Below are 57,671 nucleotides of genomic sequence, written 5' to 3'. Positions count from 1 at the left end.
GTCACCTTGCCGAGCGTGCCGTCCCCGGGCTGGAACGCGTAGTGGAACGGGAAGTCCGCGGCGCGGGTGGCCGGGACGTACTGCGTGGCGCGGCCGAACTCGACCCAGCCGTCCGGGGTGCTGCGTTCGAGCACCACGGTGACCTGCTCGTCGTACCGGCCGTTCCGCACCTGCACGGTGATCGGTTTCGCCCTGCCCACCACCCCCGAACCGGGCGTGGTGAACCGGCTGATGAAGACGTCGTGCGTGCGCACCCCCACCGCCTTCGACTCCGAGTCCGTCCGACCGTCCGCGGTGGTCACGGTCAGCGTCGCGGTGTAGTCGCCGTCCGCCGCGTAGCGGTGCTGCGCGTAGTAGCCGGAGTGGGTCGTGCCGTCGCCGAAGTCCCAGTGGTGGGTGAGCTGACCGCCGTTCGCCGGGTCGGAGCTCTGGTCGTAGAAGTTGACGTGCGACGCGGTGGACGGCGCGGACGGCGAGTACCCGAAGTCCGCCCGCACCGGCTGGGCGGTGGCGAACCGCAGGCGCGACGGGCCGGCGTCGCCGAGGCGCACGTGGTACGTCGTGCCCGCCGCGGCGCGGAACGTGAGCGGCCCGCTCCCGTACGTGCAGCGGACCTCGGCGAGGTCGGTCGGCGAGGTCCCGGTGAACGCCGACAGCGTGCCGTAGTAGCTCGTGCCGGAGATCGAGACGGAGCCGGTCTCGGCGACCGCCAGGCGGTACCAGACGGACTTGCCCGGCGTTCCGCACCCACCGCCGGGCTCGCCGGGTTCCGGACCGGCGAACGTCGTGTCGGCCGCCACCTCGAAGGGCAGCGCGGGAACCGGGGTGGCGTCGGCGAAGTCGTCGTTCGCCGGCACCTCGCCCGGGACGACGGTGAACGTGAGCGCGGTGCCGTCGTGGGAGCTGTACGAGGCGACGGCGAAGTGGTAGGTGGTGCCGGCCCTGACGGACAGGTTGACCACCGACCGGGTCGTGCCGCCGCTGTCGTCGTTGCAGGCGACCTGGCTCAGCGACCCCCTGGTGCCGGTGTAGGCGCCGAGGACCGTGTCGTAGTCGCCGGCCGTCGACGCGGTGACGTGGCCGTCCTCGGCCGGCGTGTAGGCGAACCAGACGGTGTCGTCGTAGCCGCAGCCGTACGGGTCGTCGGCCGCGAAGGTCGCGTCGGTGACGGACTGCTCGGCGCTGAACGGGAGTGCGGTGATCGGCGTGGCCTGGTCGAAGTCGTCGTTCGCGGGCGGCGCCGCCTGGGCGACGCCGGGGACGAGCAGACCGAGCAGTGCGGCGACCGCCACGGCCGAACCGCGTCTTCGTGTTCTGCGCATGCTGAATGGACCCCCTCGTTCGGAACTACCACCCGGGCGTGGCCGCCCGGCCCCGGTGACAGTGGACGTCCCCGGGTCGCCCCGCGTCCGGGCCACCCGACGAGGGAGACACGTCCGGCCCAGCCGCACCACTCGAACGGACGCGCCGGGCGTCGCGCGGGCCGTTCGGCCGGGTGGTCTGGCCCAGCACCACGCCGAGCAGGACGAACCCCAGGCCCGCGCCCTGGTGGGCGGTGAGCGGCTCGCCGGCCAGGGAAGCGCCGAGCAGCACGCCGGTCACCGGGTTGAGCAGCCCGATCAGGCCGACCGTGCCCGCCTCCAGGTGGCGCAGGCCGGTGAACCAGGCGGCGAACGCCACCGCGGTCGCGACCACCGACACGAACGCGAAACCGGCCAGCGCGGTCGGCGTCAGCGCCGGGGGAGCGCCCTCCGCGACGACCGCCGGCACCACGAGCACCAGGCCGCCCGCGACGAGCTGCCACGCGGTCACCGACAGCACGTCCGTCCCCGCGCCCCACCGCTTGGTCAGCACGTGGCCGAACGCGGACATCGCCATCGCCGCGACCGACACCGCGACGCCGACCGGGTCGACCCGGTCCACGCCGGACGCCAGCATGAGCACGACGCCGCCGATGCCGACGAGCGCGCCCAGCACCGCGCGGGCGCGCGGCCGTTCGCCGAGCAGCGGCCACGCCAGGGCGATCATCACCACCGGCGACGTGGCCATGACCGTGGAGGCCAGGCTCGTCGGCAGCAGCTGCGCGGCCAGGTAGACGAGCGCGAAGAACGCGCCCGTGTTCAGCGTGCCGAGCACGAGCGACCGCCACCACCACCGGCCGCGCGGCAGCCGGCGGCGCACCAGGAGCAGCAGCAGCCCGGCGGGCAGGGCGCGCAGGACCGAGCCCCACAGCGGGTGCCCGGCGGGCAGGAAGTGGTGGGTGACGTAGTAGGTCGCCCCCCACGCGATCGGCGCGACGGCCGTGACCAGGCCCCACTTGATAGCTTCCACGGAAGGGACTATAGCTTCCAGGGAAGCTACTATGTCCACCCATGAGCGCACACCCCGACCGCGTCGCCCGCATCCAGGCCGAGTGGGCGCGCGAGCGGCCCGACGTCGACGTCACGCCGCAGGGCGTCATCGGCCGGCTGCACCGGCTGGCGGCCGTGCTGACCGAGCAGCTCACCGTCGTCTACCGGCGGCACGGCCTGGGGGAGGGGGAGTTCGACGTGCTCGCCGCGCTGCGCCGCGCGGGCGCGCCCTACGAGCGGGCACCGGGCGAGCTGGCGCAGCACACCATGGTCACCACCGGCGCGATCACCAAGCGCATCGACCGCCTGGAGCGCGACGGCCTGGTCGCCCGCCGCCCGGCGCGGGACGACGGCAGGCGTCGGGTGGTCGCGCTGACCGAAGCGGGCCTCCGCGTGATCGACCGGGCGTTCACCGAGCACATGGCCAACGAGCGGCAGTTGCTCGACGCCCTGGACGCGGAGGAGGCCGCCCGGTTGGAGCAGATCCTGACCACGTGGCTGGCCCGCTTCGAACCGCCGCGCGCCGACTGACGCCGCGCGCCGACTGACGCCGCGCACCGACCGGCGCCAGGAACCGACCGGCGCGGTCGCCGACTGGCGCGGGGCTGACTGGCGTGGGGTGGGCTGAGGCGAGAGCTGGCTGGCAAAAGCTGGCTGGCGTGGGGTGGGCTGACGCGAGGCAGGCTGGCGCGAGGCCGACTGGCGCGGGCGCCGGTCGGTGCGGGGTGGGCTGAGGCGAGAGGGCCGGTTGGTGCGAAGGGCCGACCGGCGCGGGGTGTCGCGCGCCCCGGCCGTCCGCCAAGATCAGGTGGACCAGGCTCGCCCGCCCCGAGCCGCCGCGCGACCCGGTGGAGGAACGGCGTGAGCGCTGACCCGATGGCGGTACCCGGCGACCTGCGGATGGCCCGTGCCCTCGGGCCCGTCCTCGTCGCGTCCGCCGTGCTGCTGCTGCCGTTCACCGTGTTCAGCACGTTCCTCGTGCCCATCGCCGACACGACCGGCGGCGGCGTGGCGGTGGTCGGCGGGCTGCGCGGGCTCGGCGGGCTGGCCGCGCTGCTGGTGGGTGCCGCGCTGGCCCCGCTGCTGGACCGGGTGCCCCGGCTGCGGGCGGCGGCGGGGGGTCTCGTGCTGCTCGCGGTCGGCTCGCTGGTCGGCGCGGTCGCCGAGTTCGCCGCGGTGGTGGTGTTCTGCCTGGTGGTCGGGGCGGCCATGGCGGTGCTCGGGCCCGCGCTCGGCGCGGCGGCGGCCGACCGGTTCGACGGACCCGCCGCCGGCCGCGCGGCGACGCTGGTCACCGCCACCCAGTCGCTGACCGCGATGCTCGCCGCGCCCGTGGTGGCGCTGCCCGCCGTGCTGTGGGGCTGGCGCGGCGACCTGGTGGCCATCGCGGTGGTCGCGGTCGTGCTCGCCGCCGTCCTGGCCCGCCGGCCCGCCGCGCCCGCGCCCGCCGCCGAACGGGTCGGCTACCTGGCCGCGTTCCGCGCGCTGGCCCACGTGCGCCCGCTGCTCGCCGTCGCCCTGCTGCGCACCGCCGCGTTCATGGGCTACCTGTCGTACCTGGCCGCGTTCTACGACGAGCGGTTCGACCTGGCGCCGGGGCCGTTCGCGCTGGTCTGGACGCTCAGCGGCACGTCGTTCTTCCTCGGCAACCTGCTGTCGGGCCGGTACGTCGGCGCGGGGCGCGCGGCGGCCAGGCCGGTGCTGCTGTGCGCGCTGGTGTGCGCCCTGCTCGCCGTGGTGGCCGTCTTCCACGTGCACGCCCTGGCGTTCGCGCTGGTGCTCACCGCCGTCCTCGGCGCGAGCCACGCCACCGCCGCCGCGTGCCTCGTCACGCTCCTCGTCGAGCGCGCGGGCGCGTCGCGCGGCGCGGCCCTCGGCGTGCACGGCGCGGCCATGAGCGTCGGCACGTTCGCGGGCGCGGCGGCCGGGGGCGTCGGCCTCGGCGTTGCCGGGTTCACCGGCGCGGCGGTCGCGTTCGGCGCGCTCACCGCGGCGGCGGTGCTCGTGGCGCTGCGGGTGGACGCGCGCCCGGTCAGCTGAGCCGCTGCCCGCGCGTCCCGGCGAGCCGCCCCCGGCGCAGGGCGGGTGCGCCGCCCTCCACGCCGTCGGCCATCCCGCGCAGCTGTTCGAGGGCGGCGTCCTCGCCGCTCACCCGGGGTTCCCAGCCCAGCTCGACGCGGGCCCGGGTGGTGTCCACGACCGGCGACCTCAGGCCGACGTCGAACCAGCCCGGCGACGCGCGCAGCACCCGCAGCCGCCACAGGGCGCTCACCGCCGCCCGCACCAGGCCGGTCGGCACGGGCAGCGCGCGTGCGCCGAAGAGGGCGGCCAGGTCGTCCGCGGTGAACACCGGGTCGGCGGCGACGTTGAACGCGCCGCTCGCCCGCGCCCGCAGCACCCGCACCACCGCGTCGCCCACGTCGTCGGCGTGCACGAACTGCACGCGCAGGTCCGAGGGCAGCGGCAGCACGGGCAGCGCGCCGCGCTCGACCAGCCGGAGCAGCCACTGCGGCACGACCGGGTCGAAGAACAGCGCGAGGAAGCTCGCCGACGCCTCGCGCTGCGCGACCAGCGTGGGCCGCACCGAGGCGACCGCGATCTCCGGGTTCTCGGTGGCGAACCGCCGCAGCTCCGCCTCCACCTCGGCCTTGCCCTGGCCGTAGACCGAGCCGGGCACGCCCGTCGCGGGCCACGTCTCGTCCACCGGCTCCGCGCCCGCCGGGCCGTACACGGCGATCGACGACGCGTGCACCACGTGCGGCACGCCCGCCCGCCTCGCCGCGTCGAGCACCCCGAGCGTGCCCGCGTAGTTGGTGCGGTGCAGCAGCCCGGCGTCGCGCAGCGGCTGGAACATCCACGCCAGGTGCACGACGGCGTCCGCGCCCGGCAGCACCTCGTCGAGCACCGCCCGCGACCGGCTGTCGGCCAGGTCGCACCGGTGCCACACGGCGCTGTCGTACGGCGGCACGGGGTCGGGCGGGCGCCTGCACAGGCCCACCACCTCGTGCCCTCCCTCGGCGGCCAGGGCGCGCAGCACGCCCGTTCCCACGTTGCCGGATGCCCCGGTGATCACGATCCTCACGTCGGCGGGCTACCCCGTCCGGCCGGGCGCACGCTCAACTCACCGGATCGAGGACGACCACGCCCCACCGGCGTCCACCGCCCGAGGGGACCTCGACCACCTCGGCCCGGTGCGTCAGGTGCTCACCGGCCCGCCGGTAGAACCGCAGCTGCGTGCGCCGACCCAGCCACCGCCAGCCCGTGCGCACCCACCACGGCGCGCGGGGGTGCAGCTGCGAGTAGCTGCGCGCCAGGAACTCCACCTCACCCGACCGGTGGTGCTTGACCAGCTCGTAGTCGACGCGGCCGCGCTCCAGGTGCCCGCGCAGCGTCTCGTAGCTCCAGCCCCACGTGGTCCGCTCGTCGTCGGCGTCGTCGCGCACGGCCGTGATCCGCACGCCCATCAGGAACCGCAGCCCCGGCAGGCGGGCCTCCAGCAGCACGTCCCGCCCGAGCAGGGGCGTGCCGCGCAGGTAGTGGCCGCGCACCACCTCCGGCGGCGTGAACCCGTACTCCTCGATCACCTCGCGGGCCCGCGCCCACAGCCCGCCGTCCTCCGGCGTGCCCGCCGCCTCGCGCCCGAGCACGCGCCGGTGCACGTCGAACACCCACCCGTCCGGCCCGACCTCGGCCGGGTCGTAGTTCAGCTCCCGGCCGCGCAGGGACCGCACCGCGGCCACCACGTCCAGCCCACCCGCGTCCGTCCCACCGGCCACCCTCACCCGCACGGCGCCACCTCCGCCACGCGGGTTGCCGGGGGAGTTGGTCCGAAACCGCGTTTGGCGCGGAGGGGAACGGGTAGTCGGCCGGGCGAGGAGGTGGGTGACGTGCGCGAACAGGAATCCGACTTCGACGACGCGCCCGTGCTCGGCCTCCAGCGGTACGTGCGGGCCGTGGCGGTGGCGATGGGTGTGACCGGCGAGTGCTCCTTCGTGGAGCCCGGACCGCCCGCCGGCGCCTACCTGGCGGTGGAGGGGCACGCGCCGACGTTCCCCGGCCGCGACATCGCGCTGGTGTGGGACGAGGAGCGCGGCTGGGCGGTGGCGGTGGAGACGCGGGCGGGCGACGACCTGGCCGTGCTCGCCCACCTCGGCGGCGAGGTCCTGCCGCGACCGGCCGAGGTGCGCGAGTTCGTGGACGCGCTCCTGCGGGGCGAGCACCCCGGCGACCCGCGCCCGATCCGGTTGCGCACGGTGGGCGCGGACGACGACCTGCTGGTCAGGTTGAGCGGCTACCCGGCCTGACCGCCGGCGCCCCACCCGTCCTGGCCCCGGGAGTCGACCCCGGCCTCCGCCGACCCGGTCACCCGGCGGTACACGCCCGCCGTCGCGTGGGCGATCCGGTGCACGTCGTAGCGCGACCCGGCCCGGTCGATGCCCGCCGAGCCCTGCGCGCCCCGGCGGGCCGGGTCGGCCAGCAGCGGGCGCAGGGTGCGGACCAGGGCGGTCGCGTCGTTGGGCGGCACGAGGACCCCGGTGACGCCGTCCACGACCACGTCGCGCAACCCGCCGACCGAGGCGGCGACGACCGGCAGCCCGCACGCCATCGCCTCCAGCGGCAGGGTGCGGGCCGTGCCGTCCCACGTGGTGCACAGCGCCAGGTCGGCGGAGCGCAGCAGCGAGGGCATCGCGGCCCTGCTCACCCGGCCGACGAGCCGCACGCGGTCGGCGACGTCCACCTCGCGGGCGTGCTCGCGCAACCGGTGCACCTCGGCGGGGGCGCCGCCGAGGACGACGAGCTCCGCGTCCCACACCGAGCGCAGCGCGCTGATCGGCTCCTCGGCGCCGTCCGCGGTCACCACGATCCGGTGCGGCAGCGACCGCGCGAGCCGCGGGCCGTCCGGGGTGAACCGCCGCACGTCCACGGCCGGCGGCACCAGCGTGATCCGCCGCCGGGGCACGCCCGCGCCCACCAGGTCGGCCACCTCCTCGCTCGACGAGGCCACCACGGCCTTGGCCTCCCGCCCTATCAGCCGTTCGGCCGTCACCCGTTGGGACGGCACGGCCGGTCCGCCGCGCCGCTCGACACCGCCCAGTTCGTAGAAGCTCTGCACCACCGGCACGTCGATGCGCCGCGCGGCGAGCACGGACGGCAGCCCCGACGTCCAGGAGTGCGCGTGCACCACCTCGGGCGGGTCGGCCCGCCACCACCCGCGCAGCACGCGGGTGAAGTCCTCCAGGTGGGGCAGCAGCTCGTCCTGCCCGACCGGTCCCGGCGGCCCGGCGGGGATGGTGTGCACGGCGAACCCGTGCGCGGTGCGCACCACTTCCGGCTGCTCCGCGGAATCGCGGCGGGTGTGCACCACCACCTCGTCGCCGCGCTTGGCCAAGGCCGCGGCCAGTTCGGCCACGTGCACGTCCTGGCCACCTGCTTCGGCGTCGGACAGCACCGCCAGGGGGTTGGCGTGCGCGGACACCACGGCGATCTTCACGGGTCAGCCTCCAGCCTTGCGACACGAGTGTCAGGCCGGCTGTGGTCTCAACCTCGTCCAGCACCCTTCCCGGAACCGTACAAGCAATCAGGAGGGGTGGACGGGTGAAACTTCCGGCGTCGCGGGTACCTCACGGCCATGCGGGTGGTGGTGCTCTCGGACACGCACGCGCCGCGCCGGTGGAAGTCGTGCCCGCCCGCCGTGGCGGCGCACCTGCGCCGCGCGGACGCGGTCCTGCACGCCGGTGACGTCTGCGTCGCCCCGGTGCTGGACGAGTTGGCGCAGTACGCGCCGCTCACCGTCGTGCGCGGCAACAACGACGGCCCGGACGTGGCCGCCTGGGGCGCGCCCGAGGAGGTCGAGCTGGAGCTGGCCGGGCTGCGGGTGGCGATGGTCCACGACAGCGGCCAGGCGACCGGGCGCACCGCGCGGATGCGCCGCCGGTTCCCCCGCGCGGACCTGGTGGTGTTCGGGCACTCGCACATCCCGATGGACGTCACCGGCGACGGCGTGCGCGTGTTCAACCCCGGTTCGCCCACGGACCGCCGCCGCCAACCGCACGGCACGGTCGGGCTGCTGCACGTCGAGGACGGCGCGCTGCTCGACGCCCGGATCGTCGAGGTCACCTGACCCCCGGACGCGCCACCGCCGCCCCCGGACGCGCCACCGGCACCCCCGGACGCGCCACCGGCACCCCCCGGACGCGCCACCGGCACCCCCGAGCGCGCCGCGCGCCGCCGGATAGGCTGATCGGGTGGCGGGGGCGACGCGGCGGAGCGGGGACGAACGGCGGGCGCGGGTCGGCCTGGGGACGATCGTCCGCGAGTGGGGGCGCATCGGGTGCCTCGGCTTCGGCGGGCCGCCCGCGCACATCGCGATGCTGCGCGACCTGTGCGTCACCCGGCGCGGGTGGCTCACCGAGCGGGAGTTCGAGGACGGCGTCGCGGTCACCAACCTGCTGCCCGGCCCCGCCTCGACGCAGCTGGCGATCCTGTGCGCGTGGCGGTTGCGCGGCGTGCCCGGCGCCGTGCTCGGCGGCGTCTGCTTCATCGTGCCGGGCCTGGTGCTGATCCTCGCGCTCGCCGCGCTGTTCCTCGCCGACGACGCGCCGGCGTGGGTGCTCGGCGCGGCGGCCGGCGCGGGCGCGGCCGTGCCCGCGGTCGCGGTGCACGCGGCGTGGGGCCTGGTCCCGGGCAGTCGGCACCGGGCGGGCGCGTCGCGGGCGGCCCGGCTGCGCTGGGTGCTGCACCTGCTCGCCGGCGGCGTGGCCGCGGCGCTCACCGGCCCCTGGCTGGTGCTGGTGCTCCTGGTGTCGGGCGCGGTGGAGGTCGGGGCGCGGACCGCGCCGGGCCGGCGCGCGGCGTGGCCCGCGGTGCTCGCGCTGCCCGCGGTCGGCGGCGGGCTCGGCGCGGTGGCCTGGGTGGCGGCGAAGGTCGGCGCGCTCTCGTACGGCGGCGGGTTCGTGATCATCCCGATGATGCGCCAGGACGCCGTGCACACCTACGGGTGGATGTCGGACGCCCAGTTCCTCAACGCGGTGGCGCTGGGCCAGATCACCCCGGGTCCGGTCGTGCAGACCGTCGCGGTGGTCGGCTACGCCGCCGCCGGGCTCGGCGGCGGGCTGCTGGCCGCGTTCGTCGCGTTCGCGCCGTCGTTCGCCATGGTGGTCGCGGTCGGGCCGAGGCTGGAGCGCCTGCGCGACAACGCCCGCGCGCAGGCGTTCCTGACCGGCGCGGGCGCCGCCGCGATCGGCGCGATCGGCGGGTCGACCCTCCCGCTGGCCTGGTCGCTGCACCAGCCGTGGCAGTTCGCGCTGCTCGGCGCGGCCCTGCTGTGGCTGCTCGCGCTCAAGCGCGGCGTGGTGAGCGCCCTGCTGCTCTCCGGTGCGGTCGGCGTGCTGGTCGCCGTGCTCTGACGGCGACCAGCACACCGGTCGGCCCGCGAGGACCAGTCCCGGTCGGGTCAGCCCATCGCGGCGCGCAGCGAGGCCGGGCGCATGTCCGTCCACACCTCGTCGACGTGCGCCGAGCACTCGTCCTTGGTGCCCTTCTTGCCCTCGAAGCGCCACCCGGCGGGCACGTCGTGGTGCGCGGGCCACAGCGAGTACTGGCCCTCGTCGTTCACGAGCACCTGGTAGCTGATGTCGTCCCTCATGCGTCCTTCTCCTCAGTGACTGGAACCGCTCCGTACCCGCGCAGGGTCGGGTTGACCGTGACGACCACGGTGATCAACAGGATGCCCACCGCGCACACCGCGACCGCGGTGCGCGCGGACAGGACTTCGGTCAGCAGGCCGCCGACCAGGGGACCCAGCGTCCCCGCCAACCCGATGACGACCGCCATCACGCCGCTCAGCCGGCCGCGCAGCGCGTCCGGGGTGAGCAGCAGCTGGTGCGTGCCGATCGTCGTGTTGGCGGTGGGCGCCAGGAACGTCATCAGGGCGAACAGGCCGCCCAGCAGGAAGGGCGAGTCGACCAGCAGGGCGACCGGGGTGAGCAGGGCCAGCACCCAGAACACCGAGGCGATCGACCGGAACGGCCCGAGCGCCCGGTGCAGCCACGGCGCGGCCAGCGCGCCCAGCACGCCCCCGACGCCGAGCATCGCGGCCATCACCCCGATCGCGGCCGACGACGCGCCACCGCGCTGCACCAGGACGATCACCACCAGGTAGAACGCGGTGAAGAACAGGTTCAGCACCACCGCGCACAGCGCCGTCACCCGGATCTCGGCGCGCGACCACACCCACCGCAGGCCCTCACCGATCTCCCGCACCATGTGCGGCCGCGCCGCGACCCGCTCGCTCGGCGGCACCCGCATGAACAGCAGCGCCACGAACGCCACCACGTGCGTCACCATGTCCACCAGGAACGGCAGCCACCGCGTGACCGCGAACAGCAGGCCGCCCAGGGCGGTGCCGGACATCTGGCCGAGCGAGGACCGCGCCGTGTTGAGCGCGATCGCGGTCCCGAGCTGCGACTCCGGCACCAGCCGCGTCAGGCTGGCGTCCTCGGCGGGTTCGAACAGCGCCCGGCACACGCCGAGCACCACGGCCACGGCGACCATGTGCGCCACCGTGACCGTGCCCGTCCACACGCTCGCCACGAGCCCGCCGAGCGCCAACACCCGTGCCGCCTCGCAGCACAGCATGATCCTCCGCCGGTCCCAGCGGTCCGCCAGCGCGCCCGCCGGCAGCCCGGCCACGAGCTGCGCGGCGGCGTCCGAGGCCAGGACCAGGCCGGACATGGCGGGCGACCCGGTGACCGCGAGCACCAGCAGGGGGAACGCGATCATCGAGGCGCTGAACCCGACCTCGGCCAGCGCCTGACCGCCCCACAGCAGGGTGAAGTTCCGGTTGCGCGCCAACGACGTCGTCACAGCGCACCCCGGCAGTCCGCCGCGATGGCCCGCAGCGCCTCGGCGAAGTCGGCCACGACCGCCCCGATCTCCTCCGCCGGGTGCACCTCCGGGTGGTAGTAGAAGGTGAAGCCCAGCGTGCGCCCGGCCTCGCCGACCACGTCCACCAGGTGCTCGCCGACGTCCGCCGGGTCGTGCTCCTGGCCGATCGACGGCAGCACCGACCGGTACAGCCCGGTCGCGTCGTCCGACCCGCCGTCGAACTGCCCGAGGTAGTTGAACGACACCGCGGGCCGCCCGGCGTCCGGCACCCGGCCGTGCCGGCGCAGCGCGCCGTAGCCCAGACCGTTGCCCGGCACCGACCGCAGCTGCCGCCGCACCGCCTTCACGCGGTCGCGCCAGCTGCCGTCCGGCAGGTCCAGCGCCACCGGGAACACCGTGGTGAACCAGCCGACCGTGCGCGACAGGTCCACGTCGAGCACGTCCTCGCGCCCGTGGCCCTCCATGTCGACCACGACCCGCGACGAACCCGTCCACCGGGCCAGCGCGTGCGTCAGCGCCGCGAGCAGCACGTCGTTGATCCGGGTCCGGTAGGCGACCGGCGCGCCGCGCAGCAGGGCGTCGGTGTCCTCCTCGGACAGCTCCACGCTGAGCGAGTCGGTGCCGCCCGCGGGCGGCGGGGAGGCCGGGAACGGCGTGCTCCAGTGCTCGACCTCGCCGTCCAGCCCGCCGTCGAGGACGTGGGCCTCCAGCCGTCGCGCCCACTCCTGGTACGACGTGGTCTTCGCGCCCAGGTCGCCCCCCGCGTAGGCGGTCCCCAGGTCGTCCAGCAGCACCCGCCACGACACGCCGTCCACCACCAGGTGGTGCGCGACCAGCAGCAGCCGCGGCCGGTCGCCGGTGAACAGCACGGCCCGGAACAGCGGACCGGCCGCCAGGTCGAACGAGGCGTGGACCTCGTCCGCGACCTCCTCCGCCCGGTCGTCGCCCGCCACGACGGTGAGCACGTCGGTCACCGCGGACAGGTCCTCGTTGCGCTGCCGCCACACGCCGTCCACGACGGTGAACCGCAGCCGCAGCGCGTCGTGGTGCGCCACGAGCACCCGCAGCGCCCGGCGCAGCGCCTCCACGTCGACCGCCGGGTCCAGCTCCACCAGGTGCGACTGGTTGAAGTGGTGCGGGCTGCGCCGCCCCGAGTGCAGGAACCAGTGCTGGATGGGCGTCAGCGGCACGTCGCCGACGACCGGCGCGCGGTCCGCGTCGGAGGCGACCTCCACCTCCACGTGCGGCGCGAGCGAGGCCACCGTCTGGTGCACGAACAGGTCGCGGGTGGCGAACCGGTAGCCGGCCTGCCGGGACCGCGCCACGACCTGCATGCTCAGGATCGAGTCGCCGCCCAGGGAGAAGAAGTTGTCCTCCACGCCCACCTTCGGCACGCCCAGCACGTCCGCCCACACCCGCGTCAGCGCCTCCTCGACGGGACCGGTCGGCGCGACGTACCCGACGCCGACGGCCGCCCCGAAGTCCGGCTCGGGCAGCTTCGCCCGGTCCACCTTGCCGTTCGCGCTCATCGGCAGCGCGTCCAGCGGCACGAACGCCGACGGCACGAGGTAGTCGGGCAGCGACTCGCCCAGGAACTCCCGCAACCCCTCCACCCGGCCCACCACGTAGGCCACGAGCCGCTTGTGACCGCCCGCGTCGGCCCGCGCCACCACGACCGCCTCGCGGACGTCCGGGTGCCGCAGCAGGGCCGTGCCGATCTCGCCCAGCTCCACCCGGAACCCGCGGATCTTGACCTGCTCGTCGGCGCGGCCCAGGTACTCCAGCTCGCCGTCGGCGTTCCAGCGCACCACGTCGCCCGTGCGGTACATGCGCGATCCGGGCGCGCCGAACGGGTCGGCGACGAACCGCTCCGCCGTCAGCCCCGGCCGGTCCAGGTAGCCGCGCGCCAGGCCGACGCCGGACACGTACAGCTCACCGGCCACGCCGACCGGCACCGGTTGCAGCGCGCCGTCCAGGACGCGCACCCGCGTGCCGGGGATCGGCCGCCCGATCGGCGGCGCGTCGTCACCGGGCTCCAGCGGCCCGCTCCACGACGTGACCACGGTCGACTCGGTCGGCCCGTAGGCGTTGATCAACCGGCGGCCGGGCGCCCAGCGGCGCACCAGCTCGGCCGAGCTGGCGTCGCCGCCCACGACGACCGTGCGGAACGACGGCAGCTCCACGTCCGGCACGGTGGCCAGCGCGACCGGCGGGATCAGCGCGTGCGTCACGCCGAACCCGTTCACCACGTCCGCCAGCTGGTCGCCCAGCAGCGGACCGGGCGGCGGCACGACCATCGCCGCGCCCGCGGGCCACGCCATGCACAGCTCCAGCACGGAGGCGTCGAAGCTGGGGGAGGAGAACTCCAGCACCCGGTCGCCCGGCCGCACGTCGAAGTGCGCCACCTCGGCCGCCGAGAACGTCGCCAGCCCCGCGTGCGACACCACGACGCCCTTCGGCCGCCCGGTCGAGCCGGACGTGTAGATCACGTACGCCGGGTGCTCCGGCCGCACCGCCACACCGGGGTCCGTGTCCGGTCCGGTCACCTCGACCGGGCCGTCCAGCACCACCAGCGGGCGGGCGTCGTCGAGCATGAACGCGATCCGCTCCGCCGGGTAGTCCGGGTCGACCGGCAGGAACGCGGCGCCGGACTTGAGCACCGCCAGCTCGGCCACCAGCAGGTCCACCGAGCGCGGCATCCGCAGCGCGACGACCTGCTCCGGACCGGCACCCAGGCCGATCAGGTGGTGCGCCAGCCGGTTGGCCCGCGCGTTCAGCTCGGCGAACGTCACGTCCGCCGCGCCGGTCAGCGCCAGGGCGTCCGGCGTCCGGGCCACCTGCGCCTCGACCAGCTCCACCAGCCCCGGCCCGTCCAGGGCGGGCCCGCCGTCGCCCCACGCGTCGAGCAGCGCGCGCTCGGCGTCGGGCAGCACGGGCAGCGCCCACACCGGGCGGTCCGCGTCCTCGGCGATCCCGGCCAGCAGCACGGTCAGGTGCTCGGCCAAGCGGGCCGCCGTGCCCCGGTCGAACAGGTCGGTGTTGTACTCGACCGACCCGTCCAACCCGCCGTCGGGCAGCTCGCTGAACTCCACCGTCACGTCGAACCCGGTGCTGGTCACCTCCTGGGCCACGTCCTCGGCGACCAGGTCGGCGAAGCCCTGCGCCCGCGGCGCGTTCTGCAACGCCACCACCGCCTGGAACAGCGGCGTGCGGCTGGTGTCCCGGTCGGGCTGCACCGCGTCCACCACCCGCTCGAAGGGCACGTCCTGGTGCTCGAACGCGTCCAGCGAGGTCCGCAGGGTGCGGACCAGCAGGTCGCGGAAGCCCTCCGCCGGGTCGATCCGCGCCCGCAGCGCCAGGGTGTTGACGAAGAACCCGACCAGGTCCTGCGTCTCCGGCCGCTCCCGGCCGGAGGCCACCGTGCCGATCGCGAAGTCGTCCTGCCCGGACCACCGGTGGAACAGCACCTGGCAGGCCGCGACGAGCGCCGTGAACAGCGTCCCGTCGGCCGACCGGCCCACCTCGCGCAACCGCCGGGCCACGTCGGCGGGCACCGCGAACTCCAGCCGGGCGCCGGCCGTCGTCTGCACCGGCGGCCGGGGCCGGTCGGTGGGCAGCTCCAGCGCGGGCACCCCGGCCAGCTCGTCCCGCCAGAAGTCGAGCTGCGCGTCCAGCGGCTGCTCGCGCTGCCAGGCGGCGAAGTCGGCGTACCGGATGGGCAGCGGCGGCAGGTCCTCACCGGCGTAGAGCGCCGCCAGGTCGGACACCATCACGCCCGCCGACCAGCCGTCGGTCACGATGTGGTGCATCGTCAGCGCCAGCACGTGGTCGTCCGGCGCGTGCCGCACCACCACCGGCCGGAACAGCGGGCCGGCCGCCAGGTCGAACGGCTCCACCGCGGGCATCGCGTCCAGCACCGGCAGCTCGACCGGCGCGGCCGGATGCACCTCGCGCACCGGCAGCCCGTCCACCGCCGGGAACGTCGTGCGCAGCTCCTCGTGCCGCTCGACCAGCGCGGTCAGCGCCCGCGCCAGCCTCGGCACGTCCAGCTCGCCCCGCAGCCGCACCGCCAGCGGCGTCGCGTACTCCGTGCCGCCCGGCGCGAACTGGTCGAGGAACCACAGCCGCTGCTGCGCGAAGGACAACGGCACCTCGCCCGCCGCCCGCCCGATGGCCGTGCCGGTCGGCGCGGTCAGCCGGCCGGCGAGCGCGGCCACCGTCGGGTGGTCGAACAGGTCGCGCGGTGACAGGTCGAACGCCGACCGCAGCCGCGACACCACGCGGATGCTGGAGATGGAATCGCCGCCGAGGGCGAAGAAGTTGTCCTCCGCGCCCACCGCGTCGAGCCCCAGCACCTCGGCCCACACGTCCGCGACCCGCCGCTCGGCCTCGGTGCGCGGAGCGACGTACCCGCCGGCCACCGAGGCGTCCCGCTCGGGCGCGGGCAGCGCGGCCCTGTCCAGCTTGCCGTTGTTGTTGAGCGGCAACTCCTCCAGCGACACGTACGCGGCGGGCACCATGTAGTCGGGCAGCGACCGCGCCGCGTGGCCCCGCAGGACGGCGGCGTCGACCTCGGCGCCCTCGACGGGCACGTAGTAGGCGACCAGCCGGTCCTCCCGCACGACCACCGCGACCCGCGCCACGGCGGGGTGCGAGGTCAGCACGGCGTCGATCTCGCCGAGTTCGATGCGGAAGCCGCGGATCTTGACCTGTTGGTCCGCTCGGCCGAGGTAGTGCAGGACGCCGTCGCCCCATCGGGCGAGGTCGCCGCTGCGGTACATGCGGGTGCCGGGTGCGCCGAACGGGTTCGCGACGAAGCGGGACGCGGTGAGGCCGGGGCGTCGGAAGTAGCCCCTGGCCAGGCCGGGGCCGGCGACGTACATCTCGCCGGGCACGTTGGGCGGGACGGGGTTGAGGTCTTCGTCGAGGACGTAGATGCGCAGGTCGGGCATCGCCACGCCGATGCTGCCGTCGGCTTCGGTGTAGGTGACGTGGACGGTGGTTTCGGTGATGCCGTACATGTTGATCAGCGCGCCGGGGCCGTCCCAGCCCTCCAGCTTGTGCACGTCGAGCGCCTCGCCGGCGAAGATGGTGCAGCGGAGCCGCAACCCCGCTGTCTCCTCCGGGATGAGCTGGTAGAACGCCGAAGGTGTCTGGCTGAGGATGGTGACGCCCTCGTCGGCGAGCAGCTTGGCGAAGTCGCGTGGCGACCGCGACACGGCGTGCGGCACCACGACGAGCCGGCCGCCGTGCAGCAGCGCGGCCCACAGTTCGAAGACGGAGACGTCGAAGGCGTAGCTGTGGAAGAGGCTGACGACGTCGTCGGGTCCGAGGCCGAACCAGTGGTCGGTGGCGGAGAACAGGCGTACCACGTTGCCGTGCGGGATCACCACGCCCTTGGGCCGTCCGGTCGAGCCGGAGGTGTAGATGACGTAGGCGGCGTTGTCCGGGCGCAGCGGGACCTCCGGCGCGGTGGCCGGATAGGCGGTGAGGTCGGGCAGCTCGGACAGGGTGGCCACGGGCTGGGCGTCGGCGATCGTGGCGGTGATCCGCTCGGGCGGGTAGACGGGGTCGAGCGGCAGGTAGGCGGCGCCGGACTTGAGCACGCCCAGCACGGCGACGACGAGGTCGAGGGAGCGGGGGAACAGCAGCGCCACCATCTGCTCCGGCGCCGCGCCCAGCGACACCAGGTGGTGCGCCAGCCGGTTGGACCGCTCGTCCAGCTCGCGGTAGGTCAGCGCGGCGCCCTCGCAGGTCACCGCCACCGCCTCGGGCGTGCGGGCGGCCTGCGCGGCGAACAACCCGGGGATCGTCGCGCCCGGCTCGCTGACCATGGTGCCGTTCCAGTCGAACAGCACCTGCCGCACCTCGTCCTGCGACAGCCACGGCAGTTCGCGCACGCGCTGCCGGGGGTCCGTGCCGAGCGCGTCGAGCACCCTGGTCAACCGCTCGCCGAGGGAGGTGATGGTGCCCTCGTCGAACAGCCGCGGGTCGTAGGTCAGCTCCACGTGCAGCGAGTCGTCCGCGTACGCCCGCACCGTCAGCGGGTAGGTGGTGGTGTCGAGTGCCTCGACCGGGTGCACCTCGGGCGAGCCGTCCGGCACGTCGGAGTCCACCGGGTAGTTCTCGAACGCGAGCAGGCTGTCGAACAGCCGCGTGCCCGCCCACTGCTGCACCTGCGCCAGCGAGACGAAGTCGAACCGGCGGGACTCGGTCTGCTCCTCCTGGAGGCGGCGCAACCAGTCCACCGCGACCGCGTCGGGCTCCACCACCACGCGCGTGGGCACCGTGTTGATGAACATGCCCACGATCGACTCGACGCCGGGCAGTTCGGCCGGGCGGCCGGACACCGTGCTGCCGAACACCACGTCCCGCTGCCCGGCGGTGCGCGCCAGCGTCAACGCCCACGCGCCCTGCACCAGGGTGTTGACCGTCAGGCCGTGCCCGCGCGCCACCGCGTCCAACCGGTCCGAGGGCAGGTCCAGCACCACCCGGGCGGACGACTCGGCGCGGTGCGCCTCCTCGGACGCGCGGTCGAACGGCAGCGGCGTGCGCGCCTCGACACCCGCCAGCACGCGCCGCCAGTGCTCCTCGGCGGCGGTCTGGTCCTGCTCACCCAGCCACGCCAGGTAGTCGCGGAACGGTCGGCGCGCGGTGGGCTCGGCGCCCGCGTACTCGGCCAGCACGTCGCCGAACACCTGGGGGGTGCTCCAGCCGTCCAGGACCAGGTGGTGGGAGCTCCACAGCAGGTCGACCTCGGTGTCGGACGCGCGCCCGATCACCAGCCGCATCAACGTCGGCGCCGACAGGTCCACACCGGCCGCGGCATCGGCGGCGACCAGTTCGTCCGTCACGTCCGCGTAGGTGATCGGCACCCGCACGCCGCGCCGCACGACCTGCACCGGCTCGTCCAGTCCTTCCCAGACGACACCGGACCGCAGCACGGGGGTGCGGTCCACCACCCGCTGCCACGCCTCGCCCAGCCGGTGCGGGTCGGTCACCCCGGTCAGCCGCACGCGCGTCTGGTTGAAGTACGCCGTGCCCTCGTCCACGAGGTCGTGGAAGAGCATGCCGGCCTGGAGCGGGGTGAGCGGGTAGACGTCCTCCACGTCCTGGTCGACGATCCGGTCGACCTGGTCCTGGGTCAGCCGCGCCAGGGGGAAGTCCGACGGGGTGCGGCCCCACGCGCCCGGTCGGGCGCAGAACTCCGCGATGGCGCGCAGCGCGTCGAGCATGCGGCCGGCCAGGGCGCGCACGCCGGCTTCGTCGTGCGCTTCGGTGGAGTAGTCCCACTCCACCACCAGTTCACCCGCGGACACCGCGGCGGTGATGTCGAGCAGGTGGGAGCGGACCAGGTCGGCGGGCCACTCCCGGCCGTGCTCGGCGTCGGCGATCTCGCCGTCCCACTGGCCCAGGTAGTTGAAGCACACGCGCGGCAGCGCGCCGGTCAGACCGCGGTCGTCGTACCGCAGGGCCTCGTAGCTCAGCCCCTTGTCCGGTACCGCCCGCAGCTGCTCCTTGACCGACTTGAGCGCCGTGCCCCAGTCGACGGAGGCCCAGTCGACGGTGTCCGGGCCGGAGGAGGTCGGAGCACCGACGGGAAGGGTCAGCGCCACCGGGAACTGCGCGGTGAACCAGCCCACCGTGCGGGACAGGTCCACGCCGTCGAACAGCTCCTCGCGGCCGTGGCCCTCCAGCGCCACGAGCGCGCGACCGCCGAACGCCGACGCCAGCGCGGTCAGCAGCAGGTCGTTGACCTGCGTGCGGTACGCCTCGGGCACGGCGGTCAACAGCGCACCGGTCTCCGCCCGGCCCAGCCGCACCGACACGGTGCGCGCGGTGTCCGCCCTCGTGGGCACCGGCTCCTCGGTCGGGACGGCCGCCCAGTGCGGCAGGGCGTCGTCGAAACGGCCGGCGCGCACGTGCTCGTCGAGGCGGCGCGCCCACTCGGCGAACGCCGTGGTGCGCGGGGCCAACCGACCGCCGGCGAGCAGGGTCTCCAGGTCCGACAGCAGGATGCGCCACGAGACGGAGTCCACCACCAGGTGGTGCGCGGTGACGAAGAGCCGCCCGTCGTCGAACAGCACCGCGCGCAGCAGCGGGCCGGTGCGCAGGTCCAGGCTCGTCTTCGCCCGTTCGGCTTCGGTCACCAGGTCGTCCGTCGCCACCCGGAACACCTCGCCGGTCTCGACCTCGACGACCTGCTGCCGCCACACGCCGTCCACCGCGGTGAAGCGGGTGCGCAGCGCGTCGTGGTGGGCGACCAGCGCCCCCACGGCGGCGCGCACCGCGTCCGGGTCGACGTCGCCCAGCTCGACGACCACCGACATGGTGAACCGCGCCAGGGGGCCGTGCTCGGTGAAGAACCACCGCTGCACCGGGGTGAGCGGCACGGGGCCGGTGACGACCTCGTGGGTCCGGCCGGCGTCGTCGGTGACCGCGAGCGCCAGGTCCGAGACGGTCTGCCGGAGGAAGATGTCCTTGGAGGTCAGCCTCAACCCGGCCTGCCGCGCCCGGGACACCACCTGCATGCTCAGGATCGAGTCGCCGCCCAGCGCGAAGAAGTTGTCCCGCGCGCCGACCCGCTCGACCCCCAGCACCTCGGCCCAGATCTCCGCGAGCCGCGCGGGCACGCCCGGCTCCGGCGCCACGTACCCGGCGTCGTCGGTGAACGTCGGCGCGGGCAGCGCCCGCCGGTCCACCTTGCCGCTGGGCGAGGTCGGCAGCGCGTCCAGCGCCACGAACGCCGACGGCACCAGGTAGTCCGGCAGCCGGTCCTTGAGCCAGCCGGCCAGGCCGGTCGCGGTGCCCGTGGTGTAGGCGACGAGCCGCTTGTGGCCGTTGTGCTCGTGCGCCACCACCGCGGCCTGGGTGACGTCGGGGTGGTGCAGCAGCGCCGCCTCCACCTCGGCCGGCTCGATGCGGAAGCCGCGGATCTTGACCTGGTCGTCGTTGCGGCCCAGGTACTCCAGCACGGCCTCCGCCCGATCGCCGGCCCCGCCGGGGCGCACCCAGCGGACGCGGTCGCCCGTGCGGTACATCCGCGAGCCGGGCTCGCCGTGCGGGTCGGCGAGGAACCGGTCGGCGGTCAGGCCGGGTCGGTTCAGGTAGCCGCGCGCGACCTGGGGCCCGGCGATGAACAGCTCGCCGGGCACGCCCACCGGCACCGGGCGCAGGTCCTCGTCCAGCACGCGCGCGACGAGGTTGCGCAGCGGCCGGCCGATCAGCGCCCGGTCGCCGGTGACCGGGGTGGCCACCGCGTCGACCGCGGTCTCGGTGGGGCCGTAGTAGTTGTAGGCGTTCGTGCGCGCCCCGGCCAGCTCGCGCCACAGCGCGGTCGGCAGCGCCTCGCCGCCGAGCGACAGGACCGCCGGCACGTGCTCGCCGGCGAGCAGCCCGGCGGGGATGAGCTGCTGGACGTAGGACGGGGTCAGGTCGAGGAAGTCGATCCGGTGCTCGCGGACGTAGGCGACCAGGGCCTCCGGCTCCAGCCGCACGTCGTCGGTGATGACGTGCAGCTCGTGGCCGCCCGCCATGAGCAGCGGCCCTTCCCAGGACGTGTCGAACGAGAACACCGCGGTCAGCGCGGCCCGCAGGTGCCCGTGCGCGCCGAACGCGCCGTTGTTGTTGTGGAACAGGTTGGCCAGCTGCCGGTGCTCGACCACCACGCCCTTGGGCAGGCCGGTCGACCCGGAGGTGTAGATGACGTACGCCGCCTGGTCGGGGCGCACCTCCACGTCCGGCCGGGTGGCCGGCAGCCCGGTGAGGTCCGGCCAGGTGTCCAGCACCAGCACCGGTCGGGCGTCGCCCAGCAGGTGGTCGACGCGGTCGCGGGGCAGGTCCCGGTCGACCGGCAGGTAGACCGCGCCCGCCTTGTGCACGGCCAGGATCGCCACCACGGAGTCCGCGGAGCGCGGCAGCGACACCGCCACCACCCGCTCCGGTCCGGCTCCCCGCGCGGCCAGGTGGTGCGCCAGCCGGTTGGCCCGCGCGTCCACCTCGGCGAAGGTGAGCCGGGTCGGACCGCACACCAGGGCGGTGGCGTCCGGGGTGCGCGCCGCCTGCTCCTCGAACAGCACGGGGAACGGGGTGGCGGGGACGTCCAGCGGCCCACCGCGGCCGTCGGGCTCGTCGCCGAGCAGCAGGGAGATCTCGGTGAGGGGCCGGTGCGGCTCGGCGGTGACCCCGGCCAGCAGGGTCAGCAGGTGCCGGGACATCCGGTCGACCGTGTCGGCGTCGAACAGGTCGGTGCTGTACTCGACCGCGCCGCGCAGCTCGCCGTCGTGCTCGTCGAACTCGAACGTCAGGTCGCACGTCGCGGTCAGCAGCGGCAGCGGCACCTCCTCGGCCCGCAGGCCGGGCAGCTCGGGCAGCGCGCCGCCGGTGTTCTGGAGCAGCACCATGGCGTCGAACAGGGCGTTGCGGCTCGGGTCGCGGTCCGGCCGCACGGCGTCGACCACCCGCTCGAACGGCACGTCCTGGTGGGCGAACCCGTCGCGCACGGTGGCCCGCACCCCGGTCAGGAGTTCGTCGAACGACCGGCGCCGGTCCACGGTGGACCGCAGCACGACGGTGTTGACGAACAGGCCGACCACGTCGTCCAGCTCGGCCCGCCCGCGCCCGGAGACCGCGGTGCCGACCGCGATGTCGTCCTGGCCGGTGTAGCGGGCCAGCAGCGCCTGCGTGGCGGCCACGAGCGCGGTGAACAGGGTGTCGCCGCGGCGCGCGGCCAGGGACCGCAGCGCCTCGGCCACCGGCGCGGGCACGGTGAACGCGTGCATCGCGCCCGCCCCGCTGCGGACGGCCGGTCGCGGCCGGTCGGTGGGCAGCTCCAGCGGCGGGACCCCGGCCAGCCGCCCGGCCCAGTAGTCCACCGGCGGCGCCTCGTGCCAGGCCGCGTAGTCGACGTACTGGACGGGCAGCGGCGGCAGTTCCCGGCCCGCGTACAGCGCGCCCAGGTCGCGGGCCAGCACGCCGCCGGACCAGCCGTCGGTGACGATGTGGTGCAGGGTCAGCACCAGCACGTGCTCCTCGGGCGACACGCGCACCAGCCGCGTCCGCAGCAGGGGGCCGCGCCGCAGGTCGAACGGGGTGCCGACCTCCTCGCGGAGCACGTCCTCCCAGGAGCCCCCCTCGACGTCCAGCGGCACCCCGCGCGGCTCGTGCACGACCTGCACGCCGTCGTCGAACGTGGTGCGCAGCGACTCGTGCCGGGCCACCAGGCCGTCCAGCGCGCGGCGCAGCGCGTCGACGTCCAGCGGGCCGTGCAGGCGCATCGCCATCGGGGTGAGGTACTCGGTGCTGTCGGGCTCGAACTGGTCCAGGAACCACAGCCGCCGCTGGGCGGGGGACTGGAGGTGGACGCCACCGCGCGGGATCACCGGGATGGCGTCCACCGCCGTCGTCCCGGAGATCGCGGTGGCGAGCCCGGAAACCGTGGGGTGTTCGAACAGGGCGCGCGGCGACAGCTGCACGCCGAAGGCGGCGCGCAACCGGGAGGTCACGCGGATGCTGAGGATCGAGTCGCCGCCGAGGGTGAAGAAGTCGTCCTCCGCGCCGACCCCGTCCACGCCGAGCACGTCGGCCCAGACACCGGCGACGACGCGCTCGGCGTCGGTGCGGGGCGCGACGTGCTCCCGCGCGCGGATCGGCTCGTGGTCGGGCAGCGCCCGGCGGTCCACCTTCCCGTTGCGGCTCAGCGGCAGCTCGTCGAGCACCACGAACGCCGCCGGGACCATGTAGTCGGGCAGTTCGCGCCCCGCCAGCCCGCGCAGGTCCGCCACGTCGGGCGCGCCGGCGCCCGCCGTCGCCGGCACGACGTAGGCGACCAGCCGCTTGGCGCCCCGCTCGTCCTGGCGGGGGACCACCACGGCCTCGGCGACCGCCGGGTGCCCGGCCAGCACCGCCTCGACCTCGCCCAGCTCGACGCGGAAGCCGCGGATCTTGACCTGGTCGTCGGCGCGGCCGACGAACTCCAGCTCGCCCCGCGCGGTCCAGCGCACCAGGTCGCCGGTGCGGTACATGCGCCCGCCCGCCGGGGAGCCGAACGGGTCGGCGACGAACCGGGACGCGGTGAACCCGGGCCGGTCGAGGTAGCCGCGGGCCAGGCCGGTGCCCGCGACGAACAGCTCGCCGACGACGCCCGGCGGCACGGGCCGCAGGTCCTCGTCGAGCACGTAGGCGCGCATGCCGTCCAGCGGCGTGCCGATCGGCACCGGCTCCGGCACCGGCCCGGCCGCGGTGAGCACCCGCCGGGAGGCGAACGTGGTGGTCTCGGTGGGGCCGTAGCCGTCCACCACGGTGATCCCCGGGCAGGCGTCCAGCACCCGCCGGACCGCCGCGGCGGGCACCACGTCACCGCCGGTCCACACCTGGCGCAGGCCCGCCAGGCAGTCCGGCGCCTCCTGGGACACCGCGCGGAACAGACCGGCGGTCAGCCACAGGGAGGTGACACCGCCGTCGGCCACGACCCGGCGCAGCACGTCGGCGTCGAGGTCGCCGGGCGGGGCCACCACCACCGCGCCGCCGCGCAGCAGCGGCACCCACAGCTCGTAGGTGGAGGCGTCGAACGCCTGCGGCGAGTGCAGCAGGACCCGCTCGTGGTCGTGGTCGAAGGCCCGGTCGAACGCCAGGCCGACCACGTCGCGGTGCCGCACCGCCACGCCCTTCGGCGTGCCGGTGGAGCCGGACGTGTGCATGACGTAGGCGAGGTTCTCCGGGTGCACCTCGACGCCGGGGTCGGTGTCCGGCTCGTCCGGGGTCCCGCCGAGCGGCACCACGGGCCCGTCGTGGACCTCCCGTGCCGCGTCGGCCCAGCCGGTGTCCGCCAGCAGCACCGAGGCCGAGGTGTCGGACAGCAGCAGGCGGAGCCGGTCGCGCGGCGCGCGGGTGTCCAGCGGCACGCAGGCGCCACCCGCCTTGGCGACCGCGAGCACGCCCACGACCAGCTCGACCGACCTGCTCGCGAGCAGGCCGACCCGGTCGTCCGGGCGCACGCCCAGCCGCACCAGGGCGTGCGCCAGCCGGTTGGCCCGCGCGTCCAGCTCGGCGTAGTCCAGGGTCGTGTCCCCGCACACCACCGCCGGGGCGTGCGGTGCGCTCCGGACCCGCGCGGCGAACGCGGCGGGGATGCTCGTCACCGGGCCGCCCGCGCCGGTGTCGTTCCAGTCGACGAGGACCGCGCGCAGTTCCTCACCGGTGGCCATCGGCAGGGCCCGGACCGGCCGGTCGGCGTCCTCGGCGACCCCGCGCAGCAGCACCCCGAGGTGGGTGGCGAGCCGGCGCGCGGTGGTCTCGTCGAACAGGGCGGGGTCGTAGAGCAGCCGGGCGTCGAGGCGGTCGGTCAGGTGCGCCACGAGGGTCAGGGCGAAGTTGGCGCCCTCCTCGGCGGTCACCTCGCCCACCCGCACGCCGGTGGCCTCGGTGACCTCGCTGAGCGGGTAGTTCTCGAAGACCACCGCGCTGTCGAACAGCCGCGTGCCCGCCCACTGCCGCACCTGCGCCAGCGACACGAAGTCGAACCGCCGCGACTCGCTCTGGGCGGTCTGGAGCTCCCGCAGCCAGGCGGACGTGCGGGCGTCGCCGTCCACGACGACCCTGGTGGGCACGGTGTTGATCAGCATGCCGATCATGGACTCGACGCCGGGCAGCTCGGCGGGCCTGCCGGACACCGTGCTGCCGAACACGACGTCCCGCTCACCCGAGTGGCGGGACAGCAGCAGCGCCCACAGGCCCTGCACCACGGTGTTGACGGTCAGGCCGTGGCGCCGCGCGGTGTCGTGCAGCGCCGTCGACTCCGCGGTGGTCAGCGACAGCCGGACCACGCCGGTCCGGTCGCGGGCACCGGCGTCGCGCCGGTCGTGGTGCCCCTCGGCGGGCACCCGGTCGAACGGCAGCGGCGTCGTGCCCTCCACGCCGGACAGCAGCGACCGCCAGTGCGACTCGGCCTCGGCCGGGTCCTGCTCGGCCAACCAGCCCAGGTAGTCGCGGAACGGCCTGCGCAGGGGCAGCGCGGGGGCGTCACCGCCGGTGATCGCGCGGTAGTGCTCCAGCACCTCGGCGAACACCTGGGCGGTGCTCCAGCCGTCCAGCAGGACGTGGTGCGAGACCCACACGACCTCCACGCGGTCCTCGGCCAGCGGGGTGATCCCCACCCGCATCAACGGCGCGGTCGAGAGGTCCAGCTCCGCCGGGTCGAACCGGTCGGACAGCTCGTCGGCGCCGCCCACGGCCAGCTCGACGTCGCGGTGCACCACCTGCACGGGCTCGTCCACGCCCTCCCACACCACGCTGGTGCGCAGCACGGGCGTGCGGTCCACGACCCGCTGCCACGCCTCGCGCAGCGCGGCCGGGTCGGTCACGCCGTCGAGCACGATCCGCATGCGGTCCACGTACGCGCCGGGCTCGACCAGGCTGTGGAACACCATGCCCGCCTGGAGCGGGGTCAGCGGGTAGACGTCCTCGACGTCGGGCCCGGCCAGCGCGTCCACCTGGTCCTGGGTGAGGCGGGCCAGCGGGAAGTCGGACGGCGTGCGCCCGCCCGCGCCGGGCTCGGCGCAGTGCGCCACGATCTCGCGCAGCGCCTCGACGACCCGGTCGGCGAGCCGCCGCACGGTCGCCGCGTCGTGCACCAGCTCGGAGTACTCCCAGGTCAGCTCCAGCTCGCCGTCCTCGACCAAACCGGTCACGTCGAGCAGGTGGCTGCGCCGCCCGGTGGTCGGCACGTCCTCGCCGACCGACCCGCCGCGCGCCCGGTAGAAACCGCCGTCGGCCACGTCGAAGCGGCCGTGGTAGTTGAACGACACCTCGGGCAGCGCCCGGTAGCCCAGGGCCTCGTAGCTCAGGCCGCGGTGCGGCACGGCCCGCAGGGCTTCCTTGACCGCCTTGAGCGTGCGGTCCCACCCGTCGTGCACGGGCAGCACCACCGGGAACTGCGTGGTGAACCAGCCGACCGTGCGGGACAGGTCCACGCCGTCGAGCAGCTCCTCGCGGCCGTGGCCCTCCAGCGCGACGGCGACCCGGTCGCGCCCGGTCCACTCGGCCAGCGCCCGGCCGACCGCGCTCAGCAGCACGTCGTTGACCTGCGTCCGGTACACCGGCGGCACCGCGGTCAGCAGCGCCTCGGTGGTGTCGCGGTCCAGCCGCACCGACACCGTGCGCGCGGACCCGGCGGTGTTCTCGCCGTCGTGGTCGCGCGGCAGCGGCGGGGCCGCGGGCACGGCCTCCCAGTACGCGCGGGCGTCGTCGAGCGCGCCGGACCGGACGTGCTCGTCCAGCCGGTGCGCCCACTGCGTGAACGGCGTGCCCACGGGCTCCGGCGACGCGCCCCGGTAGGCGCGCTCCAGGTCGTCGAGCAGGATGCGCCAGGAGACGCCGTCCATCGCCAGGTGGTGCACGGTCAGCAGCAGCTGCGGCCGCTCGCCGGGGAACAGCACCGCCCGCAGCAGCGGCCCGTCACCGAGGTCGAGGCTCCGCTGCGCGCCGAGCGCCACGGCCTCCACCACGGCGTGCGGGCCGACGCGGAACACGTCGACCTGGGCGTCCGCGACCTCCTGCACCCACCGGCCGTCGACCTCGCGGAACCGCAGCCGCAGCGCCTCGTGGTGCGCGACGACGGTCCGCAGCGCCGACCGCAGGCCCTCGGCCTGCACCGCCGGGTCCAGCTCGACCAGCAGCGACATGGTGAAGTGGTCCAGCGGGCCGTGCTCGGCGAAGAACCACCGCTGGATCGGGGTGAGCGGCGCGGGACCGGTGAACACGCGCGCCGGCTCCGCCTCGGCCGGCGCCGACGCGACCAGCGCCAGCTCCGCGACGGTCTGGTGCCGGAACACGTCCCGCGAGGTCAGGTGCAGACCGGCCTGCCGCGCCCGGGACACCAGCTGGATGGACAGGATCGAGTCGCCGCCCACCGCGAAGAAGTTGTCCTCGACGCCGATCCGCTCCGCGCCCAGCACCTCGGCCCAGATCCGGGCCAGCTCGGCCTCGACGGGCGTGCGGGGCGCGACGAACTCGCCGTCGCCGACCGCCTTCGGCGCGGGCAGGGCGGCCTTGTCGAGCTTGCCGTTGGGCGTGAGCGGGATGCGGTCCAGCTCCACGAACGCCGACGGCACCTGGTACTCGGGCAGCGACCGGCGCAGGTGCTCGCGCAGGTTCACCGGCCCGGTCGTCACGACGTAGCCGACCAGCCGGGTGTGGCCGTGGTCGGTGCGGGCGACGACGGCCGCCTCGCGCACGTCCGGGTGGCTGAGCATCGCGGCCTCGACCTCGCCGGGCTCGATGCGGAAGCCGCGGATCTTGACCTGGTCGTCGGTGCGGCCCAGGTACTCCAGCGTGCCGTCGGCCAGCCAGCGGACGCGGTCGCCCGTGCGGTACATCCGCGAGCCGGGCTCGCCGTGCGGGTCGGCGAGGAACCGGTCGGCGGTCAGGCCGGGTCGGTTGAGGTAGCCGCGCGCGACCTGGGGCCCGGCGATGAACAGCTCGCCGGGCACGCCCACGGGCAGCGGGCGCAGGTCCTCGTCCAGCACGCGGGCGGTCAGGTTGGCCAGCGGCCGGCCGATCACCGGGCGGTCGCCCACCACGGGCGTGGATACCGCGTCCACGGTCGTCTCGGTGGGGCCGTAGAAGTTGTAGGCGGTGGTGCCCCGGGTCCGCGCCAGCTCCTGCCACAGCGCGGTGCCCAGCGCCTCGCCGCCGAGCATCAGCACGCGGGGTCTGTGCTCGCCGTCGAGCAGGCCCGCCGGGAGGAGCTGCTGGACGTAGGAGGGGGTGAGGTCGAGGAAGTCGACGCGGTGGGCGCGGACGTACTCGACCAGCGCGGTCGGTTCGAGCCTGACCTCGTCGGGCAGGACGTGCAGCTCGTGGCCGTCGGCCATGAGCAGCGGGCCCTCCCACGAGGTGTCGAAGGAGAACACGGCCGACAGGGCCACGCGCAGGTGCTCGCCGGCGAAGTCGGCGCGGTGGTTGTGCAGCAGGTTGACCAGCTGCCGGTGCTCGACCACCACGCCCTTGGGCAGGCCGGTCGACCCGGACGTGTAGATCACGTACGCGGCGTTGTCCGGCCGCACCCCGACCTCGGGCCGGGTGGCGGGCAGGTCGGCGGTGTCCGGCAGGGCGTCCAGCACCAGCACCGCGCCGGAGTCCTCCAGCACGTGCCGCCGCCGCGCCTCGGGCAGGGACGGGTCCACCGGCAGGTGCACCGCGCCGGCCTTGAGCACGCCGAGGATGCCGATCACCGCGTCCACGCCGCGCGGCAGCGACAGCGCGACCACCTGCTCCGGGCGCACGCCCGCGGCCAGCAGGTGGTGGGCGAGCCGGTTGGCGCGCCCCTCGACCTCGGCGAAGGTGAGCCGGTCGTCGCCGCACACCAGGGCGGTCGCGTCGGGCGTGCGGGCGACCTGGGCCTCGAACAGCGCGGGGTAGGTCAGCTCCGGCACGTCCAGCGCCCGGCCGCGGCCGTCGGGCTCGTCGCCCAGCAGCAGCGACACCTCCGCCATCGGCCGGTCGGGGTGCGCGGTGACGCCGGTCAGCAGGGCGAGCAGGTGGCGCGCCATCCGGTCCACGGTCGCGGCGTCGAACAGCTCGGTGCTGTACTCCACCAGGCCGTGCAGCCCGTCGGGGGTCTCGGTGAAGTCGATGCTCAGGTCGAAGTTCGCGTGCTCGCGGGTCAGCGGGTGCTCCTCGACCCGCAGGCCGGGCAGCTCGGGCAGCGCGCGACCGGCGTTCTGGAGCACCACCATGACGTCGAACAGCGGCGTGCGGCTCGGGTCGCGCGGCGCGCCCACGGCCTCCACCACCCGGTCGAACGGCACGTCGTCGTGCGCGAACGCGTCCAGCGCGGTCCGGTCGACCCGGCCCAGGAACTCGGTGAACGACCACGACATGTCCACAGTGGACCGGAGTACGACGGTGCCGACGAAGAAGCCGACCACGTTCGCCAGCTCGGGCCGGCCCCGACCGCTGGTCACCGTGCCCACCGCGATGTCGTCCTGCCCCGCGTACCGGGCCAGCAGCAGCTGGCAGGCGGCCGTCAGGGCGGTGAACAGCGTGGTGTCGTTGCGGCGCGCCAGGTCGCGCACCGCCGCCGCCAGGTCGGCCGGCACGGCGAACTCGTGCGACGCGCCCGCCGAGGTCCGCTCGGCCGGTCGCGGCCGGTCCGCGGGCAGCTCCACCGGCGCGACGCCGGCCAGCGCCGAGCGCCAGAACCCCACGTCCACCGGGCGGTCCTGCTGCCAGACGGCGTAGTCCGCGTACTGGAGCGGCAGCGGGGCCAGCTCCTCGCCCCGGTACAGCGCGCCCAGCTCGTCGGCCAGCACGCCGAGCGACCAGCCGTCCACCACGATGTGGTGCGAGGTCAGCAGCAGCACGTGCACGTCGGCCGGCCCGGACATGAGCGCCGCTCGGAACAGCGGCCCCCGTCGCAGGTCGAACGGCTCGTCCAGCACGGCGCGCAGGTCGTCCGTGGCGACGACCTCCAGCTCCGCGTCGTCGTGCACGACCTGCACCGGCCTGCCGTCCACCTGGTCGAACGAGGTGCGCAACGACTCGTGCCGCGCGACCAGGCCGCGCAGCGCGGTGGTCAGCCGGGGCAGGTCGAGCGACCCGGTCAGGCGCAGCGCCAGCGCGCTGGTGTACTCGGTGCTGTCGGGCTGGAACTGCGCCAGGAACCACAGCCGCTGCTGCCCGGCGGACAGCGGCAGCGGCCGGTCCCGGGGCGCCGGGGGGATCACGTCCGCGCGCGGCACCTCGGCCTTGCCCGCCAGCCGGGCGCGCAGCTTCTCCCGCAGGTGCTCGGGCAGCGCGGAGATCCGGTCGTTCTTGGACGTCGTCATCTGGCGGTCACGCTTCCGTCTCTGCGAGGGCTTCGAGGTCCGCCAGCACCAGGTCCTCGACCAGGTCGGCGAGGGAGGCCACGGTGCGGGCGGTGAGGACGTCGCGCGGGGAGAGGTCGACGCCGAACGCCGCCTTGGTCCGGGACGTGATGTGCAAGCTGCGGATGGAGTCGCCGCCGAGGGCGAAGAACCCGTCCTCCACGCCGACGCGCTCGACGCCCAGGACGTCGGCCCAGATCGCCGCGATGGCCTCTTCGGTCTCGGTGCGGGGGGCGACGTAGGCCCCGGAGGTGACCGCGTCGCGCTCGGGCGCGGGGAGCGCGACGCGGTCGAGCTTGCCGTTGGCGTTCAGCGGCAGGCTTTCCAGTGCGACGAACGCCGCGGGGACCATGTAGTCGGGCAGGACACTGGCCGTGTGGTCGCGCAACTCCGATGCCGTCGTCGGCTTGTCCGGCACGTAGTACGCCACCAAGCGGTGCTCGTTCGCCACTACAACGACCTGGGAGACGGCAGGATGCGCCCCCAGGACGGATTCGACCTCGCCGAGTTCGATGCGGAAGCCGCGGATCTTGACCTGTTGGTCGGCTCGGCCCAGGTAATGCAGGACGCCGTCACCCCATCGGGCGAGGTCGCCGCTGCGGTACATGCGGGTGCCGGGTGCGCCGAACGGGTTCGCGACGAAGCGGGACGCGGTGAGGCCGGGGCGTCGGAAGTAGCCCCTGGCCAGGCCGGGGCCGGCGACGTACATCTCGCCGGGCACGTTGGGCGGGACGGGGTTGAGGTCTTCGTCGAGGACGTAGATGCGCAGGTCGGGCATCGCCACGCCGATGCTGCCGTCCGCCTCCGTGTAGGTGACGTGCACGGTGGTCTCGGTGATGCCGTACATGTTGATCAGCGCGCCGGGGCCGTCCCAGCCCTCCAGCTTGTGCATGTCCAGCGCCTCGCCGGCGAAGATGACGCACCGCAGGCTCAGCCCGGTCGGCTTCTCGGGGATGAGCTGGTAGAACGCCGAGGGCGTCTGGCTGAGGATGGTGACGCCCTCGTCGGCGAGCAGCTTGGCGAAGTCGCGCGGCGAGCGGGACACCGCGTGCGGCACCACGACGAGCCGGCCGCCGTGCAGCAGCGCGGCCCACAGCTCGAACACCGACACGTCGAAGGCGTAGCTGTGGAACAGCGACACCACGTCGTCCGGCCCGAGGCCGAACCAGTGGTCGGTGGCGGAGAACAGGCGCACCACGTTGCCGTGCGGGATCACCACGCCCTTGGGCCGTCCGGTCGAACCGGAGGTGTAGATGACGTACGCCGCGTTGTCCGGGCGCAGCGGGACCTCCGGCGCGGTGGCCGGATAGGCGGTGAGATCGGGCAGCTCGGACAGGGTGGCCACGGGCTGCGCGTCGGCGATCGTTGCGGTGATCCGCTCGGGCGGGTAGACGGGGTCGAGCGGCAGGTAGGCCGCGCCGGACTTGAGCACGCCCAGCACGGCGACGACGAGGTCGAGCGAGCGGGGGAACAGCAGCGCCACCATCTGCTCCGGCGCCGCGCCCAGCGACACCAGGTGGTGCGCCAGCCGGTTGGACCGCTCGTCCAGCTCGCGGTAGGTCAGCGCGGCGCCCTCGCAGGTCACCGCCACCGCCTCGGGCGTGCGGGCGGCCTGGGCGGCGAACAACCCGGGGATCGTCGCGTCCGGCTCGCTCACCACCGAGCCGTTCCAGTCCACCAGCACCTGGTCGACCTCGGCCTGCGACAGCCACGGCACCCGGCCCAGCGCCCGATCGGGGTCGGCGACCAGCTCGACCAGCAGCCGGCGCAGCCGCTCGCCCAGCCGCTCCACCGTGCCCGCGTCGAACATCGCCGGCTCGTAGCCCAGCAGCAGGCCCAGCCGCTCGCGCGGGTAGACGGTGGCGCTGAGCGGGAAGCTCGTCGTCTCCACGGCCGACAGCTCGCGCAGGCCCATGTCCCCGGCCAGCTCGACCGGGTAGTTCTCGAACACCACGACGCTGTCGAACAGGTTCACGCCGCGCTCGACGCCGCTCCAGCCCTGGAGGCTGGTCAGCGGCACGTGCTCGAACCGCCGCGACTCGACCTGGGCGTCCTGGAGGGCGCGCAGCCAGTCGGCGACCGGCGCGGTCCCGTCCAGCTCGACCCGCACCGGCAGGGTGTTGATGAAGATGCCGGTGATGGAGTCGACGTCGGGCAGGTCCGCGGGACGGCCGGACACGGTCGCGCCGAAGCACACGTCCCGCCGGCCGCTGGAGCGGCCCAGCAGCAGCGCCCACGCGCCCTGCACGATCGCGCTCGGCGTGAGCCGGTGCTCGCGGGCGAACTCGTAGAGCCGCGCGGACTCCTCCTCGTCCAGCTCGACCGACAGCCGCTCCGACGACGTGCCGTGCGCGGCCGGCCGGTCGGCGGGCAGCGGGGTGGGGGAGTCGAACGACCCGAGCACGCCCCGCCAGTGCGCCTCGGCCGCCGCGCCGTCCTGCTCGGCCAGCCACGCCGCGTAGTCGCGGAACGGCCGCCGCTCGGGCAGCTCGCCGCGCGCCAGCACGTCGGACAGCACGTGGAAGACGCTCCAGCCGTCCAGCAGCACGTGGTGGAACGTCCACAGCACCTGCACGCTGGTGTCCGAGACCCGGGCGACCGCCAAGCGCATCAGCGGCGCGACGGCCAGGTCGATGCCCTCCTCGCGGTCCAGCGCCAGCAGGTCGCGCAGCCGGGCGGCGCGGTCCTCCTCGCCCAGGCCCCGCCAGTCGAGGAACGTGAACGGCACGCGCGCCTCGGCGTGCACCACCTGGAGCGGTTCGGGCACGTCCTCCCACAGCACCGAGCTGCGCAGCACCGGCGTCCGGTCGACCACGCGCTGCCAGGAACGGGCGAACTCCCGCGGGTCGGTCACGCCGTCCACGACGAACGTGGTCTGCTGGAAGTACACGCCCTTCTCGCCCAGGCCGTGGAACACCATGCCCGCCTGCATCGGCGTGAGCGGGTAGGCGTCCTCGCCGGGGAGCCGGTCCACCTGCTCCTGGGTGAGCCGCACCAGCGGGAAGTCCGACGGGGTGCGGCCACCCGCGCCGGGGGCGGCGCAGTGCGCGACGACGGCGCGCAGGTTCGCCGCGAAGTCCTCGACGAGGCGGGTGGCGGTCGCGTCGTCGTGCAGCTCCGCGCTGTAGTGGACGGTGAACTCCAACCGGTCGTCGCGGACCTGGCCGACCACGTCCAGCTGGTGCGGCCGGGGCGCGTCGGGGTCGGCGGACAGGTCGAGGTCGCGCTGGTCGGCGTCGAAGCGGCCCAGGTAGTTGAAGCTCACCGCGGGCGTGCACGCGGGCGCGGTGCGGGCCAGGTGCCGCAGGGCGCCGTAGCCGATGCCGCGCCGGGGCACGGCCCGCAGCTGCTCCTTGACCGACTTGAGCGCCTCGCCCCAGTCCCCGGCGTCCGGGGCGGGGAGGTCGAGCGCCACCGGGAACACGGTGGTGAACCAGCCGACCGTGCGGGACAGGTCGACGTCGTCGAACAGCTCCTCGCGGCCGTGGCCCTCCAGGTCCACCAGCACCCGCGACCGGCCGGTCCAGTCGGCCAGCGCCCGGCCGAGCGCGGTCAGCAGCACGTCGTTGACCTGGGTGCGGTACGCGCCGGGCACGTCGCGCAGCAGCGCGGCGGTCTCCTCGGCGGTCAGCCGCACGGTGGCCTCGCGCTGCGAGGCGGTGGTGTTCGCGCCGTCCCGGTCCAGCGGGACGTCACCGGGCGTGGCGGCCACCGCGGTCCAGTGCGCCAGCTCGTCGGCGAACCCGTGCGGCGCGTGCTCGGCGAGCTTCCTCGCCCAGTCCTTGAACGAGGTGGTCTTGCGCCCGATGCGCACGGGCTGCCCGGCCAGCGCCTGCCGGTGCGCGGTGGCCAGGTCCTCCACCAGCACGCGCCAGGACACGCCGTCCACCACCAGGTGGTGCGCGGTCAGCCGGACCGACCGGTCGTCCAGCACCTCGGCGCGCAGCAGCGGGCCGCGGGTGAGGTCGAAGCCGTCGAGCGCGAGCGGGTCGACGTCCTCGACGGGCCCGACGACCTGCCGGTCGCCCTCGAATCGGGTGCGCAGCGCGTCGTGGTGCTCGACGAGCGCCTTCAGCGCGGTGCGCAGGGCGGTCGGGTCGAGGTCGTCCACGTCCACGACCACGGACTGGTCGAAGTGCTCCGGCCGGGTGGTCTGGTGCTCCAGGAACCACCGCTGGATCGGGGTGAGCGGCGCGTCGCCGGTGACGACGCCCTGGTCGGCGGCGGGCGGCAGGTCGCGGGTGACGTGCGGCGCGATGGCCGCGACCGTCTGGTGGGCGAAGATGTCCCGCGAGGTCAGCACGAGGCCGGCCCGCCGCGCCCTGGTCACCACCTGGATGCCCAGGATCGAGTCGCCGCCCAGGGCGAAGAAGTTGTCCCGCACGCCGACCCGCGCCGCGCCGAGCACCTCGGCGAAGATCCCGGCCAGCACGGCCTCCACCGGCGTGCGCGGCGCCACGTACCGGGTGGCCTCCCGGCCGGTCGTCGGCGCGGGCAGCGCGGTCCGGTCGAGGCGGTCGAGGCCGACGAACACCTCGGGCACGGCGTGGCCGGGCAGCACCTGCTCCAGCAGGCCGCGCAGCGAGGCGGGCGCGACCGGGGGCGCGGTGTAGGCGACCAACCGCCGGTCGCGCACGACCACGGCCGCGTCGGTCACCCCGTCGTGCCGCAGCAGCGCCCGCTCGACCTCGGCGAGGTCGACCCGCACGCCCCTGATCCGCACGCCGTCGTCGTCCGCCTCGGCCAGGTCCACCAGGCCGTGCAGCGGCCGGTCGGGGTCCTCCACCACCAGGCGCAGCAGCGCGTCCAGGTCGTCGGCGAGCGCCCCGATCGTGGCCTCGTCGAACAGGTCGGTGTTGTACTCGACCGTCAGCGCCAGCCCGTCCTCGCGCGGCCAGAACTCGACCACCAGGTCGAACCGGGCCACCGGGCGGGGCAGGTCGTGCTCGGCGACGGTCAGGTCGCCGAACGCCGCGTCGCGCACCAGCGGCTGGTGCAGCGCCACCACGGTCTGCACGAGGGGCGTGCGGCTCGGGTCGGGGTCGGGGCGCAGCGCCTCCACGACCCGGTCGAACGGCACGTCGTCGTGCGCGAACGCGGCCAGCGCGGTGTCGCGCACCCGGTCGAGGAACGAGGTGAACGGCAGGTCCGGGTCGACCCACGAGCGCAGCACCAGGGTGCGGACGAAGAAGCCGACGGCGCGTTCCAGGTCGGCGCGGTCGCGGCCGGAGCTGACCGTGCCGACGGCGACGTCCCGCTGCCCGGTGCGCGCCGACAGCAGCAGCTGCACCGCGGCGGTGAGCGTCATGAACAGGGTCGCGTCGTGCGCGCGGCCCACGCCGGTCAGCCGCTCCACCAGGTCGGCGGGCAGCGGTCGGCGCAGCACCGCGCCGGCGGTCGTGCGCAGCGCCGGCCGGGGCCGGTCGGTGGGCAGGTCCAGCGCCTCCAGGTCGGCCAGCTGCTCGCGCCAGTACGCCAGGTCGCCCTCGGGGTTGCCGCGGGCCCACACCGCGAAGTCGGGGTACTGCACGGCGGGCTCGGCGGGGGAGCCGCCCGCGTACAGCTCGGCCAGCTCCTCGACGAGCACCTGCACCGACCAGCCGTCGGTGACGACGTGGTGCTGCACGAGGACGAGCAGGTGCTCGTCGCGGCCGACCGGCGCGAGCACCGCGCGGGTCAGCGGGCCCCGGCGCAGGTCGAACGGTTCGTCCAGGCCCAGGTCGCCGATCGGGGTGGGCAGCACGCGCAGCGGGATCGTGCCGTGCGGGGCGACGACCTGCACCGGCTCGTCGCCGACGACGTCGAACGTGGTGCGCAGCGCGTCGTGCCTGCGGGCCAGCGCGTCCAGGGCGGCGGCCAGGCGCGGCACGTCGAGCCGCCCGGTCAGGCGCAGGCCCACGGCGGTGTTCTGCTCGGCGGTGCCGTCCAGCGAGAACAGCCGGCGCTGCGCGGGGGACAGCGGCAGCGGCTGCCCGCGCGGCACGCGGGGGATGGGCGCGCCCTCCTGCTCGGGCAGGACCTCGGCGAGCGCGGCGACCGTGCGGTGGTCGAACATCGCGCGCACCGGCAGGCCGCCCAGCCTGCCCAGGGCCCGGACCGCGAGGATGGAGTCGCCGCCCAGGGCGAAGAAATCGTCGAGCGCGCCGACCAGCGGCGCGCCCAACACGTCCGACCACACCTCGGCGACTCTGCGCTCGGCGGCCGTGCGGGGCTCCACGAAGCCCTCGGGGGTCTCGCCGACCACCGGCGCGGGCAGCGCGGAGCGGTCCAGCTTGCCGTTGGGGCTCAACGGGAACGCGTCGAGCGCGACGAACGCCGACGGCACCAGGTAGTCGGGCAGGGTGGCGGCCAGGTGCCCGCGCAGCCCGTCCGTGCCCCGGCCCACCACGTAGGCGACCAGCCGCTTGGGCTCGTCGCGCGCCACGACCAGGGCCTGGTCGACGTCCGGGTGCTCCAGCAGCAGGGCCTCGACCTCGCCGGGCTCGACCCGGAAACCGCGGATCTTCACCTGGTGGTCGACGCGGCCGACGAACTCCAGCTGGCCGTCGTCGCGGGTGCGGACCACGTCGCCGGTGCGGTACATGCGCGCGCCGGGGGCGCCGAACGGGTCGGCGACGAACCGCTGCGCGGTCAGGCCGGGTCGGCCGAGGTAGCCGCGGGCCAGGCCGAGGCCCGTCACGTACAGCTCGCCCTGCGCGGCGGGTCTCAGCTCGTCGTCCAGCACGCGCACCTCGGTGCCCGGGACGGGCCGGCCGATCGGCGGCGTGCCACCGGGCACGAGCGGTTCGCTCCACGAGGTGACCACGGTGGACTCGGTCGGCCCGTAGGCGTTGATCATGCGGCGGCCCGGCGCCCACCTGGCCACCAGCTCGGCCGAGCTGGCGTCGCCGCCGACGATCACGGTGCGGAACGTCGGCAGCGGGCGCACCGGCACGGTGGCCAGCGCGACCGGCGGGATGAGCGCGTGCGTGACGCCGAACTCCTCGACGACGTCGGCGAGCTGGTCGCCCAGCAGCGGCCCCGGCGGCGGCACGACGAGCGCCGCGCCCGCGGGCAGGGCCATGCACAGCTCCAGCACGGAGGCGTCGAAGCTGGGGGAGGAGAACTGGAGCACCCGGTCGCCCGGCCGCACCTCGAAGTGCTCGACCTCGGCGGCGGCGAACGCGGGCAGGCCGCGGTGGGTGACCACGACGCCCTTGGGGCGGCCGGTGGAACCGGAGGTGTAGATGACGTAGGCCGGGTCGTCCGGCCGGATGTCCACGCCGGGGTCGGTGGCGGGCTGGTCCGCCGCGTCCACCGGCCCGTCCAGCACGAGCAGCGGGTCCGCGTCGGACACCATGAACGCGATCCGGTCGGCCGGGTAGGCCGGGTCGACCGGGAGGTAGGCGGCCCCGGACTTGAGCACCGCGAGCCGGGCCACCACGTTGTCCACCGAGCGGGGCAGCTGGACGGCCACCACCCGTTCTCGGCGTGCGCCCTTCGCGATCAGCAGGTGCGCCAGCCGGTTGGCCCGCTCGTCGAGCTCCCGGTAGCTCACCTCGCCCTCGGCCGACACGACCGCCGCCGCGTCGGGTGTGCGTTGTGCCTGCGCGGCCACCAACGCCGGCAGGGTGTGGGCGTGCGTCATCGCGAAAGGTGCCTTTCTGGTTCGGCAGCGGGAACCGGGTCGCGCCCTACCCGGTTCTGGGAAAGTTCAAACGTGATTTGTCAGACCATTTCCGAGACCTGTCGGAGGGCGAGGCGCCCGCCGATCTGGATCCACCGGATGTCGCCGTCGCCGGGGTCCCGCAGGAAACGGCCGGTCTGGTTGGTGTCGCCGGTGTCGGAATCACGCATGGCGAACACCAGGCCGTCGAACAAGGACAGGTCCGCGAACGGCTCGCCGTCCACGGTGAGCGCCAGCCGCTCCCGGCCCAGGGGGCGCACGGCGTATTCGACATCGCCGTTGCGGAACCTCCCGGTGCAGTCCGGAGGGGGTGCGATGCGCCGGTCCAGGCCGCGCATTCCGTCGTAGTCGCCCACCGGCAGGCCGGCGTCGGCCAATACCGGGACCAGGTCGCGCCACAGGGCGAAGCCGGGGCCCGCGTTCGAGGTCAGGGCGACCGTCGTGCCGTCCTCGGGGTTGATCCGCAGGTGGCACGAGGTGCCGTCGGCGGTGCCGTCGTGGCCGACCCAGCGGACCCCGTCGCGCTGGAACAGCGCGAGGCCCAGGCCCCAGCCGTCGGCCATGCCGAACGGCTCGGCGTGCCGCACCGGCGTGCGCATGAGGTCGAGGTCGTGCGGGTCCACCAGGTGCGGCGCCGACCCGCCGAGCATCCGGCCGAGGGCCACCAGGTCGGTGGCGCTGGCGGCCAGCGCGCCCGCGGGCGCGTCGACCAGGGCCAGCGACTGCTCGACCGGCACGGCCCGCCCGGTGTCCGCGTTGACCGCGTGGCCGGGGACCACGCCGACGCCCGCGCCGGGGCCGGTGGTGAACCGGGCCGGCACGCCGAGCGGGTGCAGCAGCACCGCGTCCATGGCCTCCCACCAGGTCATCCCGGTGGCGACCTCGATCAGGTGGCCCACCAGGGAGTAGCCGACGTTGGAGTAGGAGAAGCCCTCGCCGGGCCGGTGCAGCGGGTCGAGGTCGCGCAGCGCCTGCTCGACGTGGCGGCGCAGCGACGTCGACCGGACGTCCTCCGGGTCCGACGGCAGCCCGCCCGTGTGGCTGAGCAGGTGCCGCAGGGTCAGTTCGCCCGAGACGGTCGGGAGGTGGTCGGACAGCGGCGCGTCGAGTTCCAGGTCGCCGTCGGAGACGAGCGCCATGGCGACGGTCGCGGTGAACGTCTTGGTGATCGAGCCGATGGGTACGGCGGCGTCGGCGGGGAGGCCGACCTCGTGCGTCCAGGTCCGGCCGTTCTGGTGCACGGCCAGCTGCGCGCCCGGCACGCGGTGGGCGCGGACGAGGTCGGCTAATCGGGTCGCGATCGTGTTCGTGTCCATCCTGGTCCCTCTTGGAAATGAGCCGATGTGGCTGCGGACCTAACGGTGGCTGTTGCTGAGGGGTGGTCGCGACCGCCGAACGGAGCATTTCCAGAATGTAGATTCCCTATTTTTGCGAAACCAGCCCCGGGGTCGGGGAAAGGCGTGTCCCAGTTCACTCGATCGGCAGGTTTGGACCGGCTGGTCTCGTAAGTACGCGCAGTACGCGAGGGTTATTCGCACTCGCCTGGCAAGGCTTGCGCTAAGGCGTACCGTTGGTCATCGGCAGGACGTCGAATGTTCATTGTGATCCATTCGACGGACTTCCGAAAGAATTTCATGGACACCCGTAACCCCGGGCTCCGGAAGTCGTTTGGCGCTACCCGCTCGTAGCCGCCGAAGCGCGCCGGTAGTGCCGGGCCGCGCGGGCCCGGTTGCCGCACCCGGTGGAGCACCACTCGCGCCTGGGGTGGTCCTTGGCGAAGTACAGGACGCAGCCGGGCGCGCGGCAGGCGCGCAGCAGCGCGCGGCCGTCCCCGGTGACCAGGTCGACGGTCTCGGCGGCGGTGGCGGCCAGCTCGGCGAGCACCGGTCGGGCGGTCGTCGTGGAGGTCCGCCGCCACCGCCCGCCCGAGACGTCGAGCTGCGGCCGGGTGTCCGCCCGGGTCGCCGCGCGGTTCACCGCGGCCGCGGCCCGCCCGACGTCGGCGTCCCGGGCGGCCGACCGGGTGTCGTCGGTCAGCGCGGCGAAGAGGTCCCGCACGGCCGCGCGCAGCTCGCGGAACGCGGCGAGGTCGGCCTCGGTGACGTCCGCCGCGGTGAGCGCCGGACCGTCGCCGCCGTTCCCGTCCAGCCAGGCGACGAGGTCGGCCGCGGTCGTCAGGTGGTCGCGCACGGTCGAGCGGTCCCGGCGGAGGGTGTTGGCCAGGCGGATCGGGCGCGGCTCGGCGGGCGGCACGCCTCTCACGCTAACACGGGCTTGCATCCGTTAGGAGATGGTTCTAACGTTCAAGGGACCTTGTGAACGTTAGAAAGAGGTCGCCATGCACGTCGAGGCGCTGTGGCGCTACCCCGTGAAGTCCCTCGGCGGCGAGCGGATCGCCACCGCCGAGCTGACCGACGACGGCGTGGCGGGCGACCGGCTCGTGCACGTCAGCGGCGGCCGGGTGCCGCTCACCGGCCGCACCCGGCACGGCCTGCTCACCATCCCCGCCTCCACCGGTCCCGACGGCACGCCGCTCGTCGCCGGCCACCGCTGGGACGGCCCGGAGGCCGCCGCGCTGGTCGAGCCCTTCGGCGGCCGGCTCGTCCGCTACCCGGGACCCGAGCGGTTCGACGTGCTCAACCTCCTCGTCGCCACCGACGGCGCGGTCGCGTCGTGGGGCTCGGACGTGCGGCGGCTGCGGCCCAACCTGCTGCTCGGCGGGGTCGGCCCGGACGACGAACGCGGCTGGCCCGGTCACGCCCTCGTCATCGGGGACGCCGTCATCGGCGTGTACTCGGTGCGCGGGCGGTGCATCGTCACGTCGATCGACCCCGACAGCGGCGCGCAGGACCTCGACGTGTTCCGCCGCATCCGCACCGACTTCGACGGCCGGCTGGCGCTCAACTGCTGGGTCGTCCGGCCGGGGGAGGTCCGCGAGGGCGACCGCGTCGAGCTGGTGCCCACCGACGAGCTGCCCGACCGCGTCGGCGGCTGGATCACCGGCGCGCCGTACCTGCTCCCGGGCGGCTAGTCGCGCTGAACCTCCAGGTGCAGCGCCTCCATCCGGGCGTCCAGCTCGGCGGCGATGGCGGCGGTGTTCGTCAGCTCCTCGACGAAACCCGCGGGCACCTGGTCGTCGTACTTGTAGTACAGCTTGTGCTCCAGGGTGGCCCAGAAGTCCATGGCGATGGTCCGCAGCTGCACCTCCACCTTCACGTGCTCCACCCGGTCGGACAGGAACACCGGGATGCGCACGATCAGGTGCAGGCTGCGGTACCCGTTGGGCTTGGGCGCGGCGATGTAGTCCTTGGTCTTGAGGATCTCCACGTCGTTCTGCCGCGCCAGCATGTCCCGCACGCGGTACACGTCGGACACGAAGGGGCACACCACGCGCACGCCCGCCACGTCGTCCAGGTGCTCGGCGGCGAGCGACAGGTCCGGCGGCAACCCCTTGCGCGCCAGCTTGTCGAGGATCGCCTCCAGCCGCTTCACGCGGTGCGTCACGTGCTCGATCGGGTCGTGGCGGTGGACGAGGTCGAACTCCTCGCTGAGGATGCGGAGCTTCGTCATGAGCTCGTCCACCGCGAACTTGTAGACCACGAGAGACCGCCGCAGCAGGTCATCCGCTACGCCGACGTCCATGATCCCCAGGGTACCGCCGCTCCCGTCGGCTACGATCCCCGGCGTGGACACCCACTGGCACGTGGTCCTCCCGCCGCCGGGCGCCTGACGGGCGCTCCCGCGGTAGCCACACCCACGCCTGCTCGCGCTCGCGCCCGTTCGCGCCCTTTTCCCCTCCTCCGCGAACGGAGACCCCGTGTCGACCTCTGCCGTGCGAACACGTCCCCGGCCGTCCCTCGGCCCGCTGCCCATCCTCGCCGCGTGCGCCCTGTGGGGCACCACCGGCACGGCCGCTTCCCTGGCGCCGGCCTCCGCGCCGGCCGCCGCGGTCGGCGCCGCCGGCCTGGTGCTCGGCGGCCTGCTGCTGTTCCTCACCGCCCGCGGCGCCCGCACCGTGCTGCGCACCGCCGACCGCCGGCTGCTCCTGCTCGGGTCGGTGACGGTGGCCGGGTACGCGCTCGCGTTCTACCCGGCCGTGGAGCGCACCGGCGTGGCGGTGGCCACCACCGCGGCGCTGGCGACCGCGCCGATCGTGCTCGGCCTGCGGGCCAGGCCGGTCACCACGCTGACCGCCGTCGCCGGGTGCGCGGTGCTCGTCCTGGGCGGCGGCGAGTCGCGCGTCGACCTCGTCGGCGTCGGGCTGGCGCTGCTCGCGGGCCTGTCGTACGCCGCGTACTCGGTCGTCTGCGCCCACCTGATCGCCCTCGGCCACCCGTCGCGGGACGTCGTGGGCGCGGTGTTCGGCGGCGCGTCGGCGCTGACCCTGCCGGTGCTGCTCGTGCTCGGCGTCGGCTGGGTGGGCACCGCGCAGGGCGCGGCGGTGACCGCGCACCTGGCGGTGTTCACCACGTTCGCGGCCTACCTGCTGTTCGGCCTCGGCCTGCGGCACACGGGCGCGGCGGCGGCGACCACGCTGACCCTCGCCGAACCCGCCGTGGCGGCCGTGCTGGGCGTGGTCGTGCTCGGCGAACGCCTGCCGCTCGCGTCCTGGTGCGGCATGGGCGTGCTGGTGGTGGCGCTGGCGGTGCTCGCGCGCCGCTGAGCGGGCCGGTGGGCGGGCCGGCCGCCGCGGTTCACGACTCGGCCGCGGCGGCCAGCTCGTCCAGCTCGCGCCGCGCGCCGCGCAGCCCGACCGCCCTGCTCGCCAGCACGGCCGCGCGGAGCTTCCAGCCCGACCCCTCCACCAGGTAGCGGCAGGTGACCCGGGTACCGCCGGCGGCGGGCGCGAACGCGTACTCGATGCGGCTCGGCGCGGCGCTCCCGACCTCGGCCACGACCACGGTCAGGCGGTGCGGCCGGGCGAACTCCGCGTAGGACACCTCGGAGTCGACCTCCGCGCCCAGCACCCGCGAGGTCTGCCGGTAGCGGGTGCCCGGACCGGCCGGACCGGCGGTGATCGGCTCCACCCGGGTCACCGACGAGAACACCGCGACCGCCCGCGACGGGTCGGCGAGCAGGTCGAACACCGCCCCGGGCGCGGCGCGCACGTGCCGTTCGACGGTGAACGCCTCCACCGCCGGGGCCGCGGGTCCGGCGGCGGAGGCGATCACCAGGTGCTCGGCGAGCCGGTCGACGTCCCGGCGGAACCGCAGGTCGCTCACCTCGAAGGCGTTGCGCCGGACCAGCGGGCGCAGCACCTCCGGCAGGTCCCCCGCCGGGGGCAGCGCCGCGCCGGCCACCAGCACCGGCACCACGCGCAGGTCGCGGGCCAGCGCGCGTTCCACCTCCAGCCGCACGAAGTCCGCCGGGTCGTGCAGGCGGGGGGACGCCCACGTCCTGCCGATCACCGCCAGCAGCGCGTCGCACCGGGCCAGCGTCCGCTCGATGACCTCGGCGAAGTCCTCACCCGGCCCGATCGAGTCGACGTCCAGGAACACGTCGGCCTCGCCGAACCGCGCCGCCAGCGCGTCGTACAGCCGGCCCGCGTGACCGGAGCTGTCGTCGCGCCGGTAGCTGATGAAGATCGGAGGCACCCGCCCAGCTTGGCAGGTGCCGCCCGGGGGGAGACCGACGCCCAGCGTTCACCCACCGTTCGCCCGCGGACCACCGTTCCGCGCGTCAAAAGAGTCGCGCGAGGGGAGATACTCGCGCCGAGCACGTGGGGAGCACGACAGGTGAAGCGCCGGTTGTCCATCGGGTTGGCCGCGGTGCTGCTGGCCGCGGTCGTCGCGGTGGTGCTGCGGGATCGTCCGGACGAGGCCGCGGGACGGGGTGGGCTCACCACCGTCCGGGGCGTCATCGGGTCGGAGAAGCTCGCCTTCTTCCGCGACCCCAGGGTCGTCGAGCGGTTCGCCGCGCACGGGCTGTCGGTCGAGGTCGACACCGCCGGCTCCCGCCAGATCGCCACCTCGGTCGACCTCGGGGAGTACGCGTTCGCGTTCCCGTCGTCCTCGCCCGCCGCGCAGAGGATCCAGCGCGACCGGGGCACGACGACCGCCTACACGCCGTTCCAGTCGCCGATGGCCGTGGCGTCCTTCGAACCGGTCGTGCAGCTCCTGGAGGCCGCGGGCGCGGTCCGCCGGGGGCCGGGCGACTACCGGGTGCTCGACGTCGCGGAGGTGCTGGAGCTGGCCGGCACCCGCTGGGACCAGCTGCCCGGCAACACCGCCTACCCGGCGCGCCGCAACGTCCTGGTCACCACCACCAACCCGGCCGAGTCGAACTCGGCGGCCATGTACCTGTCGGCCGCCGCGTTCGTGGCCAACGGCAACGCCGCCGTCACCGGGCCCGAGCAGGAGGCGCGCGTGCTGCCGCTCGTCACCGGCCTGTTCCGCGGCCAGGGCTACACGCAGAACAGCACCGAGGGGCCGTTCGAGGACTACCTGTCCGCGGGCATGGGCAAGGCGCCGCTGGCCCTGGTCTACGAGTCGCAGTACCTCGACCGCGTGCTGCGCGGCGACGGGTCGATCCGCCCCGACATGCGCCTGCTCTACCTCGCGCCCACGGTGTACTCCAAGCACACCCTCGTACCGCTGGACGAGCGCGGCGACGAGGTCGGCCGGCTGCTGTCCACCGACGCCGCGCTGGGCGGGCTCGCCGCCGCGTTCGGCTTCCGCACCACCGACCCGGCGCACTTCGCCGGCGCGGTCGGCGACAAGGCGCCCGCCGACCTGGTGGACGTGGTCGAACCGCCCTCGTTCGAGGTGCTGGAACGGCTGCTCGACGCGGTCGGCTCGCCGTCGTGACCGACTTCGCGCTCACCGCGCCCGAGCCGGTGCCGCCCGTCCCCGCCGACCGCGCGGCCGGCCTGATCACCCTCGACGACGACACCCGCGCCGACGTCGCCCGCCGCGCCGACGGGTTCGCCGAGCGCCTGGGCGCGCTGGACGCGCGCTCACCGGCGTTCACCGCCGCGCTGGACGAGCTGCTCGCCGTCGGCGAGTCGGACATGCGCGCGGCGGCCGGCGTGGCGGGCGCCATGCTCGACCGCTCCGCCCGCGCCCTGCGCGACGGCTCGCCGCAGGCCGACGCCACCACCGGCCTCGCGGACCTGCGGCGCACGGTCGCCGAGCTGGACCCGGCCAGGCTGCCGATCACCGGGCGCAAGCTCGTCCGGCTGATCCCGGGCGCGAACGCGGCCAAGCGCGCCCTGGACCGCTACCGCGCGGCGGGCGAACCGGTGAACCGGCTCGTCGTGGAGCTGCGCACCCGGCAGGACGCGCTGCGCCGCGACAACGCCGCCGTCAAGGGCGAGCGCGAGCGGCTGTGGGCCGTCATGGGCCGACTGGCCGAGTCCGCCGCCGTCGCCGAGGCGGTCGACCGGGCCGTCGAGCGGCAGGCCGACGTGCTCGACCTGACCGACCCCGAGCGGGCGCGGGCGCTGCGCGCCGACGTGCTGCACCCGATCCGGCAGCGCCACCAGGACCTGCTCACCCAGCTCGCGGTGAGCGCGCAGGGCTACCTCGCGCTGGACCTGGTGCGGCGCACCAACGACGAGCTGGTGCGCGGCGTCGAGCGGGCGGTGTCCACCGCGGTCGCCGCGCTGCGGGTCGCCCTGCTGATCAGCGGCGCCCTGACCCACCAGCGGGACGTGCTGGACGAGGTCGACGCCGTGCGCGCCACCACCGACGGCCTGCTGCGCGCCAACGCCGACCTGCTCGACCTCCAGACCGCGCAGATCCGCCGGGCGGGCAGCGACCCGGCCGTCGCGGTGGAGGCGCTGCGCTCCTCGTTCGACCGGACCTACGCCGCGATCGACGCGGTCGACGGCTACCGGCTGGACGCGGTGCGCTCGATGGGGGCGACGGTCGAGTCGCTCTCGGGGGAGATCCGGCGCGCGGAAGCGCACCTGCGCCGGTCGCACGACACCGCGCTGGTCGAGGGGGACCGATGAGGACGCCGTACGCGCTCGTGCTCGTGCTGCTGCTGTCGGCGTGCACCAGCACGACCGACCGCGGCCCGGAGAACCCGCTGCTGCCCATAGGGCCGCCGGAGCCCGGTGTGCTGCGCGTGCTCGCGGGCAGCGAGCTGACCGACATGGGGGACGTCCTGGAACAGGCCGCGTCCGTGACCGGCGTCAGGGTCGAGTTCGAGTTCACCGGCACCCTGGAGGGCACCGAGGCGCTGGCCCGGGGCGAGGCCGACGGCAAGTACGACGCCGTGTGGTTCTCGTCCAACCGCTACCCGGCCGGCGTCCCCGAGGCGGCGAAGCGGCTCGGCGAGCAGGTCGAGGTGATGAGCTCCCCGGTCGTCCTCGGGCTGGCCGAGCCCAAGGCCCGCGAGCTGGGCTGGACCGACCGGCAGGTCGGCTGGGGCGAGATCGCCGAGGCCGCCGGGCGGCGCGCGTTCAGCTACGGCATGACCGACCCGTCCGCGTCCAACTCGGGGTTCTCCGCGCTGGTCGGCGTCGCCTCCGCCCTCGCGGACGCGGGCACCGCGGTGGACGCCGCGCAGATCGCCGCCGTCACGCCCCGCCTCAAGGAGTTCTTCTCCGCGCAGGCGCTGTCCGCCGGCTCGTCGGGGTGGCTGTGGCAGGCGTACCAGCGCCGCGCGACCGGCCAGGACCCCGGCGGGCGGGTCGACGGGCTGATCAACTACGAGTCCGTGCTGCTGTCGGTGAACTCGACCGGCGCGTCGCCCGACCGGTTCGCCGTCGTCCACCCGGTCGACGGCGTGGTGACCGCCGACTACCCGTTCACCCTGCTCGCCGACGCGAACGACGACGCGCGGGACGCCCACCGGCGGCTCACCGACCACCTGCGCACGCCCGACGCGCAGCGCCGGATCATGGAGACCACGCACCGCAGGCCCGTCGTGCCCGGCGTCGAGCTGTCCGCCGAGTTCACCCGGCGCGACCTGGTCGAGCTGCCGTTCCCCGCCGAGCAGGGCGCCGTCGACGCGCTCCTCGCCGCCTACTTCGACGAGATCCGGCGGCCCTCCCGCACCCTGTACGTGCTCGACACGTCCGGGTCGATGGCGGGCGACCGCATCGCGTCGCTGAGGTCCGCGCTGGTCGGCCTGACCGGGGCGGACGACTCGCTCACCGGCCGCTACCGGCGCTTCCGCAGCCGCGAGGAGGTGACGGTGCTGCCCTTCGACACGGCTCCCCGCGAACCGCGCACGTTCACCCTGCCCGAGGGGGACACGACGGCCGTGCTGGCCGAGATCGGGGCGTACGCGCGGGACCTGCGCGAGGGCGGCGGCACGGCCATCTACGACAGCCTGACCCACGCCTACCGCGTGATGGGCCCCCTGGTCGCCGCCGACCCCGACCGGTTCACCTCGATCGTGCTGATGACCGACGGCGAGAACACCGACGGCTCCGACCTCGCCGACTTCGAGGCGTCGTTCGCCGCGCTGCCCGAACAGCTGCGCGGCGTGCCGGTGTTCACCGTGCTCTTCGGCGAGGGCAGCAGCGACGAGCTGACCCGGGTCGCGTCGCTGACCGGCGGCACGGTGTTCGACGCCCGCGCGACCGACCTCGGCGGGGTGTTCCGCGAGATCCGCGGGTACCAGTGACCCGCTACCTCGGCTCCACCAAGAACCTCGTCGGCTGCCTGGCCGGCCTCGTCGGCGTGCTGCTGCACGTGACCGGCGTCGTCGGGTCGTGGTGGCTCGCGGTCGTCGCCGCCCTGTACGCGGTGGGCGCGCTGCTCGCCCCGCCGGAGAAGGTGGCCCTGGTGCGCGCGGACCCGACCGCCGAGGCCGGGCTGCTGCGCTCCGAGGTGGACGGACTGGTGCGCGCGGTGGACGAGCGGGCGTCACGGGTGCCCGCGCCCGCCGCCAGGGCCGTGCGCCGGATCGCCGCCGTGCTCGGCGACCTGCTCGACCGGCCCGCCGCCCTGGCCGCCGACCCGGACCTGCGGCACGCCGTGCTGCGGCTGGCGCGCACCGACCTGCCGCTGTCCGTGCAGACGTACCTGAACCTGCCGCGGTGGTACGCGGTGCGGCGCGGCGCGGGCGGCACGGACCCGGACGCCGAGCTGCTGGCGCAGCTGGAACTGCTGGAGGCCGAGGCGCACCGGCTCGCCGACCGGGTGTACGGGGCGGACGTCGACCGGCAGACCGACCACACCCGGTACCTGAGGGACCGCGGCGAGGACCGGCGCTAGGGTTCGCGGCGTGAGGTACCGGGGGTTCGGCGCGCTGCTGTCGGCGCGGCTGGACGCCCTGACCCCCGAGCGGGCCTGCCTGGTGCAGGAGGTGCTGCGCGGCGTCGAACCGGCCGTGATCCACAGCAGGCACGCGTCCGCGCTGGCCGGGCTGGTCACCGAGCTGCCCCGGCTGCACGCGGCGCTGGAGCACCACCACGTCGCCGGCCAGCCGCAGAAGCACCTGGTGGACCGGCTGTGCGAGAACGTCCTGGGCCGCCTCGGCGCGAGCACCGCCGCCTGGGGCCGCGACGTGCTCGACCCCGTCGCCGACCTGGTGCGCGGGGTGCGCGCCGCCGTGGCCGCGTCCACCGGGGACGGTGAGGCGCTGCTCCCGCCGCTGCACGACGCGGTGTCCCGGTTGGGCGATCGGCTGGCCCTGCGCTTCGCCGAGGTCTGGGAGCACCCGGACGGGTCGGTGGACGCCGTCGCCGACGAGGTGGCGTGCCTGCTGGCCGTGCTCGACCGCGACCCGGTGGCCGCCGAGTCGGACCTCGCGCGCCTGGACCGGTGGGACGCGGGGTCGGTGTGGCGCACCCTGCGGCCCGAGGCCGCACCCCACCGGGTCGCGCTGGTCGTGCGGGGCGCCGGGGTGCTGGCCGAGCTGGACGCGTTCGACCCCACCGCCGCGCAGGCGCCCCTGCGGTCGGCCCGCTCCCTGCGGTGGGGCCCGGCGACACCGGGGCTGCGCGCCTTCGTCGACACCGCGCCCGCGGGCGGCGAGGTGTGCGTGGTGAGCCTGGAGGTGCGGGCGGTGGACCGGCCGGCCGCCGCCCGCAAGGCGCACCGGGCGCTGGTCGAGCTGCTCGACCAGTACACCGCGGGCACCCGCCTGTTCTCGCCGGTCGTGGACCAGCGCGTACTGGTGAACCGGGTCGGCGAGGCCGGCACCGAGCAGTGGCGCCCGCCCGCGCGCTCCACCCCGGTCGCCCGGCCGCTGACCCGCCGCGAGCTGCCCGACGAGGTGCGGCGGGCCCTGCGGATGGCGCACGTCGCCGCCGGCGCGCCCGCCGTGGCCTCCGCGCTGGCCTGGTCGGCGCTGGAGGCGTGCGGCCTGGTCCGGCGGCCCGAGCTGGCCGCGGCGCTGGCCGTGCAGTCGCTGCGCCAACAGGTCGTCGGGGCCTACCGGCTGGTCCGCCAGTCCGCCGCCGCGCGCCTGGCGCAGTCCCGGCAACGGGTGGCCGCCGCCGAGCGGGTCGCGCGCCACCGCGCCGCCGCCCTGGCCGCCCGCCCGGACCGCCCGGTACCGGCCCACCCCGTCGGGCAACCGGACGTGGCCGCGGCCCGCGCGGAGCACGCGGCGCTCTCGGCCCGCATCACCGCCGCCCTGGCCGTGATCGGCGCGCACGTCCGCCACGACGAGCGCCACCACCTGCACGACCTCGGCACCTGGACGGACCTGCTGCGCCCACCCGGCCGCGACCCGGAACCCCTGGTCGCCGCGCGGGCCGCGCTCGACGACCTGCTGCCGCTCCTGCACCCGCTCGCCGTCCGCGAGGTCGCCCGGTGGCGTGCCGCGCTGGCCGCCCCCGAGGTGCTCGCGGCCGGGCTGCGCGACCGCACCGCCCGCACGACCACCGTCCTCGACGCGCTCTACGCCACGCGGAACCTGACCCTGCACTCGGGACTGGCCGGCGACGAGCCCGTGCACGCGGTCGGCGCGGTGATGGTGACCGACCTCGCCCTGGAGGTCCTGGGCAACTGGTACGCCCACGCCCCGGACCCCGGCACCCCGCCGGCCGAGGTCATCGCCGACCTGGCCCGCCGCCACCACGCGATCCTGTCCCGGCTGGCCGCCGGCACGCGCCCGGCCAGGCTCGACTTCGACCGCCTGACCAGCCCGGGGACGACCGGGGTGTGGCGGCCCCGCTGACGCGACGATCCGCCGCACACCCGTGGTGCGCGGCGGACCTCACTGCTCTCGGTACTGCCTCAGTGCGTCGTCGCGGTAGGTCGGCCGCTGTCCACGGCCACCGTCCCCTACTCCTCGACGTTCACTTCGCCCTCGCCCTCGGCCTCGACATCGCCCTCGTCGTCGTCCTCGTCGTACTCGGCGTCGTCGTCGTACTCGTCGTACTCGTCCTCGTCACCGGCGTAGCTCTCGGTGCTCTCGCTGTAAGCGCCCTCCTCGCCGGCGTAGTTCTCGTTGTCCCAGTAGTACGAGCCGTGCCAGCCGAAGCCCTCGTCGCCCCAGGTGTCACCGCCGGCCAGGGCACCCGTCTCGCTGGAGTAGGCACCCTCCTCTCCAGCCCACGACTCCTGTTCCAGGAAGAACGCCACACCGTCTTCGACGCCGGAGAGCACGCCCTCCGAGCCCGCGCCCTCGGAGGTGGCGACCGAGGTCTCGTGCTCGTAGTAGACGTCCTCGGCGGACGCGGAGGCGAGACCGGCGGCGCCGATGACCAGGGGGACGGACACGAAGGTCGCGGCGATGAGACGAGTGATGTTGCGCATGGGGAACCTCCTTGAGTAGTGACCATGCGCCAGTCAGGTACCCGGGGTGGTCGCGTCTAACGGTGGGTAAGCGGATCGGGTGGTGGACCCTGCTCCGACTCCTGGCCACTGACCTGCGGTTATCACCGCGAGTGCGGAAAAAGGACGTCCCTGTGGGTGAGCGGTGGGTGTTCGCCGACCCCCGGCCGCGGGGTGGTGCGCGGGACTACCTTGGAGGTGCGGGGTCCACCCGCCGAGTGACTGGGGGTCACCTTGACGAAGAAGTGGGCGGCACTGCTCGCCGCCGTTGTCGGGATCGTGTCGGCGCCGGCCGCGGGCGCGGCCCCGGGCGGTGGCTGGGCCGCCACCTGGGCCGCCTCGCCGCACGCGCCGACCGCGTTCCTCGGGCCGAACTGGGGGCCGGGCGGGTTCGACGACCACACGGTCCGCCAGGTGGTCCGGGTCAGCCAGGGCGGGTCCCTGGCGCGCGTCCGCCTGTCCAACGCCTACGGCACGTCACCGCTGCAGGTGACCGGGGCGACCGTCGCGCAGACCGCCGGGGGCGCCTCCGTGCGGCCGGGAACGGTGCGGCACCTGACGTTCCGCGGCTCGCGCGCGTTCACCGTGCCGGCGGGCGGCGACATCGCGAGCGACCCGGCGGTGCTGCCGGTGCGGGCGCTCGGCCAGGTCACCGTCACCCTGTACCTGGCGGGGAGGACCGGTCCCGCGACCGGGCACGCGTTCGCCTCGGCCACGACCTACCGGGCGTCCGGCGACCACCGCGCGGACGCGGCGGCCGACGCGTTCACCGAAACCTCGCAGTCCTGGTACTACCTCAGCGGGGTGGACGTGCTGGACCGCACGCCGCGCCGGGACGTCGTGGTGGCGTTCGGCGACTCCATCACGGACGGTGCGCTGTCTACTGTGGACGCGAACAACCGGTACCCGGACGAGCTGGCCGAGCGGTTGCGCGGCAAGCGCGGCGTGGTCAACGCGGGCATCGGCGGCAACCGGGTGCTCAACGACTCGCCGTGCTTCGGCGAGAAGGCGACCGAGCGGTTCGGCCGCGACGCCCTCGGGCAGCCCGACGTGCGCACGGTGGTGCTGCTGGAGGGCATCAACGACATCGGGTTCCCCCACTTCGCGTCCGAGTGCACGGACCCGAACCCCGAGGTGACCTCCGCCCAGCTGATCGAGGGCTACCGGGAGCTGATCGCCCAGGCGCGCGCGAAGGGCGTGCGGGTCGTCGGCGCCACGCTGCTGCCGTTCAAGGGGGCGATGTACCACACCGAGGACGGCGAGCGGGTGCGCGACGAGGTCAACGCCTGGGTGCGGACCTCCGGCGAGTTCGACGGGGTGGTCGACCTCGACCGGGCACTGGCCGACCCGCACGACCCGGACGCGCTGCTGGCCGCCTACGACAGCGGCGACCACCTGCACCCCAACGACGCGGGCTACCGGGCGATGGCCGAGGCCGTGGACCCGGCCCTGCTGTAACCCTTCCCACCGCGGTCCGCCGAAGCCCTCCCGGCACCCCGCCGGGAGGGCTTTGGTCGAACACGGCCGTCGAACGCCGTCGAATGGAAGTCGTTGTCCGCCAACACTTCCCAACCTCGCGCACGGGTCGTTACAGTGCGATTTGGGAGCGCTCCCAGCCCATGGTCGTCCTCAACGAGGAGGAAAGAGTGGCGCTCATGCCCATCCCTGCGAGAAAGAACCTGTTCGCCCGGTCCCTCGCGACGCTCGTGGCCGTCGCGGGACTCATGGCGGGCCTGCTGACCGGCGTGGCCGACGCGCACGGTTCGACCACCGACCCGCCGTCGCGCAACTACGGCTGCTGGCAGCGCTGGGGCAGCGACTTCCAGAACCCGTCGATGGCCCAGCAGGACCCGATGTGCTGGCAGGCGTGGCAGGCCGACACCAACGCCATGTGGAACTGGAACGGCCTCTACCGCGAGGGCGTCGCCGGCAACCACCAGGGCGCGATCCCCAACGGCCAGCTGTGCAGCGGCGGGCGGACCGGCGGCATGCGGTACGCGGCCCTGGACAACCCGGGCCAGTGGAAGGCCGTGACCAAGCCGCGGCAGTTCACGCTCACCATCACCGACCAGGCCAGGCACGGCGCGGACTACCTGCGGGTGTACGTGACGAAGCAGGGCTTCGACCCCACCACCCAGGCGCTCGGGTGGAACAACGTCGACCTGGTCGCCACCACCGGCCGCTACGCCCCGGCGAACAGCTACCAGGTGGCGGTGAACGCGGGCAGCCGCACCGGCCGCCACGTCGTCTACGCGATCTGGCAGGCCAGCCACAGCGACCAGTCGTACTACTTCTGCTCGGACGTGATCTTCCAGTAGCCGACCGACCCCGGCCCACCCGGTGTGGGCCGGGGTTCGGTTGCCGTCACCTGCTGCCGTCCCACTGGTCGCCGCCGAAGCGCGTCGGTGGCCTGCGCGGGCCGCGGTCCGCGGGTGCCGGTCTGGACGGGCTGATTCCGCTGTTCCTGTTCACGGTGGTTCCTCCTTATTCGTGGCGTGCGAATGCACGTGCATTCCGCAGTGGTCCGGGACGATCCCGGCAAAAAGAAAACCGCCCTGGTCGGCTTACCCGACGGGCGGCTCCCTGAAGACCTCTGTGCAGGTCAGACAGGGGAGCCTGGTTCGTGGAGGCGATAGGTGAGCACGGTCTGACGGCACCTGGCCGTCCCCCGGTCCGTGTTCACCATGTCCGCTCCCGTTTCGCGTGTGGGGCGATCATGTCGAACCCCGGTCACCGGCGTCAAAACAATTAACCGGGCAATTGCGTCGACCTCACCACTGCCGCGCCGCCGCGAGGAGGGAGCCGCGGGGAGCACTCCGGCCACCGGCGCCACTCGGCGAGCACGACCAGTTCCGGCTTGCCCCGGTGGTCGATCAGCGCCGCCAGCGGGCCGTTGGCCTGCTTGTTGTTCGAGGTCGTCGCCGATCGGCTGAGCACGTTCCTGTCCGTCCTGCCGATGTGCTGGTGATCCGGCCGGGTCGTGCACGACAATGACGCGGTGCCCGAGCACCACAACCGCGTGACCGGTCCGGTGTTCCAGCCGGTCGTGCAGGCCCGGGACATCCGCGGCGGGGTGCACGTCACGTCGGTGGGCGGTTCGTTCGCGGCCCGGTCGCGCTACCGGGAACAGGTGCGCCAGATCGCCCCCGCCGAGCTCGTCGGCCGGGAGACCGAACTGGCGGAGTTGGCGCAGTTCTGCCAGGCGCCCGACGACGGGGCAAGCGCCTACCGGTGGTGGCGGGCACCGAAGTGGGCGGGCAAGTCCGCGCTCATGTCCTGGTTCGTGCTGCACTCGCCACCCGGCGTGCGGGTGGTGTCGTTCTTCGTGACCGGGCGCCTGGCGGGCCAGGACCACCGCGGCGCGTTCGTGGACGTCGTGCTCGAACAGCTTGCCGAGCTGCTGGCCGAGCCGCTGCCGACGTTCCTGCCCGAGACGACGCGCGAGGCGCACCTGGTCGGCATGCTCGCCGAGGCCGCCGAGCTGTGCCGGTCGCGCGGGGAGCGGCTGGTGCTGCTCGTCGACGGGCTGGACGAGGACCGGGGCTCGGCCGGGCCGCACAGCATCGCGGCCCTGCTGCCCGCGCACCCCGCCGCCGGGCTGCGGGTGGTCGTCTCGGGCCGGCCGAATCCGCCGCCGCCCGTGGACCTCAGCCCGCACCACCCGCTGCGCGACCCGGGGATCGTGCGGGATCTCGCGGTGTCCGCCCAGGCCCGCGTCCTGCGCGACGACATGGAACTGGAGCTGGACCGCCTGCTGCGCGGCGACCCGGCCGACCGGGACCTGCTGGGCCTGGTCGTCTCGGCGGCGGGCGGCCTGAGCGGCCGCGACCTGGCCGAGCTGACCGGCCGCGGCGAGCACGAGGTGCGCCGGCAGTTGCGCACCGTGGCCGGGCGCAGCTTCGACGTCCGGCCCAGCCACTGGCGGCCGGGCACGAGCCCGGAGGTCTACCTCCTGGGCCACGAGGAGCTCCAGGCGTCGGCCGAGGAACGGCTGGGTGGGGCGGCGATCTCCGGCTACCGCGAGCGCCTGCACGGCTGGGCCGACCGGTACCGCGCACTGGGCTGGCCCTCGGACACCCCCGAGTACCTGCTGCGCGGCTACCACCGGCTCCTGATCGCCACCGGTGACACCACCCGGGTGGTCGCCTGCGCGACCGACGCCGCCCGGCACGACCGGGTGCTGGACCTGTCCGGCGGCGACGTCGACGCGCTGACCGAGATCGGTGCCGCGCAGGACGTGCTGCTCGCGGCGGACCGGCCCGACGTCACGGCGGTGGCGCGGCTCGCCGTGCACCGGGACCGGCTGATCAAGCGCGGTTCGGCCATCCCGGAGCGGTTGCCGGCGCTGTGGGCGCGCCTGGGCAACGTCGCCCGCGCCGAGGCGTTGACCGACCCGGTGCGGGACCCGGCGACGGCCGCGCACCTGGCGGGCGCGCTGGCGGCCGGCGGGCACCCGGACCGGGCCGAGGTGCTCGCGGCGGCCATCCCGCGCCCGGAGCACCGGGTCGAGGCGCAGCTCGCCCTGGTGCGGGCGCTGGTCGCGGCCGGACACGCCGAGCGCGCGGAGTCGCTGGCCGGTGCCCTGCTGGGCGCGCGGGCGCGGATCGTCGCGCTGGCGGCCCTGGCGCGGGCCGCCGCAGCGGCGGGCGACCCGGGCCGGGCGGTTGAGCTGGCCCGGATCGCGCGAGGCGTCGCGTGGTCGCTGTCCGAGCCCCGGCGGCGGGGGGCCGGTGCCGTCAAGGCGCCCCCACCGGGAGCCGGGCGCGGCGAGGCGACAGGCCCGGCCGGTGGACCGCTCCTGCCCGCCGAGCCGACCTGGTTCCCGTCCGCACCCGGCCTGCGGGAGGTCGCGCTCGCCGAGGCGGCCGAGGCGGCGATCGCGGCGGGTGACCTGGCGAGCGCGGAAGACCTCTGCGCCGCCGTCGAGGACGACGGACTCCGGCTCCCCGCGCTGGCCAGGCTCGTGCAGGCGGCGGCGCGCGCCGGCGACCACGACCGGGCGGCGCGGCTGACCCGGCTGGTGGAGCGCGGCACCAAGGCGATGCAGCTGAGCGACCACGCCCACCGGTCCTTCGTGGTGGCGCTGAGCGCGACCCGGGCGCCCGAGGAGGTCGAGGCGCACATCGCGTCCATCAAGGCGCCGCGGACACGGTTCCAGATCCTCCTCGCGCTCGCCGGCGCGACCAGGGAACCCGGCGCCCTGGAGCGGGCCGTCGAGCTGCTCCCGGAGCAGGACGGGACCGCCGTCGAGCAGGTGGTCGAGGCGTTCGCGGACCTCGGGCAGGTGGAGCGCGCCGAGGAGGTGGCCACCGAGCACCACGGCCGGTGGCCACGCGTGCTGGTGGCGATCGGGCACGCCGCGGTGGCCGCCGGGCGGACCGACGTGGCGCGGCGCCTGGCCGCCGAGGCCGAGACCGCCGCGCGGTCGACGTCCGACGACGGCGACCGGGTCACGGCCCTCCGGGCACTCGTGCTCGCCCACGCCGCTCACGGCGACGCCGGGACGTCGCGGCGGCTGGCCGCCGACCTGGAGGCCGTGGCGCGCGACGCCGACCGGGACGACCTGCGCTCCGCGGCCGGGCTGTGCCTGGTCCGGGCCGCCGCCGCGCTGGGGGAGCTGGAGCGGGCCGGGCAGCTGGCCCTCGGGGCGGTGGACGAGGACGACCGGGCCAGGGCGATCGGCTTCGTGGCGGTCGCGGCCCGGCACCGCGGCGACCACCGGGAGGTCGAGCGGCTGGCGGGTTCGGTGGCCGACCCGCAGGAGCGGATCGGCGTGCTGCTGCCGTTGGTGCGCGAGCTGGCCGGGGCCGGGTCGTTCGACCGGGTCGAGGAGGTCGTCGCGGCGTTGCCGGGCGGGTACTGGCGCGTCGAGGCGTTGACGGCCGTGCTGGAGGTGGCGCCGGGCTTCGCCGAGCGGGCGGCGAGGTTCGCGGACTCGTTGCCGCACCCGTCGTGGCGGGCGCGGCTGCTGACCGCCGCCGTGCGGGCGGGGCGCGGCGACACCGCGGGCCTGGCCGCGCGGGCCGAGGCGGTCATCCGGCAGATGGCCAACCCGTACGCGAAGGTGTGCGCCCTGATCGACCTCGCGGAAGCCGGCGCGGCGACGTGCGGGCCCGGGTTCGCGCGGTCGACGCTCATGCGCGCCCGGGTCGTGCTGCCCGGCGTCGTGCGGCCCGCGCACCACCTGCGCGCCCGGCTCGCCCTGGTCGCGGCCGGCGCGGCGGTGGGCGATCACGACGGTGCGACGCTGCTCCTGCACTCGTTCGACGACCCCACCTGGCGTGAGCGGGCGGAGCTGTCGGTCGTCCGCGCGCTGGCCACCGCCGAGCGCTTCGACCACGCGCTGGCCGCGGCATCGACCCTCACGACCACCCGGCACCGGGTGGAGGCCCACCGGTTCCTGGTCAAGGCGCTGGCGACCGCGGGCCTGGTCGACCGGGCACTGGACCTGGCCGAGGCGATCCCCGCCGAGCGGCCGCACTCCCGGGCCGTCGTGTCCGTCATCAGCGCGCTGGCGGCGTCTTCCGCAGACCTTCCGCTCGCGCGCCTGCACGACCTGATCGAGGCGATGGCCGACCCGCGGCACCGCTCGGACGTCCTGGAGGCGTTGGCGGGGGCCGCCCTGCGCCGGGGCGACCGGGACCTGGCCGAGACGACCGCCGCGGCGATCCCGGTGCCGGCGCGGCAGGCTGCGGTGTGGCGGTCGCTGCTGGAAGACCCCGCGTACCGGGCCACCGGCCGGCCGGCGGCCCGGCTGCTGGGCCTGCTGGAGTGGCCCGAAGCGCTGGACGCGGTGGTCGCCGCGCACCCCGAGACCCTGCCCGCGGTGACCGCCGAGTTCGACCGGACCGTCCCCGACCCACCGCCCGGGTGAACCGGCCCGGCCGACCGACCGGGCCGAAGGCGAAGCACCGGTTCGGAAGGTGGGGGAGGACTTCGTCGATGCGGCCGAGTCCGGCGTGGAAGTCGAGGTCGTCGGAGGTCTGGTGCCTGAAGGGCGGTGTCGTCGCCGCGCAGCAAGGCGGCGATCTCGGTCAGAGTGCGCGCACCGAGCACGTCGATGCTGCTGACGAGCGCGGCCTAGTCGAGGGCGGCGGTGGGGACGACCACCCGGCGCAGGCCGCGTGCGCGGGCGGCCTGGTCACCTCCGACCAGCCCCCGGACCAGCCCTCGGTCCGCAAGTGGCTGCGGGCGTTCGACCTCGTCACCGACGCGCCCA

Annotated in this window: 31 protein-coding genes (1 of these 31 running past the window's edge); 16 read left to right on the top strand and 15 right to left on the bottom strand. The window is 75.1% G+C overall.

Features of this window, described 5'->3' with window-relative positions:
- Both ACR807_RS15890 and ACR807_RS15885 read right to left on the bottom strand, forming a co-directional pair.
- Window positions 1–1,292, bottom strand: the 5' portion of a protein-coding gene (locus ACR807_RS15890; protein ID WP_438922087.1) for a PKD domain-containing protein. The gene continues 118 nt to the left of window position 1, outside the view; the window shows 1,292 of its 1,410 coding nt (coding positions 1–1,292); its start codon is at window positions 1,290–1,292; the stop codon falls past the left edge of the window.
- Between the two features lie 55 nt (window positions 1,293–1,347).
- Complete coding sequence (locus ACR807_RS15885; RefSeq protein ID WP_438922086.1) at window positions 1,348–2,331, bottom strand: DMT family transporter; 984 nt, start codon at window positions 2,329–2,331, stop codon at window positions 1,348–1,350.
- 41 nt (window positions 2,332–2,372) lie between these two features.
- Here ACR807_RS15885 and ACR807_RS15880 point away from each other — a divergent pair, with 41 nt between their 5' ends.
- Window positions 2,373–2,882 (top strand): MarR family winged helix-turn-helix transcriptional regulator, encoded by a 510-nt coding sequence (locus tag ACR807_RS15880; protein WP_438922085.1) that lies wholly within the window; start codon window positions 2,373–2,375, stop codon window positions 2,880–2,882.
- A gap of 330 nt (window positions 2,883–3,212) precedes the next feature.
- Window positions 3,213–4,391: an MFS transporter gene (locus tag ACR807_RS15875; RefSeq protein ID WP_438922084.1), complete on the top strand. Its 1,179-nt coding sequence runs from the start codon at window positions 3,213–3,215 to the stop codon at window positions 4,389–4,391.
- Here the strand turns inward: ACR807_RS15875 and ACR807_RS15870 are convergent.
- Together ACR807_RS15870 and ACR807_RS15865 are read right to left on the bottom strand one after the other, a co-directional pair.
- A complete protein-coding gene (locus ACR807_RS15870; protein ID WP_438922083.1) occupies window positions 4,384–5,433 on the bottom strand; it encodes an NAD-dependent epimerase/dehydratase family protein in 1,050 nt (349 codons plus the stop codon). The two genes, ACR807_RS15875 and ACR807_RS15870, sit on opposite strands and share 8 nt — an antisense overlap.
- 34 nt (window positions 5,434–5,467) lie before the next feature.
- Window positions 5,468–6,139 carry a DUF1990 family protein gene (locus tag ACR807_RS15865; protein ID WP_438922082.1) on the bottom strand — a complete coding sequence of 224 codons (672 nt, stop codon included), beginning with the start codon at window positions 6,137–6,139 and terminating at the stop codon, window positions 5,468–5,470.
- Window positions 6,140–6,238: 99 nt separating this feature from the next.
- Between ACR807_RS15865 and ACR807_RS15860 the strand changes: the two genes are divergently transcribed.
- Entirely contained in the window at window positions 6,239–6,655 is a 417-nt protein-coding gene (locus ACR807_RS15860) for a DUF6292 family protein (protein ID WP_438922081.1), read from the top strand.
- On the opposite strand, the gene ACR807_RS15855 is transcribed toward ACR807_RS15860, so the two are convergent.
- Window positions 6,643–7,842: a glycosyltransferase gene (locus tag ACR807_RS15855; protein WP_438922080.1), complete on the bottom strand. Its 1,200-nt coding sequence runs from the start codon at window positions 7,840–7,842 to the stop codon at window positions 6,643–6,645. The genes ACR807_RS15860 and ACR807_RS15855 overlap by 13 nt on opposite strands.
- Before the next feature lie 138 nt (window positions 7,843–7,980).
- Between ACR807_RS15855 and ACR807_RS15850 the strand changes: the two genes are divergently transcribed.
- Window positions 7,981–8,472, top strand: coding sequence for a metallophosphoesterase family protein (locus ACR807_RS15850; protein ID WP_438922079.1), 492 nt, complete (start codon window positions 7,981–7,983; stop codon window positions 8,470–8,472).
- A gap of 124 nt (window positions 8,473–8,596) precedes the next feature.
- The gene (gene chrA / locus ACR807_RS15845) at window positions 8,597–9,757 is read left to right on the top strand and encodes a chromate efflux transporter (protein ID WP_438922078.1); all 1,161 of its coding nucleotides are present in this window, start codon (window positions 8,597–8,599) and stop codon (window positions 9,755–9,757) included.
- Window positions 9,758–9,804: 47 nt separating this feature from the next.
- On the opposite strand, the gene ACR807_RS15840 is transcribed toward chrA, so the two are convergent.
- The 6 genes from ACR807_RS15840 to ACR807_RS15815 form a co-directional block, all read right to left on the bottom strand.
- Window positions 9,805–9,996 (bottom strand): MbtH family protein, encoded by a 192-nt coding sequence (locus ACR807_RS15840; RefSeq protein ID WP_438922077.1) that lies wholly within the window; start codon window positions 9,994–9,996, stop codon window positions 9,805–9,807.
- Complete coding sequence (locus tag ACR807_RS15835) at window positions 9,993–11,216, bottom strand: MFS transporter (protein ID WP_438922076.1); 1,224 nt, start codon at window positions 11,214–11,216, stop codon at window positions 9,993–9,995. Before ACR807_RS15835 ends, ACR807_RS15840 begins: the two co-directional genes overlap by 4 nt.
- Window positions 11,213–30,064: a non-ribosomal peptide synthase/polyketide synthase gene (locus ACR807_RS15830; protein WP_438922075.1), complete on the bottom strand. Its 18,852-nt coding sequence runs from the start codon at window positions 30,062–30,064 to the stop codon at window positions 11,213–11,215. The genes ACR807_RS15835 and ACR807_RS15830 overlap by 4 nt, the downstream gene beginning before the upstream one ends.
- A gap of 7 nt (window positions 30,065–30,071) precedes the next feature.
- Complete coding sequence (locus ACR807_RS15825) at window positions 30,072–37,730, bottom strand: non-ribosomal peptide synthetase (protein WP_438922074.1); 7,659 nt, start codon at window positions 37,728–37,730, stop codon at window positions 30,072–30,074.
- Window positions 37,731–37,810: 80 nt separating this feature from the next.
- Window positions 37,811–39,085, bottom strand: coding sequence for a serine hydrolase domain-containing protein (locus ACR807_RS15820; protein WP_438922073.1), 1,275 nt, complete (start codon window positions 39,083–39,085; stop codon window positions 37,811–37,813).
- 358 nt (window positions 39,086–39,443) lie between these two features.
- Window positions 39,444–40,022 carry a CGNR zinc finger domain-containing protein gene (locus ACR807_RS15815; protein WP_438922072.1) on the bottom strand — a complete coding sequence of 193 codons (579 nt, stop codon included), beginning with the start codon at window positions 40,020–40,022 and terminating at the stop codon, window positions 39,444–39,446.
- An 85-nt stretch (window positions 40,023–40,107) separates the two neighbouring features.
- On the opposite strand from ACR807_RS15815, the gene ACR807_RS15810 reads away from it, so the two are divergent.
- On the top strand, window positions 40,108–40,800 hold the full coding sequence (locus tag ACR807_RS15810) for an MOSC domain-containing protein (RefSeq protein ID WP_438922071.1): 693 nt from the start codon (window positions 40,108–40,110) through the stop codon (window positions 40,798–40,800).
- Here ACR807_RS15810 and ACR807_RS15805 read toward each other — a convergent pair.
- Window positions 40,797–41,411: a GTP pyrophosphokinase gene (locus tag ACR807_RS15805; protein WP_438922070.1), complete on the bottom strand. Its 615-nt coding sequence runs from the start codon at window positions 41,409–41,411 to the stop codon at window positions 40,797–40,799. The two genes, ACR807_RS15810 and ACR807_RS15805, sit on opposite strands and share 4 nt — an antisense overlap.
- Before the next feature lie 175 nt (window positions 41,412–41,586).
- Between ACR807_RS15805 and ACR807_RS15800 the strand changes: the two genes are divergently transcribed.
- Entirely contained in the window at window positions 41,587–42,432 is an 846-nt protein-coding gene (locus ACR807_RS15800; protein WP_438922069.1) for an EamA family transporter, read from the top strand.
- 31 nt (window positions 42,433–42,463) lie between these two features.
- On the opposite strand, the gene ACR807_RS15795 is transcribed toward ACR807_RS15800, so the two are convergent.
- Window positions 42,464–43,363, bottom strand: coding sequence for a TIR domain-containing protein (locus ACR807_RS15795; protein WP_438922068.1), 900 nt, complete (start codon window positions 43,361–43,363; stop codon window positions 42,464–42,466).
- Window positions 43,364–43,504: 141 nt separating this feature from the next.
- Here ACR807_RS15795 and ACR807_RS15790 point away from each other — a divergent pair, with 141 nt between their 5' ends.
- The 5 genes from ACR807_RS15790 to ACR807_RS15770 are packed head-to-tail and all read left to right on the top strand — an operon-like array spanning window position 43,505 to window position 49,853.
- Window positions 43,505–44,575 (top strand): hypothetical protein, encoded by a 1,071-nt coding sequence (locus tag ACR807_RS15790; protein ID WP_438922067.1) that lies wholly within the window; start codon window positions 43,505–43,507, stop codon window positions 44,573–44,575.
- Window positions 44,572–45,723 (top strand): toxic anion resistance protein, encoded by a 1,152-nt coding sequence (locus ACR807_RS15785; protein WP_438922066.1) that lies wholly within the window; start codon window positions 44,572–44,574, stop codon window positions 45,721–45,723. Before ACR807_RS15790 ends, ACR807_RS15785 begins: the two co-directional genes overlap by 4 nt.
- The gene (locus tag ACR807_RS15780) at window positions 45,720–47,348 is read left to right on the top strand and encodes a vWA domain-containing protein (RefSeq protein WP_438922065.1); all 1,629 of its coding nucleotides are present in this window, start codon (window positions 45,720–45,722) and stop codon (window positions 47,346–47,348) included. Before ACR807_RS15785 ends, ACR807_RS15780 begins: the two co-directional genes overlap by 4 nt.
- Window positions 47,345–47,941: a hypothetical protein gene (locus tag ACR807_RS15775; protein ID WP_438922064.1), complete on the top strand. Its 597-nt coding sequence runs from the start codon at window positions 47,345–47,347 to the stop codon at window positions 47,939–47,941. Before ACR807_RS15780 ends, ACR807_RS15775 begins: the two co-directional genes overlap by 4 nt.
- Before the next feature lie 10 nt (window positions 47,942–47,951).
- Window positions 47,952–49,853, top strand: a complete 1,902-nt coding sequence (locus ACR807_RS15770) for a hypothetical protein (RefSeq protein WP_438922063.1) — start codon at window positions 47,952–47,954, stop codon at window positions 49,851–49,853.
- Window positions 49,854–49,960: 107 nt separating this feature from the next.
- Here ACR807_RS15770 and ACR807_RS15765 read toward each other — a convergent pair whose 3' ends face one another.
- A complete protein-coding gene (locus ACR807_RS15765; RefSeq protein ID WP_438922062.1) occupies window positions 49,961–50,434 on the bottom strand; it encodes a hypothetical protein in 474 nt (157 codons plus the stop codon).
- A gap of 252 nt (window positions 50,435–50,686) precedes the next feature.
- On the opposite strand from ACR807_RS15765, the gene ACR807_RS15760 reads away from it, so the two are divergent.
- Together ACR807_RS15760 and ACR807_RS15755 are read left to right on the top strand one after the other, a co-directional pair.
- Window positions 50,687–51,910 carry an SGNH/GDSL hydrolase family protein gene (locus ACR807_RS15760; protein ID WP_438922061.1) on the top strand — a complete coding sequence of 408 codons (1,224 nt, stop codon included), beginning with the start codon at window positions 50,687–50,689 and terminating at the stop codon, window positions 51,908–51,910.
- Window positions 51,911–52,107: 197 nt separating this feature from the next.
- Entirely contained in the window at window positions 52,108–52,770 is a 663-nt protein-coding gene (locus tag ACR807_RS15755) for a lytic polysaccharide monooxygenase auxiliary activity family 9 protein (protein ID WP_438922060.1), read from the top strand.
- A gap of 430 nt (window positions 52,771–53,200) precedes the next feature.
- On the opposite strand, the gene ACR807_RS15750 is transcribed toward ACR807_RS15755, so the two are convergent.
- Window positions 53,201–53,389 (bottom strand): hypothetical protein, encoded by a 189-nt coding sequence (locus ACR807_RS15750; RefSeq protein ID WP_438922059.1) that lies wholly within the window; start codon window positions 53,387–53,389, stop codon window positions 53,201–53,203.
- Between the two features lie 61 nt (window positions 53,390–53,450).
- Between ACR807_RS15750 and ACR807_RS15745 the strand changes: the two genes are divergently transcribed.
- Together ACR807_RS15745 and ACR807_RS15740 are read left to right on the top strand one after the other, a co-directional pair.
- A complete protein-coding gene (locus tag ACR807_RS15745; RefSeq protein WP_438922058.1) occupies window positions 53,451–57,326 on the top strand; it encodes a hypothetical protein in 3,876 nt (1,291 codons plus the stop codon).
- A gap of 68 nt (window positions 57,327–57,394) precedes the next feature.
- Window positions 57,395–57,671, top strand: a 277-nt coding sequence (locus tag ACR807_RS15740) for a hypothetical protein (protein ID WP_438922057.1), incomplete at its 3' end; no start/stop codon positions are given.

This window comes from Saccharothrix sabaoui (assembly GCF_051756985.1).
GTDB lineage: Bacteria > Actinomycetota > Actinomycetes > Mycobacteriales > Pseudonocardiaceae > Actinosynnema.
This window is presented reverse-complemented; position numbering and strand designations above follow the sequence as displayed.

Excerpts from the sequence above, each read along its gene's own strand:
- ACR807_RS15780 (WP_438922065.1), top strand. The coding sequence starts at position 45,720 with ATGAGGACGCCGTACGCGCTCGTGCTCGTGCTGCTGCTGTCGGCGTGC.
- ACR807_RS15825 (WP_438922074.1), bottom strand. The coding sequence starts at position 37,730 with ATGACGCACGCCCACACCCTGCCGGCGTTGGTGGCCGCGCAGGCACAA.
- ACR807_RS15820 (WP_438922073.1), bottom strand. The coding sequence starts at position 39,085 with ATGGACACGAACACGATCGCGACCCGATTAGCCGACCTCGTCCGCGCC.
- ACR807_RS15810 (WP_438922071.1), top strand. The coding sequence starts at position 40,108 with ATGCACGTCGAGGCGCTGTGGCGCTACCCCGTGAAGTCCCTCGGCGGC.
- ACR807_RS15840 (WP_438922077.1), bottom strand. The coding sequence starts at position 9,996 with ATGAGGGACGACATCAGCTACCAGGTGCTCGTGAACGACGAGGGCCAG.
- ACR807_RS15765 (WP_438922062.1), bottom strand. The coding sequence starts at position 50,434 with ATGCGCAACATCACTCGTCTCATCGCCGCGACCTTCGTGTCCGTCCCC.
- ACR807_RS15850 (WP_438922079.1), top strand. The coding sequence starts at position 7,981 with ATGCGGGTGGTGGTGCTCTCGGACACGCACGCGCCGCGCCGGTGGAAG.
- ACR807_RS15805 (WP_438922070.1), bottom strand. The coding sequence starts at position 41,411 with ATGGACGTCGGCGTAGCGGATGACCTGCTGCGGCGGTCTCTCGTGGTC.
- ACR807_RS15830 (WP_438922075.1), bottom strand. The coding sequence starts at position 30,064 with ATGACGACGTCCAAGAACGACCGGATCTCCGCGCTGCCCGAGCACCTG.
- ACR807_RS15880 (WP_438922085.1), top strand. The coding sequence starts at position 2,373 with ATGAGCGCACACCCCGACCGCGTCGCCCGCATCCAGGCCGAGTGGGCG.
- ACR807_RS15755 (WP_438922060.1), top strand. The coding sequence starts at position 52,108 with ATGCCCATCCCTGCGAGAAAGAACCTGTTCGCCCGGTCCCTCGCGACG.